Below are 42590 nucleotides of genomic sequence, written 5' to 3'. Positions count from 1 at the left end.
GTTTGGTGCGACACTCATTTTTCTACTTCCCAGACTACGTTTATACCATTGTCGAAGAGAAGGTTGACGGCTACACCTCCGAAGTTGAGTCCAACACCGACGGCTTGATTACCATAACCAATAAGCAGGAAATTCCTAAGACGTCCGTTAAGGTTACGAAGGCATGCCATTCTCGGCAAACAATGCATTTACCTGCGAAAATGCCCTCCCGCACCAGCACGATAAAAAATTTGTAAAACCCGAAAAAATTGGACAAAATTCTTCTTTTCAAACCAGCATAACTGTGATAAATTCTATTTTCATTTAGGAGAGCCATCTCAATAAGATGACCGATGATACACGGGGCCAGTGGCCCTTTATTTTTTGAGGAGGCGTAAGCGTGGCTCGTCTGATGGCACCAATGGCCGTGCGGATCCTTGAACTTTTTAATCAATATCGTGATAGTGATGGCATCTACCACCTCCCGAAAGGTATTACCTCCGACGCGCTGGTGCACCTCGTAGCCGAGGTGGGACAGCAGGATTTTGCGTTTTTCGAGAAGAGCGACGATGTGATTTGGGATGTCGCGCGCCACGAGGGTTATATCATCCCAGAGTACCCGCTCGAGTCGAGCAGCGAAGTTAAAAGTTTCCTGCGAGAATACCAGGCGCAAAATGTCGCACAGTGGTATCTGCAGCGGGGCTTTACGCTGGCAACTATTACGCATTCCTGGCTCTACGCGGCGCTGATGGTGCGCAACAAAAAGTTTTGGCGAAAGATTATTTCGTTTCCCATTAACCGCTATGAGGAAGTTAATTTTTTGGCGCATTACCTCGACGAGGCGCTCAGTTTTTGTTTAAGTGATGAACAGGACACCGATAACCCCACGCTCTTTGCTATTTAGACATTTTTTAACAAAACAAGGCGCGGACGTGGTACAATAATCCAGCATATTTCGGGGGACGTTAGCTCAGTTGGTAGAGCAGGAGACTTTTAATCTCAAGGTCTAGGGTTCGATTCCCTAACGTCCCACCATCATTTTTTTGCTTTAAAACTCTAGGCGATCGAGCGACGATAAATCCAAACGAATCGGCTCGTAGATAATATCACAGCCGCTTTCGGGATAATAATAAGCGCCAGGTGGCATATAGCGGCCGTTGGGCAATACATACAATCCATCCTGCTCATAGGTGCCCGCAGGAACAATAGGTGTACCCTCTTTGGTGCGCTCATAGGGAAAATCATAATCAACATCATATTTCATAAACTAGTCCTCTTTTATTTCAAGTATAAAGGCTTTTTGGCACGATATTAAAGTTTGCTTGTAGATAATTAGGTGACTGTACTGAGCAGCCCCGCGAACTGTGGACGACGTACCGAGAAGACCGTCAAGCAGCAGCGCTGCCTCAAGCCACAGACGCAGCACCACGCCCCGCCACGGCGACCCCTCCACACCAGATATGAAAAATTAAAAACAACAAGTTACAAATGAGCGCCGCTAGAGGCTTACGAGTACACTGTAAGTGGGTGAGTATGCTGCTGGCAATTTGTGTCAGTACCACGATGCCTACGTACACTCACACCTGTGATTGCAGCATCTTACTGCGAGACCGCAGCGCCTTGCTGTGCCCGTAGTGCTTGGACGCCACAAGGATCCAGAAAGGACACCACATGATTGAGCGTTATACGCGTCCCGAAATGGGTTATGTTTTTACCCTCGAGAATAAGTATAAGATCTGGCAAGAGATTGAGGTGTTGGCCTGCGAGGCCCAGGCAGAGCTTGGCAAGACGGGCATCACAAAGCAGGAAGCGCAGTGGATTCGCGACCATGCCGCGTTTAATGCAAACGAGGTCGACGCCCTCGAGGCAGTCACCAACCACGACGTCATCGCCTTTTTAACCAACATGGCTTCCTACATCGACGCCGCAGCTCCTGCCAATAAACCCAAGCCAAGTCGCTGGGTCCACTATGGCATGACGAGTTCCGATTTGGGTGATACCGCACTGTGTTATCAGCTGACGCAAGCCTGCGATCTTCTCATCGAAGACTGCAAAAAGCTGGGAAGTATTTGCAAACGCCGCGCGTTTGAAGAGAAGGATACGCTCTGCGTCGGGCGCACCCACGGCATCCACGCCGAACCCATGACCTTTGGTATGAAGTTTGGAAGCTGGGCTTGGGAGCTTAAGCGCGATCTGACGCGTCTGGAGGATGCTCGCAAAAACGTTGCTTTTGGTGCGATTTCGGGCGCGGTGGGAACCTATTCGAGCATTGATCCCTTTGTGGAAGAGTACGTTTGCAAGCGCCTTGGCCTTGTGCATGACCCGCTGTCCACACAGGTTATTTCGCGTGATCATCATGCCTATTTAGCTGGTGTTTTGGCAACCGTGGCCGCCAGTTGCGAGCGTATTGCGACTGAGATTCGCAATCTGCAAAAGACGGACACCCTCGAGGCGGAGGAGCCTTTCCGCAAAGGGCAAAAGGGTTCGTCGGCCATGCCGCACAAACGCAATCCCATTACGGTCGAGAAGGTCTGCGGTCTTGCGCGTGTCGTCAAGGCAAATGCGCAGGTCGCCTTTGATAACGTGGCTCTGTGGCACGAGCGCGACATTTCGCACAGTTCGGCCGAGCGCGTGGCGCAGGCGGACAGCTTTATTGCCCTCGACCACATGATGAACTGCCTGATTCGTATTGTGGATGGTTTGGTGCTCTATCCTGCGCAAATGCTGGCAAATTTGCATAAGACACGCGGATTGATCTTCTCGTCAAAAGTATTGTTGCGCCTTGTTAACACAGGCATTACCCGCGAAGAGGCCTACAAGATCGTGCAGGACAACGCTATGGCAACTTGGCGAGAAATTCAGCAGTGTGAGCAAGGAACAAGTTTTGAACAAAAGCTGTTGGACGATAAGCGTTGCAGCTTGAGTAAGGACGAGCTCGATCGCGTTTTTGATCCACGTTCGTTCTTGGGCCGCATCGATGTGGTGTTTGACCGCCTTCAGAACCTTGAGTTCTAACAACGCTTAGAATTCTAAGAGCGGTTACATGGACATCAGCAGGTATCAGCATGAGCGAGAAACAACAGACAGATAAGTGCAAGCACATGAGCAGGCGTAGCTTTGTTGCGACCACCGCTGCCACAGCCACCTCTGTTGCGGTGGCCAGTGTTGTCTTGTCGAACTTAAGCGGCTGCAAAAAGTCTGGTAGCGATGCGAGTTCGCCGACTGTTGTTTCGGAAGGCGCAATCAAAAATATTCTTGACAGCTATAAGCAGGTCGATTTTTCTTACAAAGAGGCTGGTAGTTGGAATCTTCCGCTCGGCTGTATTGTGCGTCCCGCACAAGGGGAGTATTGCGCGGTGCTCGCGCCTGGTGCGACGGCAGCACAACCTATCAAGGGCGCGATCTTCTCGACAAAAACGGGTGCCTTGCACGATGTCGTGCCCAAATGCGCCACGCAAATGGACGCTTCGTGGGTGATATATGATGCGCGCTGCTCGGACAGCGTGTATGCGTGGGTGGAGCTCAACTTTGTTTCACGCGCGTGGGTTGTGTATGCGCAGGCGCTTTCTGCGGGTGGTACGAGTGCGGCAAGCGGATCGGGAGCTGCAAAAGGCGAGAAGGCCGTGCTGTCGAAGGACGTGCTGTCGAAAGGCACAGCTGTGGCGAGCGCCGCAGCCACACCAACCCCAGCAGCCGCTCCCACCAAGCTCTGGGAAGCGAACGCCGACTACGATCCGCCGCAGCTTGCGTGCTGGCAAGACTATGTCTTTTGGCAGGTCAGCCCCTCAGCAAGTGGCAAAAAACGACGCGAAAACTCCAAGGCTTACCTCTGGAAACTGCAGTCAGACCAGGCAAAAGTTGTGATCGAAAGCCCCGGCCGCTTTGGGATTGAACCCGCCGTTTCGGGATCGCTGCTCACCGTGGCCCCGCGCGTACCTGCAAAGTCGGGCGTGCTCTATAGCATCGCGAGCTACGACTTCCAAAACAAACTCGCCTCCGCGGTTGATCAACTCACGCTTCCTACCAGCGTTAAGCCTTTTTATGCTACGCGCATTGGCGATAAGTTCGTCTTCTCGATTGAGGCAAGCTATGCTTCTGGCGGGCAGCTGGGTAAAATGGGAACCTATATCGGTGGCAAAAGCCAGGGCTTTATCGGCCTGCTGCGCGAACCAGCTGCTGCAGCTTGTGGCACCGAAGCGGGTATCTACATCATAAAAAGCAAGGCCTCATACTTTGTGGTCGATACCAAACAAAAAACTTACGCTGTTTTAACAGCCAATGACCGAAGCCTCGATTACGGAGAATATCCCGCGCGTGAGGGAACAGCTGACAACTTCGTGACCTTCTCGACCATCAAAGATAAAGGCACTGGATATCCTTCCGCCGTCGTTGTGCGTTCGTTTACCTTATAGCGTTGCGCAGGGGATGAATTTTTGCGCTATCTGCGGTAGAATGTGAAAAAAGAATGGACCTTTATCGACCTTATCGGCAATAAGGGGTGTAGTATATAGACGCCGCTTATGAAAGATGCAAGGGTTTACAAAAGACTATAAGAGGAGATTACTATGGCTTCGGATGTAAAAAAGATTTTGCTCGTAGAGGATGAGAAGCCTATTCGCGATGCCGTGACCGCCTACCTTGAGCGCGAGAATTACCTGGTGCGCGGTGTTGGCGATGGGCAATCTGCTATGGAAGAGTTCGAAAAACATAGCTTTGACCTCATTATTCTTGACTTGATGCTTCCCAAGCTTTCGGGTGAGCGTGTGTGCCACGCCATTCGTGACACTTCGGATGTCCCCATCATTATGCTTACTGCAAAAGGCGAGGTAGAAGACCGCATCGTGGGTCTTGAGCTCGGTGCCGATGACTACCTGATCAAGCCCTTCTCGCCCCGCGAGTTGGTGGCACGCGTTCGCGCTTTGCTGCGCCGCGCCCACGCCGAGGCAGAGCCCCAGGTAGAGGTGCTCGATTTTGGGAGCCTTGTCATTGACATTTCTGGTCACAAGGTAACAGTCGAGGGCAACGAGATTGACCTGACGGCTTCTGAGTTTAAGCTTTTGACCACGCTCGCACGCTATCCAGGACGCGTTTACACTCGTATGGAGCTTGTCGAGAAGGTCCTGGGTTACGACTTTGAGGGTTATGAGCGCACGATTGACTCGCACGTGAAGAACCTTCGCGCAAAGCTTGGCGACGATCCTCGTGTTCCGCGCTGGCTGTACACCGTGCACGGCGTGGGCTATCGCTTTGAGGGCTCAAACGCTCCGCTCGATGCCGACGACGAGAAGTAAAAACGGCGTCCGCCGCTGAAGGTGGTCCCGCTGTCGCAGACGGCGTCCGCCGCCGAAAAAGTACACGAACGGCTGGAAAAGTACGTAGATGGCTAACTTCGTTATAGGAAAAAGGGCTCGCCAGCAAAACACGGGCGAGTCCTTTTCTGACTCTACAAAAGCTGCTTGGAAGACCACGCGCCCTGGTCAAACGGCGCGTGATACCTTTGGCAAGCGCCTGACCTTGGGTTTTTCGGCAACCGCAATTATGAGCGTGCTTGTGCTGCTCATCGTACTTGCGGTGGTATGGGAAGCTCAATTTCAACGCTACACCCGCGCAAACCTGCAGCGTGTGGCACACTCGACTGCCGAAATTTTGGCGCGCGAATATGAGTCGGCAAATCGCATGTGGACTCACAATGTCTTGTCGTCCATTGCTGCCTCGGTGGGGACTCCTTCGGACGTGGGTGTGCAGGTGCTCAACGAAGAGGGTCAGTCCATCTACTTGAGCCTTAACATGTCGCAGTACAAGCGCAACACCGCCGATGCATCGCTTGAGCTCGCGGAAGCTGGATCGTCCGACTCCATCGTGAGTTCCGATGTAGTGACCTCGGACGGGTTGGTCGTGGGGCGCGTGCGCTTGTGGGTGCGCGGCTCGAACACCTTTTTAACCAAAAACGATGCGGACTTCCGCACTAATTCCTACATGGCCATTGGTTTAGCTGCGATTATTGCCGTTCTTATCGCCAGCATTATTGGCTACTTGATTTCGCGTGGCTTTGCGGACCCCATCAGACGCATCACGTCGACCGCGCGTTTGATTCGTAACGGCGAGCTTTCGGCGCGCAGCGGCCTGACGGGCCAGGACGAAATCGGTCAGCTGGGTGAGACCTTCGACGACATGGCCACCTCGCTCGAGAAGGACCTGCAACTCGAGCGACGCCTCACCAACGATGTGGCACATGAACTGCGCACTCCACTCATGGCGATGCTTGCCACAGTCGAAGCCATGCAGGATGGCGTGCTCCCGCGCGACGACGAGCGGCTCGGTACGCTTGCCTCGGAAACCCGACGCCTTTCTCGGCTTGTCTCGGCAATGCTTGCGCTGTCGCGTATGGAGAGCGGCTCGATGAAGTTTGAGCCCGAGAAGACCGACATCGTAGGACTTGTGCGCGGCATTGTCTCGAGTCAAGAGCAGCTGTTTTCGGACCATGACCTGCGGCTTCGCTTTGTGGTGGATGCCACCAAAGAAGAAATTTTTGCCGAGGTTGATCGCGACATGCTCAACCAGGCCGTCATCAACTTTATGTCCAATGCGATGCGCTATACGCCCGAAGGAGGCTGGGTGGTTGTGACCGTTGGGCAACAGCGCAATGACGTGTGGATTTCGGTTTCGGACACGGGCATTGGTATTGCAAAAGAGGATCTCTCGCGCGTGTTTAGCCGTTTTTGGCGCTCGTCGGCAAGTCGCGAACGCGTTTCGGGAGGCCTTGGCGTTGGCATGGCAGTGACTAAAGAAATCGCCGACAGGCACCACGGATATATTTCGGTTGAATCGGAACTCGGGAAGGGCACAACCTTTACCTTGCATCTTCCTCGTGAATATCACCCAACGGAAAATGAATCGTCCGCGCAGTCCGCTACAATGGATGCGTAGTGGTGCGCGCGTTAGGTGGCTTGCTGGCGGCTTATTAGGCGGCGATAAGACCACTACATGCAACAGTATGGTGTTACACAGGTAAGGAGATGACAAAATGTCGTCTATGAACATGCGCCCCGATTCTCAAGGTAAGGTTCGCGACATCTATGATTGCGGAGATACGCTTTTGATGGTTGCGAGCGATCGTATTAGCGCCTTCGATTTTATTCTTCCCGACGAGATTCCCTATAAAGGCGAGATTTTAACCCGAATTTCGGCGTTTTGGTTTAACAAGTTCGCCGATCTTATCCCCAACCACCTTATTTCGATGGACGTCACGGACGCTCCCGAACAGTATGCGCGCTACGCCGACTACCTGCGCGGCCGCTCAATGCTTGTGCGCAAGGCGAAGACCATTCCCATCGAGTGTATTGTGCGTGGCTATTTAACGGGTTCGGGCAAAAAGACCTACGACCAGGATCGAACCGTGTGTGGCATCGTACTTCCCGAAGGCCTGCAAGAAGCGTCGCAGCTTCCCGAGCCGATTTTTACCCCTTCAACCAAGGCTGCACTCGGCGAGCATGACGAGAATATCTCGTATGAGCGCTGCGCACAAATCGTGGGAGATGACATTGCGTCGCAGATTCGTGATGCCTCACTGCAGCTGTACAAAGCTGCAGCCGCTTATGCAAAAACTCGCGGCATTATTATCGCCGATACGAAGTTTGAGTTTGGTATTATAGACAACAGGCTTACGCTTATTGATGAGTGTCTCACGCCCGATTCCAGTCGTTTTTGGCCAGCGGACAGCTACGAGCCTGGCAAGGTGCAGCCGAGCTACGACAAGCAGTATGTTCGCGATTGGTTGCGCGCACACTGGGATATGGCGGGTGACGCGCCGCATCTTCCCGCCGATGTTATTGCGGGCACGTCGAAGCGCTACGAAGAAGCGTACGAGCTTATTGTTGGTGAGCCATTTGTACCGATGAAGGAGATCAATGTCTCTGCGTGATATATTGCAGGGAGCACGCGAGGAGTTTGAAGCTTCACGTGGTGTTTCTTCAAAAGACGAGAAGAAAGCCGAAGCAGCAGATGCTGCCGCGGGTGCGGGTGCAGCCTCGGGCTCTGGTTCGGGCGTCATGAAGCGTTCCGTTGCACGCGCAAAACCCAAGCGTGAAGCAGCTCAAGGCGTGCGCGTTGTTCCTGCCACCGCTTCGAGTACAGCGAGCAAAGAGGCTTCTTTATCTGCGACAATGACTAGAGAACAGCGTCGTCAAGCACGTCAGGAACAAAACAGGCTCCGTGACCGCATCATGTTGGCCTCGACAATTGTGCTGAGTAAAAATCCCGAGTATCGCGCCAAGCGCAAAATTTGGTGGGCGCTTATCATCGTGGGCTTGGTGAGTACAACCTTTACCTTTGGTGTGATGTTTATTGCGCCCAAGGGGAGCTCATCTGATCTGCGAACGGTGTGGGGCATGTCCTCTGCCGTGACGCTCTTCATCGCCTACGCGGGTATTATCACAGCATTTCTCTACGATCATGTCACCATACGTCCCTTGCGCGACTTGGCTGACTCGCGCGTGAAGGCAATGAGCATGAAGAAGATTGACCTGCTTGTTCGTGAGGATGCCGAGACCAAAAAGGGTGGTTTCTGGAAAGCGCATCGTCGCAAGGACGATCAACACGACAAAACGGCTAACGACAAGCTCGTCGATTAGCGCTTTGTTTAGTGATTTGATCGAGCCTTGATCTGGCACTTCGATCTGGTAGCATCTTATAAAAGCCCTCGTAGCTCAGAGGATAGAGCACAGGTTTCCTAAACCTGGTGTCGGCGGTTCGAATCCGTCCGGGGGCACCATTGCATACGTCAGTGGGCAGTTTTGGTATTATAGTTTTCGTCAAACACGGATGGGAACAGACCAAGGGCTGCCCACTTTTTGTTTTCTGCGCGCTTATTAGATGCGTACAGCTGGCCTACCGACCCGCCTCTAATTGGCGCTAATTCGAGCTAAGCGCCGCTAATTCTAGCTAATTTTGTACATTGCTACATATAATGGGTTCTTTAAGCAGTATTTTTACAGGTAAAAGCAGTGTCTTAGCAGGAAAATGCCCCATACGGGGTCTAAAATTTAAAAATTCGCGTGCATAAAAAATAATGTACCTCTCTAGTGGTTCCTTTTTGGACATTGGGATACGAGAAACAGCCGAAATAGGTCGAATATATCTAGCGTTTGCCGTGATGGAAATACAGGCTAACACGGTGAAACAGGCAGAACCTTTAAAAAACGCTAGTCCAAGTCATGTTCGCCAAGATAGTCATACAAAAATTCACGGTATTCTTTTTCATGGCGCTTGCTGGCAAAATGCTGCACAGCTAAAAATAACAGCCCGACTGCGACCATAGCTAACAAAATGGGTGTTCCCTCTATAAGTAAAAACAAAATATAGGCGCCTAGCATAATATAGCCCCCTTAATTAAGATATTAAATATCATATCAGCTTATGAAAAAACCCGAGCGTCTATATTACAAGGTGCTCGGGTAGTGACTATACAAACATCTTTTATTGTTGAGTTTATGATTGGTGGCTAGCTACCAATCATAGGGGAGCATGCGATACATTTGTTTTTCATGCTATAATCTTCTTAACTGTTGTGGGCATACAGCCCGTTTTACTTACGTTTTTACTTGCTTACATTTTGCGATGTTACCCGCCATGCGATTGTCAAGGTACATTAGGCGTTTAGTGCTTGCCCGTTGATTAGTGCTGTTGAAGCTATCAAGAATATTTTAAATAAAGCCAATCTAAGCGCTTACCGTGTTAGTCTTGAGTTGGGTCATACCGCTGGTTACATTCAATCCATTTATCAGAAGAGAGCATCAATTCAAACCGATACCTTACAGAAGGTCGCTGATGTTTGTGGTTACAAGCTAGCACTTATTAAAGACGACGACGTTATAATCATAGACGAATAAGATCTAAAGGCGTGACTCAAGAAAACCCCCGCAGTCAAAGCTGCGAGGGTTTTACAAAACATGTTCTCGTGTTACGTGCGTCTAAGCGATGTGTCGGTCTTCTCGTTAATCAGCAGGCGCGTGAGGGCGCGGGGGGGGTACACGAGCGACGAGCGGTGCACTAGGAATTTCCGCCACCGCGGCCGCCAGTAGCGTTAGCGCCACCTGCACCAGAAGGCTTCTTGTTGGGGTTAGCAGGTGTGGCAGGTGTTGTGGGGTTGTTGCCAGGCTGCGAGGAATCGGGTTTCGGAGTGTTATCGCGCGGAGTTGGGCCATTCGAAACCGTCAAGTAAATGGTTGCGCCCTTTTGCGTACTGCCCGTAGGCGAGTACGAAATAATGCTATTGAAGGGCACCGTGTCGCTGTGTTTGCTGTCCGAAACCTTGGGGACAAAACCAGCGTTTGTGAGAGCCTTTTGTGCTTCCTGTAGCGTCATGCCCGTCACTGAAGGAACGGCAACCTTATCGGGACCCAACGAAATCTGATAAGTGATCGTGTCACCCTCTTTTGCGGCCGTCCCAGCAGCGGGAGTCTGGCTTGCGACGTGGCCATTCTCGACAGTATCGGAATGCACCGACTCACCAGCTTGCGCCTTCAGTCCAACCTTCTCGAGCTCCTTTTGCGCCTCTTCGGGCGTCATATTTGCCAGATTGGGAACCACCACTTTGGAAGCGGGTTCGGCACCCTTCGAGATCACCAAATTAATTTTGGTGCCCTTCTCGGCATCCTTATTGGAGTCGGGGTTTTGGTCGATGACCTTACCCTTTTCAACATTGTTGTTGTATTCCTCTTTAATCTCGCCAACCTCAAAGAAGTTGCTGCTTTGAATTTGCTGGACCGCCTGCTCCTGTGTGAGATTTAGCAGGTTGGGAACCTTTTGCGTTGTCTTGGTTTGACCCGTAAAGAAATGTATGACCACGGCCACAATGGCGATAAGCACAACTACCACCAACGCTGAAATCACAAAGACTCGTTTGCGCTTCTTAGCTTGGCGTTCAGCTTGCTCTTGTGCCTGTTGTGCTGCGTATTCTTTACTCATAGGTCCGCCGTGCGGTGTCGCCCCGTGGGCTGCGCCAGCCACACCATTGCGTCCTGCGGCGGGAATCAACGGCGTTGCCATTGCCATAGTCTGCGTCTGACCACGCTGCGCTGCGGCAGCTGTAACGGCTGCGCTTGCGGGGATAAATGCTGTGGCGTCGGCAACAGCGCTCATGCGCCCCGACAGATAATCGCGCAGCACACGCGAAAGCTCTTCAGCCGTTTGGAAGCGCGCGGCAGGATCTTTTTGCATGCACTTTAAAATGATAGCTTCAAGCTGCGGATCAACCTGGGGGTTGCGCTGACTCGGAGGAATGGGCTGCTCGTTAACCTGTTTCAAAGCAACCGAAATAGCGTCGTCTCCCTCGAAGGGAACGCAGCCAGTCGTCGCTTCGTACATGACAATGCCGAGCGAGTAAATGTCCGAAGTGGGAGCAAGCTCTTTGCCCTGTGTTTGCTCGGGCGAAACATAATGAGCGGTGCCCAAGACGTTATTATCAGTCGTGAGATGGCTATTTTTTGCGCGCGCGATGCCAAAGTCCATGACCTTAATGTTGCCATCGGGCTGCACCATAATATTTTGCGGCTTAATGTCGCGGTGGATAATGTCGTGGCGGTGAGCTACCGATAAGGCCTGCGAAATTTGGGAGCCAATCTGTGCAACCTTACGGCAGTCGAGCGCGCCATGCTTGCGAATGCCACTCTTGAGGTCGGTGCCATGCAGGTACTCCATCACAATGTAGTACGTGTCACCGTCTTTACCCCAGTCATACACACTAACGATGTAGGGGCTTTGTAGGGCCGCTGCTGCTTGCGCCTCTTGTTTAAAACGTGCTGCAAATGAGTAGTCGGCTGCATACTGTGGAAGCATCGTCTTGATGGCGACGGTTCTTCCAAGCACGTTGTCAAGACCACGGTACACAATGGCCATGCCGCCGGTACCGATTTTATCTTGCACGGTGTAGCGACCACCTAGAACATCTGATGGCATGTTTTCTCCCATCCCGCTTCGTGCGTGCGTGTGCGTTTAAAGTACAAAAAGTAATCCGTGTGCGGGGACTGGTCTTCTCGCCAGCTCTTTGTGACGTGCATAAAAGCGTGCATAAAGACCATTTCCCTAGTGTAGCTGTTATGAGCCTTGTATGTGAGCCTCAAGTGCCCGCGACAAGACTTTTTTCGCCATACGGGTTGCATCACCTTGAATGTCCTCGCCAGCTTTTCCTTCGATACACAAAGAAATCGCAAGTGTGGGCGTGTCATAGGGAGCAAAGCCGATAAACAGCGAATTGATTTTGTTGTTGCCCATCTGCGCCGTGCCTGTTTTGCCTGCAATGGTGACACCTGGGATTTTTGCCGCCTGGCCCGTGCCTTCGGTAATGACCGAAAGCATGGCCTGTTTGAGAAGACCGGCGGTCTTGGGCGCGATTGCCTGTCCCAGGGTCTTGGGCGACGTGGCAGAAATTACGGTGCCCTCGGGAGATAAGATCTGTTCCACGAGGTAGGGGTTTTGTACGACGCCATTGTTTGCAATAGCTGCGGCAATGACGGCATTTTGCATGATGGTTGACTGCGGTCCTGCGGGGCTTTTGTGCTCGCCGACGGGCTGTCCGCAGGCGGCCCAAGCGGTCTCCCACAAGGTCATCTCGTCAGGTTTAGGCATGAGCGAGGTCTTTGACGGGAAGTCCTGTCCCAGTGCGGTGCCATAGCCAAAGTTGTTGGCATAGCTCACGAGGCGCTCGGCTCCCACCTGCTCGCCTAGCTGTGCAAATGCGGTATTTGCCGAGACGGCCAAAGCTTTTTGCAGGGAAATCTCGCCATAGTCGGCGTTGCGATTGTTGGTGATTTCGGCATTGCCAACCGTGACAGATGCGGGGGCTTTTATCTGCGTGTTGAGCTGCGCAGCACCCGAGTCCAACGCGGCTGCAAGCGACACCACCTTAAAGGTCGACCCTGGAGCATACAGCGTTTGCGTTGCGCGATTGAGCAGCGTTCCCGAACCATCGTCATGGGCGATAAGATCGCCGATCTTCTCGTGAGAAAAACTGGGAGAGCTGGCGCAAGCAAGCACCGCTCCCGTCTTGGGATTGAGAAGCACGATGGAGCCAACGCGTCCGCGCAAGGCCTCTTCGGCGATTTGCTGCAGCTTGGAGTTGATGGTGAGCACAACCGAGTTACCAGGGGTTTTAGCGCCCGCTAGTGCGTTTAAGGCACTGGGCCAGGTTGAGTAATCGGCTTTGCCCGTGAGGGTGTCGTTAAAGCTCGCCTCCACGCCGCTGGCGCCGTAGCGCGTCGAGATGTAGCCCACGCTATGCGCAGCCATTGCCCCCGAAGGATAGTTGCGGACATACTTGCCCTTCTCGTCCTTCACGCTTTCGGCGAGGGTCTTTCCGTCCGAGGTGAGGATGGAGCCGCGCTGCACGTAGGCGCTCTTAATAATAGTGTGGTTGTTGCCTGGCTTGTTTTGATAATTTTGGGCCTGAATGACCTGGACATTTGTGAGGTTTGCAATAAGCACGGCAAACATCAGGGTAAAGAAGCCGATAAGCGAGGTGAGCCGGTGACCCAGTGCGATGCGACCCAGTACACCCGATTCGGGCGTCTGCAAGCTAAATCTCGCGCGGAAATGGCTGCCAGTTGTACCCTTTATCTGCGCTTTTGCGCCCGTGGTCTTGGCGGCCAGCTTCGAGCCCATAGCACCCAAGGCGCCTGCACCCACGGCCGCGCCACCCGCAGCACCCGGCGTCTTCGCGCGAATGCCGCTGCCCTCGAGTTCTTGCGTGGTTCCTGTGCCTTCGTCGCCAGCGCGCAAAATGAGCGCCACAATAATAAAGCTCGAAAGCAGCGAGCTACCGCCCTGACTAATAAAGGGCAGCGTCACACCCGTCAGTGGCATGAGACGCGTCACGCCCGCCACAATAATAAATGCTTGGAACGACAACGAGGTGATAAGACCAACGGTCGTGAAGGCTGCGGTATCGGTTTTGGCCCGTGCTGCCGTGGCAAACGCGCGAACAGCTAGCAAGATATACAGGATCAGCACAGCCGAAGCGCCGAGAAGTCCGAGCTCCTCGCCCAGCGCCGAAAAGATGAAGTCAGATTCGACGACGGGAATGAGTCGCGGAAGCCCGCGTCCAATACCAGCACCAAGCATGCCGCCGTCAGCTAAGGAGTACAGTGATTGCACGATTTGCATGCCTCGTCCCGACGGATCCTTCCAGGGGTCAAGCCAAATATCTACGCGCACACGCACGTGTCCAAACAGGCGGTAACACACCACAGCACCGATGCTCAAAAGCAGTACCGATACAATGACGTACGACAAACGCCCCGTGGCTACATAGAGCATGACCACAAAAATGGTGAAGAATAGCAGCGCGCTCCCGAGGTCGCGCTCAAACACGACGACCAACAGGCTTAAGGCCCACATGACAAACACGGGCGTTAACATGCGCAAACGTGGAATGGCCAACGGACCAATTTTGCGCGTTGAGGCACTGAGGGCTTCTCGATTTTCGGCAAAATAGCTGGCGAGAAAAACGACGATTAAAATTTTGGCAAGCTCACCTGGCTGGAACGAGAAAGGTCCCAGCGAGAGCCATAGCTTTGAGCCGCCGCGTTCCACACCAATAATCATGGGGAGGAGCAACAGTGCAATGCCCGCAACACCAATGGTAAAGGTATACTTTTTAAGGCGTTCGAGGCTGGGGACCGCAATAAGCGTCGCGATCATCGCGAGTACCGAGATAAAAAGCCACAGCAGTTGGTTGGTTGCTAGCTGCGGAGCAAGTCTGGTCACAAAGCTAATGCCAATGCCCGAAAGCAAAAAGACGATGGGCAAAAGGGCTGGGTCGGCCTCTGGCGCAAACAGGCGTACCGCAATGTGGGCAATTACAAATGCCACAAGCAGCGCGAAAGGCACCGCAAGAGAGGCAAAGCTCAGTGCTATATTTTGGTTGAGCATAAACAGGGCATAGAGCAGCATCACGGGAAGTCCCGCAAGAACCAGTAAGAGTAGTTCAGTTGTTCGTCGTGAGGAAGTAAAAAAAGTAGTCATAGTGATCTTATTCTTTCGCGGAATAGGAAAGCTCTGCTACGTTAGTTTGTTGCGAAGTAGTGGTGAGCTTTTTAGCTTCCTCAGATTTTTGTTTGTCGATCTGTCCGCGGTAATTCTCGACGATTTTTTGTGCCTCTTTGGGGCTCGCAACGCCAATGCCCTCTTTAAGTGAGCGCTGTGTTGATTCGGGAAGGTCGGCAATTTGGATCGATGTGGTATCGAAAAGCGAATTGAGCTTAATGCCAAACAGCGACGCATTAATGCCCTGATAGACGGCAACGGTCGTGCCATTCTCGCCAATATACCAGGAGTTTCGTACCACAAACCAGAAGCTCACCACCATGACGGCCAGCGTTAAGATGCTCACCACGCTCCAACGCCACAGAGTGCGGACACGGCTGCTGCGATGATGTTTCGCCTCGTTTTCGTCCAGCACATCAATGACGATAACGGTGACATTATCATAGCCGCCTTCGGCAAGTGCGGCAGCAACCAAGTTGTCGGCTGCCTGCTGCGGTGTGGCGCTCGAAACAGCGATGTCCTCCAGGGCATGATCGCTCATCATGGACGAAAGGCCGTCGGAGCACAAAATAATGCGATCGTGCGGCTCGATATCCAAACTAAAGTGGTCGGCGTACATGTGTGGGTCGGAGCCAAGCGCTCGCGTAATGACCGAGCGGGAGGGGTGTACGCGCGCTTCATCGGCGGTGATTTCGCCTGCATCGACCAACTCTTCGACGAAGGAGTGGTCGCGGGTGACGCGCACAAGCGTGCCTTCATGCAAAATATACAGGCGAGAATCTCCAACGTGTGCGACGGCCAAGCGTTTGTTTTCGATAACGGCGGCCGTGGCGGTGCAGCCCATGCCAGGGCGTCCAACACCTTCTTGCGCACCCTTGATAATGGCGGTGTTGGCAAGTTCTACCGCAGCTCCAAGCAGGGTATCGTCAGCAACCACAGGGGCGTGTTCAGCGATGCTGCGCACGGCAATAGCGCTGGCCACTTCTCCTGCGGCATGCCCGCCCATGCCATCGCAGACACAAAACACGGGTGCATGAATTAAAAATGAGTCTTCGTTATGTTCGCGGATAAGACCAACGTCGGAGCGCGCGCCCCAGGCGAGCTGGGGAGTGGAGCCAGTATCGACATCGGCACCTGTACGTGCGGAAATGTCGAGTCCGACGACGCCTGGCGCGTTGGTGGGGTCCGTCGAGCCTGGCGACGACGCCAGCGCAGGTTGCGGCTGCGGTGCTGGCGCTGACTGTGCACTCAACACTGGCGTTTGCCCCGCTGTTTGCGTCGCCACCTCTTGCTGCGGCGTAGATTCTATGTCAGAAGCAGAATTGCTCATCGACGGCTTACTCTCATAATGGTGTCACCGATCTGTACTTCATCACCATCGCGCAGGGTGACAGGCTGTGTGATGGCGTGGCCGTTAACGTAACTACCATTGGTGGAATTAAGATCTTCGATCACAAGTGCTGGCCCCTGAATAGTAAAGCGCGCATGCGTTGAGGATACATAGGGCTCGGCAATGGTTATGTCGGAAGACTGAGAGCGGCCCACTACCACAGGTCCAAGCACATCAACGTGCAGACCACGCAGCTGCTTAGGGCCCTTTTCGACATCAATACACCAAATAGCGGCATCGCGGCGCTGCCCGCGCACCAGACCAATGCCCGCGTGCGCAACGCTTGCCAAAAACAGATACAAAAGAACGACAAGAAGTATGCGACCCGCAAAAAGAACGAGGTCAATCATGCGTCCTCCCTAAATTCAAGGGTTGTGACGCCGAAGGTGATAAAATCACCCGATCGCAAAATACACTCATTGATATCGACATCGTTGACCTGCGTTCCGTTGGTGGAATTCAGATCACGCATGTGCCAAGCACCAGCCTCGTAGCGAATTTGCGCGTGGCTTCTTGAGACATTGGGGTCGGGAAGTACGATCATTGCACTGGCGCTCTCGCGGCCAATCGTGGCGCCCGGGCTTTGAATAACATAGGTCTTGCCCGAAAGGCGATTGATGAGGAGGGCTTGGGGAACAGCAGCGGGCGCAGGTCCACGATGGGGTCGGTGTGCTGCTGGTGTGTCGCGGCGTACGGTGTGGTTTTGCGGCAGCTGCTGAGCTTGCTGTGGTTGCGGCACCTCGGGAAATGCTGGTGAGACAGACATGTTGGCTGCAACACCTGCTGCAGCGACGCCAACGCCAGCGTCGTTCAGCGGCGCATTATTAAGAGCAGCATTAGCATCGCTGAGGACATTTGCCGCGTTGTGTGCAACAGCAGCGGCACCCATGGCAACGCCAGGTGCACCAACGCCTGGTGCGCCAAGCACCACAGGATTGTTAGTTTCGCTTGCGGGAAGTACATCAAGCCCAATGGCAGAATCACCAGGTAAAGGCGCAGGTACGCCTGCATTTACAGGCATAGGTGCGCCTGCTGAGCCAACACCGCGAACTTCTCGTCCGCCAAGCGAGCCACGGCTGGTGCGGTTGGCGCGCCCATCGCGCGTTCCACGACCGCGGCGCATCGCAGAGCTGCCACCTTGTAAAAAGACCTGCTCTTCTGTGCGCAGACGCTCGAGTGCGGCCGCATCGATGTTCTCGGTAAAGACCGCAAACTTACCGCGGCGCAGCGAGGGATCCACCATAAAACGAATGAGGGGCTTGCCCACCAGAGCAACATTTTTTTGAATACAATGCGCCTCGATGAGCTGCGAAAGCTCGAAAGAAATCTCCTCGTACAGCATGCGCATCTGCTGGTCGTCATCGGAGGCAATCAAAATCGTAAAAAGCGCGGGCGCCGTGTCAATCCCGTCGATAACAAGGGTTTCGTTTTTGAGCTCGCGGAGCGCCTTTTTGGCGAGTTTTTTGAATGAGAAGGGGGGAACTTGGCCCTGTTGCGTTGCGCCAAAAATTCCGGCAACACGTGCTTCAAAGGTGTTGAGAACGTTCATTTAGTCTACCTCGTGTTCTGCTTCTCGTGCCTCGTGCGTGATGCTGGGCGTATCAAAAACAATAGTGACAAACGTAGATAATCCAAACAAGAGTACCGCAAGAAGGATATTCAATACAGAGGCGGGGCTCCAAATACCGGCATTTTCCATGTAGAGAGGAGCGACGAGGCCGACAATCACCAGCGCCAGCGTCACGCTGTTTCCAAAAATCGCAGCCCATCTGGTGTGTTTGTTGGTAAAGAAGCTGCCTGCAACGCTGGCGGCCAAAAAGCAGGCAAGGGGTGCAAACAGCTGGGGGTTCTCGGCAAATTTTTGTCCAGTGAGCACGACGCTTTGCAGAGAAAATCCCTGTATAAAAGCCACGCTTGCAAAATGATAGGTAAGCCATCCCATAAGCGTGGTGAAGGCCGCTTGTGCAGGCGTTAAAAGCGCGCATCCCACGAAGACGGCTGCTGCGGGTGCACGCAGGACTGCGCTTAGCGCTAGGCCGAGACTCGCCAGCGGTCGTTTGCGTCCTGTGAATTGCCACCAGCTGCCGATAAGAGCAAGGCCTATGATGCCCGCACTAAAGGTCGAGAAGTTCAACGTGTCGGTTGCAATGCAAGCGCAAACAAAGCTTAAGCCCAGCGAGATAGCCAGGCCAATGCCACCGAAGGCAGCGCTGAGGATGCCAAGCACCGTGCAGATGCCCAGGCGTATGAGGAGGGTTTGTAGGTCGGTCGCGTCTGCGGCTTGCGCGGCTTGCGTAACGTCTGGAATAAGTGCTGGTAGGAAGGAGTAGAGCAGAAGCGCCGAACTTATCGCCACACCGACGTGGGCAAGTAAGTTGGGCAGCCAAGGTACGCGTTCGGCAAAACGCAAGGGTACACCAAAGGCGGCAACAGGCTCCTCTTCATCATCGGTGGTTTGTGCAATAAGATCGCAGATAGAGGCCTTGCCCTGCTGAGGATCGCCAAGGTCATCGCGCACCTCGTCTACAAAGTCCGCGACGCTAGCGGTTCGTCTGGCAAGATCGGGCGAGAGCGCTCTTTGCAGTGCCTCTGCAAACAAGGGACCATAGTCCAAGCGAAGCTGCGCAATATAATCATCGGCACCACGCATGATGAGCTTAGCCGAGGCTTCGGCCGTCGGCGCTTCAAAGGGATTTGCACCCGTGAGGGCCTGCACCATGCAGACAGCAAGTGCAAACAGGTCGCAGCGCTCATCAACGAGCTGGCCCGCGAGCTGCTCGGGAGGCATGTAGCCAATGGTGCCACCACGGGCGTCGGCAAAACCTGCAAGTGACGCAAGCGTGGCCATACCAAAATCGGTCAGCTTGGGCGTGCCAGTGTGGTCGATCATAATGTTGGCAGGTTTAATATCGAGGTGCAGCACGCCATTTTCGTGCGCAAAGCTAATGGCTGCTGCGATGTCTTGCAGGATATAATTCCACTCTTCGCCCGTGAGAGTGCCGCCCTCAAGGCGCATGAGCAGCTCTTGCAAGCTTAGGCCATCGACATATTCCATTACGAGATAGGCATAGATGCCATCCCATTCAAAATCATAGACGGACACGATATTGGGATGGCTGAGCATGCTTGCGGTGCGCGCCTCATTGAGGGCTTCCTGCATAGTGGATCCCTGCAGGTAAAAGTCTTGTGGGGAGTCGTCGAGCGCGCCTGCGTCTGCACCTGCGACCGCGGCTTCGGGCGTTTGCAGCGGCAATTTTTTGATGGCTACGCGGCGCTGTAGGCGGGTATCCCAACAAATCTCAACGCTGCCAAAGCCACCTGTTGCGCGCGTTTCTAAAATGCGATAGCGATTAAATAAAAGCTGTGCACACTGCTGTGGGATGTATGGTGTCTCGTCAAACTGCTGTGGGGCGCCAGGCTGCTGGGCGCCGAATTGCGCGCCGCCAAACTGTTGCGTGCCACCGAATTGTCCTACACCAAAGTGCCCCGAGTGTCTCGAGGCAGAAAAAGGAAGCTGTCGCAGCATGGTGCGTGTTTTTTGAGATCGTTTTTGAGACCGGGCCACGACGATACCTCCCTTGGCAGTTCGTGTATTTAAAATATTTTACCCTTAGCGCTTGCCAGAAGGCAAAAGTTCGGGGTAAAATCTGCCTGTATGCGGGCGTGGCGGAATTGGCAGACGCGTACGGTTCAGGTCCGTATGAGCTCACGCTCATGAAGGTTCAAGTCCTTTCGCCCGCACCATTTTTTATGCGCCTTTGCGCAGCTACTCGCTTGTATCGTCAGAATTGTCGTCAAAAGGGTTCCAGCCGCTCTCGTCGCTCTCGTCGTCGGGGTCGCCGTGATCGTAATACAGCTCTCGGCTGCGACGCTCCAACATGGCTGCCGCGACGCCGCAAATTACAACGCCTATGACCAGCAAAACACCGACACCAACACGAGTGTGAAAAAGCCAGCCAAGCAATTCCCCAATGCGATTAAAAAGTTCTCCTATGAGAGCCATATGAAATACCTTTCCGCTGTATCTTTCTGTGCAAGATACAAGTATATTTCCGAGTAAGATACAAGTATACTTTAAATATTTACGAGGTTTTAAGTCACGTAAGGAAGGCACCGTAATGCTCGATATTAAGTTTGTACGAGAGAATCCCGATGTTGTCGATAAGGCCTGTGCATCGCGCCAAAACGCACACTGGGATCGCGAGCGCTTTTTTGAATTGGACGAGCAGCGCCGCCTGGCCATCACCAAGCAAGAGAAGCTCCAGGCCGAGCGCAATGCAATTTCCAAGCGCATTGGTCTTCTGATGCACGAAGGCAAAACGCAGGAAGCTGAGGAGGCAAAGCAGCAGGTATCTTCCCAAAAGGACCGTATCGCCGAGCTGGACGAGAAGCGCAGCGCTGTCGAGGACGAACTCTTTGCGCTGGTAAGTGCCATCCCTAACATCCCCGACGAGACCGTTCCCTACGGCAAAGATGATTCCGAGAATCCCGAGGTTCGCCGCTGGGGCACTCCGCGTGAGTTTGGGTTTGATCCGCAAGCGCACTGGGATTTGGCCCCTCAAACAGGCATGATTGATTTTGAGCGTGGCGTTAAGCTGGTAGGCACGCGTTTTTATCTGCTGGGCGGTATGGGTGCTCGCATGGAGCGCGCGCTCATCAACTTCTTTATTAATACGCATCTGGAGGCGGGCTTCAAAGAGTGGTGGACGCCCGTCATTACCAACCACGAGTCACTGTTTGGTACGGGTCAACTTCCCAAGTTCGATGAAGACCTTTATCACGTGCAGCCCAACCTGTACCTTATTCCAACGGCTGAGGTACAGCTGACCAACATCCACCGCGATGAAATTTTGGACGCCTCACAGCTCCCGCTGTGGTATACGGCCTTCACGCCCTGCTTCCGCGAAGAGGCAGGAAGTGCTGGCCGCGATACCCGCGGCATCATTCGCGTGCACCAGTTCGATAAGGTCGAGATGGTGAAGTTTGCTAAACCAGAAGACTCCATGAACCAGCTCGAGTCCATGGTCGCCGAGGCGGAGCTGCTCTTGCAAAAGCTTGGCTTGCCCTATCGCGTGGTGACGCTTTGCACGGGCGATATCGGTTTTTCGGCTCGCAAGTGCTATGACATCGAAGTGTGGCTCCCGAGCTACAACAATTACAAAGAGATCTCGTCCTGCTCCAACTGCTGGGACTTCCAGGCACGCCGCGCCAACATTCGCTACAAGGACCCCAACGAGTTTAAGGGAACGCGCCTCGTGCACACCCTTAACGGCTCGGGCCTTGCGGTGGGCCGCGCCATGGCTGCCATTATGGAAAACTACCAAAACGAGGATGGCTCCATTACGGTCCCCGAGGTGCTTGTTCCTTATATGGGAGGTGTCGAGAAGATCACGCCTCTTGCGTAGTCTGTGTGTAGCGTAGGCTGTGTATAGCAATACCTTAAACGCTGTTCTTGAGAAGCTCTTTTGTGGGTGAGCGCCCATCTGCTAGATGCGTCCTGCCCGCAAAAGAGTTTTTTCTTAAAAAAGAATAGAACATATGTTCTGTTTTTGCTATACTAGCTTAGAAGAAACGTAAGGGGGCTACGATGTGTGCAGAACATAAACTCATTGCTATTTCACAAAACAATAAAGGGTGGGTCTACGTCAAAGAGGAGCTTCGAAGTCAAGAAGTTATTGCGATTTTTGATACAGATCGCTATGTACACAGTATACGCATTGCTCCCACGCAGAGCGCTGGGTTGGAGCGCTTGCTGCAATGTTCATACGACAGTCTTGTGCAGGTGCTGTATGACAAGTTAAAGCAGGATGATTACTATCTTATTGACTTGATGGATGTGTTGGATAGGTGCGAGATTATCTACCAGTATTCCATTGAGGCGGGGAACTTTATTAAGTTTCGTCCCGCGTGAAGCGGTGGATGTTGGGCAGGGTTGGCAGAGCTTTGCTATAACAAAAAAACCAGAGCCAGGCTCTGGTTTTTGCATACAACGTGGTGCGGCGTACAGGATTCGAACCTGTGACGTCCTGATTCGTAGTCAGGCCCTCTATCCAGCTGAGGTAACGCCGCAAGTACTTTATTATAATGACACCTTGCCTAGGGGGTGTCAAGCTTGAATTTAGAAAGTTTTACCCGCGTGGCTAAGGCGCGGTAAAGAGCGGTTGTTACGTTAAGATGGGCACAAGTAGACGAATTAAGTGCAGCTCACCACATATGTATGCTGCGAACAAAAAGGAGAATAAACATGTCGGCCAGTAATACGGGCGTTTCAGAGGATGAGTATGACCTGCGTATTTTTGAAGAGTGCGAAGCGCAGAAGGCCGCTGGAACTCTTAAAACTCATCCCATAAGTGAGTTTTGGGATGAGCTTGATCTACAGCAAACCCAGCAGGAAGAAATGAAAAAACAAGCAAAAACGACCGAGCAAACAAAGCAGACTGGCTAAATAAAAAAGCGTCTACCAGCAAAAATGCGGGTAGACGCTTGTTATTATCTGGCGGAGAGTTGGGGATTCGAACCCCAGATAGGATTTTATCCTATACTCGCTTAGCAGGCGAGCACCTTCAGCCTCTCGGTCAACTCTCCAATGATATACGTCTAGGAATCATACCGTACTCTGAACAATTTTGTTAGTCCCACTTTTATTTTTGAGTAAAATTTCAAAATAACAGGGCAAAGCATGCGAGGCAAAGCATGCGGAAAAAAGCAGCCAAAACGTCTTGCAAACCATGGACAAACCATGAGATGGTATGCGCTGCAATAGGGTAAAATTTAGCATGTGTATGCACGCTGACATATGAGCTCGCGCATGCGTATCCAACACACGCGAAGCGTCAGCAGATGGTTTTCGGAGGATCGATGAATACACACACAAATACATCGGCAACCCCTGAGGCAAAAACCTCGGCGAATACCGCGGTAGACAGCTTGCCAAGCGCGTCGGCAAACGCATTGAGAGGATCGGTCTTCTCGCCAGCCCGATTGTCAGGAGCGGGGTTTGTGGGTCTTCTCGTTAGCATCGTGCTAGCTGTGATGATGCTGTTTGTTCCGCAGCAAGCACTGGCCAAAGATTACGAGATGACAGCCGTCGATATCGAGGCCAGCGTCAACACCGACGGTTCGCTGGACGTGGTCGAGAAGCGCACGTTTTCGTTTGAAGGGAAATTTAACGGCGTGTATTGGCGTATCTCCGAGGGCACCTACCAAGGCCGGGAGCTGAAGGTCACCGACATTCGTGCGGGGATGACGCAGCTCGACGGACAGCCTGCCGAGAAGCAGTTTGAGGAGTCGGATTCCGAAGATAACCAGACATTTCAGGTGCAGCAGGATGACGGCGTTAAACAAATCAAGCTTTTTAATAAGGTCCGCAACGGCAGCGCAACCTACAAAATTTCGTATCGTGTTCAGAACGCCGTGTCGGTGTGGTCGGACTGCGCTGAGCTGTACTGGAAGTTTGTGTCTGACGGTTGGGACAATGTTTCCAAGAATGTGACCTGCCGCATCGTCTTGCCCGTGCCTGCCAATGACAAGATGAGGCAGGGCGACAACGTGCGCGCTTGGGGCCACGGCAACCTGCTGGGCTCTGTGCATGAAGACAACAATCCGAATGCCATTTTGTATAAAACTCCCGAAGTGGGCACGAGTGAGTTTGCTGAGGCACGCGTGATTTTTCCCACCAGCTGGGTCAGTCAGGTCAAGCCTTCAGGCCCTGCTCACTTGGATACCGTGCTGCAGGAGGAAAAAGAATGGGCCGAACAGGCCAACGCGCGTCGCGAAGCAGCACGTGAGCGCATTGCGCGTCATCAGGCATTTTTGCGCAGCTTTATGCAGGCATATCATGTGCTCTTCTTTGGAGTGTTGCCAGCCTCGGTTGTCGCGACGGCCGTCGTAGCCTTTATGCTCTACAGGCGCTACAAGCGTCTGCATACGCCACAGTTTGATGATACGTATTTCCGTGACGCGCCCACCAAAGATCACCCCGTGCTCTATACGCTGCTCATGCGGAATGGTCATGCAAGCGAGCAGGACTTCGTCACCGCGCTTATGCACCTCAGCGCTCAAAAAGTGATTAAGGTTGCGCCAGCGCTCACCAAAGCGGGCAAGCCGCGCAAAGACGAAGAGCTCATCATCTTGGTTTTGAAGTCGGCCGACGAGCTCACCGATCCTCTCGACAAACAGACGTATCAAATTTTACAAAAGGTGTACGAGAAAGAAGAGAAGAAAAAGAACAAGAAGAAGCGCAAGGGCTTGCTCGGCAGCATCGTTGATGCCTTTACCGAGGATGACGAGTATGATGCCGACCTCGAGGCCGCCTACGAAGATGACGAGGCGGATGTGGATGCGGGCGGCATCGCTGGCGAGAAGACTGGCGTGGGAGCTGGCGGGTTTGGTGCAGGCGACATCGCGACTGGTGGCGTGTTGTTCCAGGTATCGAGCAAGGCATTTAATCGCGCGGCGCGCACCTCTCCCAAAACCTACACGAGCTGGTTTGAATCCTGGAAGGCAAAAGCCGAGGCACAGGCCCTCGAGAGAAACTTCTTTGTGGACGAGCACAACAATCATAAGGGCATTGCGCTGGCGCTTGAAGGCATCGTGCTGATCGTGTTTTTACTCACTTTTGGTGCGGGGTTGTACCTGCTCATTGAAGGAGTGCCAGGCGTTAACGGGCTCCTCTTTGCCTCGGGCATTGCCATCACCATTGTGGTCATGGTTGTGATGCACGTGCGTCTCGTGTGGGCCATGGACGAGCTCTCGAGTGAGGCTTGCGAAACTCGCGCCAAGCTGAGGGCTTTCGAGCGTTGGGTGAGGGACTTCACGCGCCTTAAGGAAGCGGTCCCTGGCGACATTGTGCTTTGGAACAGAATTTTGGTCCTTGCAGTAGCGCTTGGCGTTTCACAGCAGGTCATCGAGGAGCTTACACAGGCAATGCTGCAGTATGTTCCCAACGTCGACCAGGTTGACGTGTATCCGTGGTTCTATACCTCGCCCTACAGCTACCGACCACTGTATACAAGCTTTGATTCGGCGGTATCGCGGGCGCATGATGTGGCAGCGGCTTCGTCGCTCAATTCTTTGTCGGGCGGTTCGTTTGGCGGAGGCGGCAGTGGCTTTTCTGGCGGCGGAGGTGGCGGCTTCGGTGGCGGTGGAGGCGGTGGTGCCTTCTAGCCACAGAGCCAGCGCGCACAATATTGCATGAAATCACAAAAACGCAAGACTTTATGCAATATTCGTGCGAGCGCACCCTTCGCGCGGTCTTATCGGCAGGACGAAAAGCCGAGCGGTATTTATTTTGAAGTTCTCGTGAAATTTTATGCGCTATCTGCTGTAACAGCGGCTAAAAACTACCGTTCGTTGATAGATAACCTAAGGTGGTAGTGGTTGCATCCGTGAAGCGCTATTATGCATACGTTAGCGCGTTTGTTTCACGTGCTCATTCGCGCGAGTTTCTCGCCAGCGGAACGCGAGTTGCTTGCGAAGAATGAAGAATGATTGGTCCGTCTACGTAGTCTAGGTACAAAAAGGAGACACAATGGCAAAGTTAGGCGCAAGCCGTGTTGTCATCGCTCTTGGTGGCAACGCTTTAGGTAATACCCCAGAAGAGCAAATCGAGCGCGTTCGTAACGCAGCTCCCATTTTGCTGAAGGTCATCGAGCAGGGTAACGAGATCATCATTACCCACGGTAACGGCCCTCAGGTCGGCATGATTCAAAAGGCATTCACCTATGCCAACCAGACCGACTCGTCGATCCCTACCATGGATCTTCCCGAGTGTGGCGCTATGAGCCAGGGTTACATTGGTTACCACCTGCAGCAGGCAATTGGTGCTGCTATGCACAAGTCGTACAAGCGTTGGCACGTGGCTTCTGTTGTAACGCAGATCGAGGTTGACCCCGAGGATTCCGCGTTCCAGAACCCCACCAAGCCCATCGGCGCTTTCTTGACCAAAGAGCAGGCAGATGCCGAGAAGGCCGCACACCCCGAGATGCAGTTCGTCGAGGACTCCGGTCGCGGTTACCGTCGTGTTGTCGCTTCCCCCGAGCCTAAGAAGATCGTCGAGAATGAGTCCATTCTTAACCTTCTTGACAACGAGTTTATCGTTATCGCTTGCGGTGGTGGCGGCATCCCCGTGGTTCGTGACTACAGCGACAAGGGTGCTTACAAGGGCATCGCTGCTGTTATCGATAAGGACATGGGTGGCGAGCTTCTGGCCGAGGACTGCGCTGCGGACACTTTGGTGTTGCTCACCGCTGTTGACCACGTAGCCATCAACTTTGGCAAGCCCAACCAGGAGGATCTCGACGACATCACCTGCGAGCAGGCTCGCGAGTACCTCGCACAAGGTCAGTTTGGTAAGGGCTCCATGGAGCCCAAGGTTCGCGCTGCTGTTAAGTTTGCGGAGAGCCGTCCAGGCCGCACCTGCATCATTGGTTCTTTGGACAAGGCTGCCGAGGCTATGGCTGGTCTTTCGGGAACTCGCATCCACGCATAAGCTTGCGTTTGTCGAGAAGACCGCGCGGTCGATAAGGACATACAAGCATATAAAGGAACCTGCTTCGTGCGGGTTCCTTTTTTATGTGCGAATACCATCGACACATGCGCTGTTCTATGTGTGTTGCACCACGCTTTTGTGGGTTCTTTTAAGTTTGTGGGTTTGCATCACCAACAACGCGCGGCTTTGCTTAGAATGTATTTGATGGTTTGATTCGCACAAGGTTGATTCGACAATATCTACCTCGCACAACGCTTGCACAAAGGAGAATTCATGGCTGTCGCGCCCCACACTGCCTCATCTGCCAATACGACCTTTCGCAAAGAATTGCCCATTAAACGCGCGCTGGTTTCGGTGACCGACAAGACGGGCGTCGTGGATTTTGTCCGCGCGCTGCATGACGAGTTTGGCGTCGAAATTATTTCTACGGGCGGCACGGCGCAGGTCTTATCGCAAGCAGGTATTTCGGTGACGCCCATCGAAGCGTACACGGGATTTCCCGAGATGATGGACGGTCGCGTGAAGACCCTGCATCCTCGCGTACATGGTGGTCTTTTGTGCCGCCGCGATAATGAGCAGCACCTGTTAGACGCTCGCAAGCACGATATTGTCATGATTGATCTGGTGTGCGTCAATTTGTACGAGTTCGAGAAGACCATCGCGCAACCAGATGTGACCTTCGACGGCGCCATCGAGCACATTGATATCGGTGGCCCTTCCATGCTCCGTTCGGCAGCAAAGAACAACGATTTTGTAACCGTAGTGACAGATCCTGCAGATTACGAGGCCGTTCTTGCCGAGATGCACGCGCATGCAGGTGCTACGACACTTGCCACCAGGCGTCGCCTTGCGCGCAAGGTCTATGCCACGACCGCGGCATACGATCATACGATTGCCGAGTGGTTGGGTGAGCAGATCGCGGCCGAGCAACAGGCGCAGCCGCAGCCCAATCAGCCTGCCACACAATTGGTTGACCAGCACGACAATCCCGCCCACGACAGTCTCCCCGAAATCCTGCAGCTTTCGGTCTACAAGCAGCAGTCGCTGCGCTATGGCGAGAACCCCCATCAAACTGCCGCATTTTACCGAAACCCGCAAGCAACGCCGCACTCCTTGGCGCGTGCCCAGCAACTGCAGGGAAAGCCACTTTCGTACAATAACCTGCTCGACACCGATGCAGCATGGACAGCGGTGCGCGAGCTCGACGAACCTGCGGTGATCATCCTCAAGCACCAAAATCCCTGCGGCTCCGCCACGGCTTCCGATGTGACCGAGGCCTATGACCGCGCTTTTGCTTGCGACCCCACCTCAGCATTCGGCGGTATTATCGCCGTGAATCGCGAGGTGCCCTTATCGCTCGTCCAGCACTTTGCCAATGACAACAAGCAGTTTGTCGAGGTCATGATTGCACCCAGCTACACCGACGAGGCCCTCGCGCGCCTGTCCAAACGCAAGAACATGCGCGTCTTGGCGACAGGTGGCATCGATAAAACGACGGGCAAAGAGATTCGCACGGTCGATGGCGGCCTGTTGGTGCAAGATATCGACCATGTTGACGAGAAGGTCGCGAGCTTTAGTATCCCCACCAAGCGCCAGCCGACGAACAAAGAGATGGAAGATCTGCTCTTTGCTTGGAAGGTTTGCAAAACAGTCAAGTCCAACGCGATTCTGGTTGCAAAAGACAAGGCTGGTCTTGGCATGGGGCCCGGTCAGCCCAATCGCGTGGATGCGGCGCTACTTGCGTGCGAGCGCGCACATCATGCTTGCGAACGTATGAACATTGCAAAAGAAGGCCTGGTGGCGGCCTCGGATGCATTCTTCCCCTTTAAGGATGCCGTTGAACTTTTGGCACAGTATGGCGTTTCGGCCATTATTCAGCCAGGGGGTTCGGTGCGTGACGAGGAGTCGATTCAGGCCTGCGACGAGCACGGTATCGCGATGGTCTTTACGGGTGTGCGCCACTTTAGGCACTAACGTCGTGGATGTCCACGCTTCCGTCTTGCCTGGCTCGCCCCACTTCCCGCCTGCGATTCCCGCACCAAGCTGCACGCGCACCTAGCTCGCCCAAAAGTCGCGTTGCAGGGCTTCTCGCGAAGGCTGATTGCATTTTTTCATAATATTATGCAGATGCGTCTTAATGGTGCCCTCGGCCAAGATGAGCATCGTGGCAATTTCGCGATTGCTTTTGCCCTGCATGACGAGCTCAAGAATTTGTCGCTCGCGCCTCGAAAGCTTATGGTTGGTTGCGTAAGCGGGAAGGCGATCCTTAATGTGCTCGGCGAGCAGTTTCGTTTCGACCTTATCGTCACGCGGCTCGGGCGGCTCATTAAAATGCAACACCAAAATATCAAAAGCTGGGCGAATCACGCTGTATGCCAAATAGAGCATCATGGCGTTTTCGGAAAAATTGCGCGATGACAAGAATAGTGCTGCAAAAACACTATCTTTTCCAGGAATGGGCAAGCCCAAAATTACGAGCGAGTCCTCCAGAATAATGCAGGCAATGCAGAAGGATAAAATCTGAACGGAGCGCGAACGCTTGGTGATGCGCTGCTGCATAATGGCATCGTCTTTGCGCTTGTAGGCGTGGTGTGCATACATAAGGCATGCCGCCAGCGACACCTGACGCGCAGTATAAAATAGCCATTGTCGAGCTGCGCCGTACGGCATGAAGTTCAAAATGAGCGCGCAGCAGACGATAAATACCAGCGTGGGAACCACAATGACGTGGCGCGCGTGCACGTCAACGATGTCTAAGATGACGTACCAAAAACAGAAAAGAATAGCAGCGCCAATGAGGGTCCTAAAGATGGGGTTGTCGACAGCGTAGTAATTATGCGGCCCGATGTGCGAAATATTTTGCACGAGCCATTCGGCGCCAAAAATGCTCGAGAGTTCGATGAAATAGAAGATAAAAAACAGCGCTTGCGGAATGTATCTTTTGCGCCGCGAAACAGCGTAGGCGGCACTACAGATGCTTGCCGTCACAATACAAATGAACAGTAAGATAAGGGTATATATAAAGAAAAACAGATGCATCTACACCCCCTCGTGAGCGCGTTTCTTAGGGACTATCGTGGGGATTGCCCTGAATCTCAGTGTATAACAAACGAGTGCTTTACCTGTTTAGACACGGGGTTTATAGCGGTTTAAAAATGCTAACAGACAATAAACTTAAATAATCTCGACCTCCCCAACAATATGCGCAATGGTGAATATAACGAATGCGCGCATTACACCTGTATTCATTAAGCGAGGCGCCTCTGTCTGATCGCGCAGATCGCATCTTGCGAGAAGCTCGGCGAGAAGATCTGACGAGAAGATCGGCGCCATCAAACGAAGGGAGGTTGCTGATGAGTAAGAAAAAGTTCAGCTTCATGAGCGTTATTCTTTCTGTTATTTGCGTCGTGTTTGTCGCAGAGGCAGCAGCGCCTGCAGCGGCTATTGGCAATACACAATTTTTCTGGTGGGTGTTTCTTATCCTCACCTTTTTGCTGCCTTACGGCATGGTTGTTGCCGAACTTGGTACGACCTACGACTCGGACGGCGGCTTGTACGACTGGATCCGCGATGCCTTTGGTGACACCTGGGGTTCTCGCATTGCGTGGTACTACTGGATTAATTATCCCTTGTGGATTGCGTCCTGCGCGACACTGTTCCCCTCCATCTTAGAGATGGTCTTTGGTATTCAGTTCACGCTGCTGACCACCATGCTTGTTGAGCTGGCCTTTGTGTGGATTGTCGTGCTCATTTCCTTCTCGAAAGTTTCGGATTCGGTCTGGCTTTTAAATGGCGGCGCTTTGGTAAAGGTCGCTATCGCGGTATGCGTGGGTAGCCTGGGCATTTGGTATGCAACGCAAAATGGCTTCGCTTCCGACATGTCGCCCGCCACGTTTGTGCCGAGTTTTGACATGACGGCTATCACAAACCTTTCCATCATCCTGTTTAACTTCATGGGCTTTGAGGTTATTTGTACCTTTGCCTCCGATATGGCTAAGCCCGAAAAGGACATCCCCAAGGCCATTATTTTGGGCGGCCTTGCGATTGCTGGCATTTATCTGTTTGCCTCGTTTGGTATTGGTGCTGCGATTCCCTCCGATGCCATTGACCCCGACTTCGGCATGATCTACGCCGTCAAGAACATGGTGGGAACCTCTCCGCTGTTTGGTATTATCGCCGTGGCATTTTTGCTGACGCTGTTTGCCAACATGGCCTCGTGGTCTTTCGGTGTGAACTTCGTTGCCGATTATGCAGCTAAGCATGGCAATATGCCCAAGATTTTTGCGTACGAGAGTTCCAAGACGGGCATGCCCAACGGAGCCGCCATTATCGACGGCGTCGTGGCGTCACTCGCGCTGTGTCTGCAGCTCATCCCTAATGAAGCGATTTCGAACAACATCTTTTGGATGCTCTTCTCGCTCAACGTGGTCTTTTTGCTCATCTCGTACATTCCGATGTTCCCCGCATTTTTGAAGCTTCGCAAGGTCGACACCTCGCGTCCACGCGTTTTTAGGTTCCCCTTTGAGGGCGGCCTGCAGATTCTGATGCTGGTCATTCCTGCCATTGAGCTTGTGCTTTGTATTCTGGCGACCGTGGCGCTACCCATCGCCGAAGGAAATTGGAATTTTTTAATCGGCACGGTGTTGTTTATCGTACTCGGCGAATTCGTGCGACTGTGGTCGGCGAGGGGCAGGACGAAGATTTATAAGGGCCTGACGGTTGAGCTCGCGCAGAAGCGTCTGCGCGACGAAGCCGCCGAGGCCACCGCCCAAGCCGCAACCGACGCCTCAACCAAGTAAGCCGCAACCGCGCTGGTCACCGACTGCGGCCAACCGCACGCGACAGCCGCGCAAGAAAAGGAGTAAACACATGGCAATGCCAAAAGACTATATCGATTCCAATGATTTCACTAAAGAGCAGCTTCTTGCTATCGAGGATCTTGCCCTTGCCCTCAAGAAGGCCATCAAGGTTGACGGGTATTATCCGCACCTGCTGCGCAACAAATCGCTAGGCATGATCTTCCAGCAGGTTTCGACTCGTACGCGCATCGCGTTCGAGACGGCCATGACCGATCTTGGTGGTCACGCCCAGTTTTATGGTCCAGGCACCATCCAGCTCGGTGGCCACGAGTCGCTCGGCGATACTGCTCGCGTCATGGGCTCGCTGCTCGACGTGCTTATGGCACGAGTTGACCGTCACAAGGATGTGGTGGGTCTGGCTGAAGGCTCGGCTGTGGGCGTCATCAATGGCATGTCGGAGTTCAACCACCCCACGCAGGAGCTCGGCGATCTTCTCACCATGCTCGAGAATCTGCCCGAAGGCAAGCGCATTGAGGATTGCACGCTGGCCTTTGTGGGCGACGCGACGCAGGTATGCGTGTCGCTGATGTTCATCTGCTCGAAGATCGGCATGCACTTTGTCCAGTTTGGTCCGCGTGGCCATCAGATCATCGACGGTGGCCTGCAGGTAGCAGACGCAGTGGAGAAGATCGACCTGTTGGCGATCGGTCAAAAGAACTGCAAGCTTTCGGGTGGCACGATTACCATCTCGGATGACATTTCGTGTATCAAGAGCGCCGATTTTATCTACACCGACGTGTGGTACGGCCTGTATGACCAAGAGGCGTCTGGCGAGAATTACATGGATGTGTTCTATCCAAAGTACCAGGTCACCATGGATATGATGAATTATGCGGGTCCCAATGCCAAGTTTATGCACTGTCTACCCGCAACGCGCAACGAGGAAGTGACCGACGAGGTTATGGACGACCCCAAGCGCTCTCTGTGCTGGGACGAGGCCGAGAACCGCAAGCACTCTATTCGCGCTCTGCTGGCGACGTTTGCCACACGAACGCCGCTGCTCGACGAGGGTGTTGACTATTCCGCAAAAGCTGAGTTGCACGCCGCACTCAACAAAATTGAAGCACTGCAAGCATAAACGCGCTGGCACAGAAGTCCAGCGCATGCGTCTGCGAAGGCGCGCACGCGCACCAAAGTGCACCAAAGCGCCGCGCACAAGGCATGGCGCACGATGTTAGGAGGTTTTTATGCGTACGATTACTGAGTCTGAGTCCACTCCTTTGGCAGATGGTTTTTACATGCCAGCTGAGTTTGCTCCTCAAACCCGTGTGTGGATGGGTTGGCCTCACCGCACCGACACCTGGGCCCATGGCGCGAAGCCCGCGCAGGAGCAGTACGCCGAGATTGCCCGCGCGATTGCCGAGTTCACTCCAGTGACCATGTGTGTCAACCAGGCCGATTATGCAAACGCGAAGGCCGTCTTTGAGGATGATGAGAATGTCACCGTTGTGGAAATGACCACCGATGATGCTTGGTTCCGCGACACCGCTGCAACTTTTGTTATTGACGATAAGGGCAACAAACGCGCAGTTCATTGGCACTTTAATGCCTACGGCGGTCTTATCGACGGACTGTACTTCCCCTGGGACAAGGACGAGCAAATCGCGATGAAGATGGCCGAGCTCGCGGGCGTGCGTCGTTATCGCCCAGACGAAATGATTTTGGAGGGCGGCTCCATTACTGTCGACGGTGAGGGTACCGTGATTGTCACGGACCAGTGCCTGCTGTCGCCCGGCCGCACCGCGTCCGTCATTCGTGTGGAGGAGCCCGACGCGGGCATTTGGCCATACTACACGCTGAAGTACGAGCCTTGGAGCGAGGAGCTGCGCGAGTACATGAACGAGCAGCTCAAGAAGTATTTGGGTGTTAAGAAGGTCATCTGGGTAAAGGAGGGCATCGACCCCGAAGAGACCAACGGCCACATCGATGACGTTGCGACCTTTATTGCTCCTGGCGTTGTTGCTGTTATTTGGACCGATGACCCTGAGTATCCGTTCTACAAGCAGTGTCACGCTGCTTACGAAACTTTGTCGAAGGCAACGGACGCCAAAGGCCGCTCCTTCAAGCTTTATAAGCTGCCCATGCCCGCCAAGCCTCTGTATATGACGCAAGAGGCCTGTGACTCCATCGACATCGATGAGAACGCTGAGCCGCGTGTTGCCGACGAACCGCTCATCGCTTCGTACATGAATTATCTGGTTACCAACAAGGGTGTCATTACCCCGCAGTATGGCGATAAGAACGACGAGCTTGCTATCAAGACGCTGCAGGACATGTACGACGAGGTTTGGGGCAAGGACGTGTACAAGGTTGTTGGCGTTCAGTCCGAGCAGGTTGTATATGGCGGAGGCAACATTCACTGCATTACGCAGCAAGAGCCTGCGCCTGTTGCTGTTAAGAAGTAAGCTGCGCTGTCGTTTTGCGTTTTGCGCTGCTGTCCTAACGACATAGTGATAGACTCTTACAAAAGTTCAAAGTGATGAGAAGAGGCTTGTGGCAATGAGAGCTGCGAACACCATTCCAAGCTTTGGACTTTTTGTTTTGACTGCCGCTTACGACAAAAAACCACACATCTCCCGCACAACCCACATTTTCTACCAATAGAGCTTTGTTAGATATACACAACCTGACATAGGTACAATAGAGAAATAAAAATCACGTTGCCAAACCTAAGGGAAGTTTATGGGATCAAAAAATGCTAAAAAGCTTGTAGATGCTGCTATCGCAGAAGCAGCATCTACAGGCGCTATTACAGGTGTCAGCACCACCGACGCCGTCGAAGAAGAACAGCTACACAACTTTCACCTGGGCACGCCAGCACTTATCTGCCGTTGGCGCTTAAGCGCTGCAACACTTCCCTTAGAAAATCGTCACTTGCGTGCGCTGGGCAAAAGGCAGGTGCAGGGTAAACCAGTTTCCACCAAACTCATCGCATGGGCAAAGCAGCACCTAGAAGGTACCTTGCGGTCGGGTGCAGCCGACCATCCCGATGGCGTGCTCATGCTCGTAATCGATACACAAGGCCAGGCAGTTATGTCCGTAGGTCCTTATCAAGATTTGCTCTTTACCTCGGAAAAGCAGCTTGTACAGCGTGCAAACGAAGCGTGCCACGAAGCCCACAAAACGGGAATAGTTCCCGAAACCTTGTGGCTTGTACACGACGATGTGCTGCGCGTGGGTATTGATGAGCAGGTTTCTTTTTCGGCAGTAGGATCGCTTATAAGCGATTTGGCGCACACACTTGGCATTACGGTTATACATGACACCGAACTTCTCCAAAAGGTGAGCGTTCAGCAAATAGCCTATGACCAGCTGTTTTTGGCATCAGACGAATACGGCATTGCGCTTGGGCAAAAAAAGAATGACACAAAAACTCAGTCAAGAGTGGCACAAAAGATGTATGACAGCTATCAGGCACTGTTGGAGCTCCCGCACAAAAAGTCGCACAAGCAAGCTGCGCAGTAGATGCATGCGTCTGACTGTGCAGCAAGGCTAAAGACATACAAACAAGTCCGCAACCCTTCAAAAAGCTTAAAAAATCTGTAGAAGCTTAGGAAGGCGCCAAAACTTTGCAAAGCGACCCGCGCGAAATGCGCTAGACTAAAACAACTGTTTTTGGTTGTGAGGAGTATACGAGTGTCAAATACAAAAACAGGCCTGATAAAGGAACTGAAGGAACAAAACATCGCACGTATTGGTGTTATCGCCGCCGTATATGCAGCTGCATCCATTGTGACGCTTACCGCATTAAGTGGTCTTGCATGGGGACCCATTCAATTTAGGGTTTCCGAGGCGCTGTGTGTTTTAGCGTTGTTTACGCCCGAGGCAATCCCAGGGCTCACCCTTGGTTGCATCATCGCTAATGTATATAACATCATTGCGAGCGGCTCTGGGGTTCTCGGTCTGCTAGACGTCATCTTTGGTTCGCTTGCCACCTTGTTGGCGGCATGGTTTACCTGGAGACTTCGCAAGAACCGTCTTTGCGCGTTTTCAGGACCCGTGCTGGCTAATGCCATTATCGTCCCTGCGTATTTGCCCATCATTTTGTCAGGGCTCGGATTTTATACCATTCCCTTCACCTCTATTTCGCTCGAGGGTTCCTACATTTTTATGTACTTGTTTGGTTTTATTACTACAGGATTAGGCGAAGCTGTAGTACTTTATGTAGTAGGCTTACCATTGGCAGCGGCCCTTGCGAGAGTACCGTTTATGCAAAAGATCTCGCAGGAGTTTAATGCCTCGCAAGAATTTGATGCCTCGCAGGGAATCGCAGGAAAATAGGGTTAGGAACAGCTATGAAACGTCTCGACGAACGCGGCTATCAGATTATATGCATTGCTGGTAGCGTTTGCGGGATTATTGCGATTGGTTTGCTGTTGGTCGTGCTTATCCAAAACGACACCCTCGCGCTCGAAATTGTCATGCCGTCGGCATTGGTATTTGTCTTTGTGCTGGTGCTCGGCGGTGTTTTTTATCCGCAAGAGATTCGTGCCAATGCCATTCGGCGCGTGCTGCATGCTGCATCACATCTGTCCGAAACCTTACAGGGCGGCATCAACTATCAAAATGCGGCCACCATCTGCAAAATAATGCTGAAATATACCGATGCCGATGCCGTGGTGGTTACCAACACAAAGTTTGTGCTGGGCTACGAGGGTGCCGACATGGCGCTGTGCCCGCCAGGAACGCCCATCTACACCAACGCGACCAAAAGCGTGCTGCAGTCTGGCAAAACGGCGATCTTCAAGCAGATTGCGGTCCGTGCACAAAATGGCGAATACATCATTCCTGCGAGTATTCTCGGTCCACTTCGTGTTCGCGATAAGACCATCGGGGTCGTGAAGTTTTACTATCGCAATCCACACAAGGCGAATCGCCCGCAGTTTGAGTTGGTAAAAGGCTTGTCAAAGTTGCTGTCTATTCAGCTTTCGGCGGGGGAGCTGGAGCGCCAGGCTGAGCTTACGGCAAAGGCCGAGGTCAAGGCGTTGCAGGCGCAAATCAATCCGCACTTTTTATTTAATACAATCAACACGATTGCGGCGCTGACGCGCACCGATCCTATGCGCGCCCGCGAGCTGCTGCGCGAGTTCGCGTCGTTTTATCGTCAGACGCTCGAGAATTCGGAAGCGCTTATCGCGATCGCCAAAGAGCTGGAGCAAACAAAGCGCTATCTGGGCTTTGAGCACGCGCGCTTTGGCGCCGACCGCATTATCGAGCACGAGTATGTGGAGGCGGGCTGCGAGGAAATTTTGGTACCCGCGTTTATTATTCAGCCCATTGTCGAGAATGCCGTGCGTCATGCCATGCGCGACGATCGGCCCCTGCACATTGACATTCATGTGACAACCGAGGGCGATGACGTGCTTATTTCTGTTACGGACGATGGTCTTGGCATGGACGAAGACGACGCTGCACGCCTTGTGGCCCACGCGCAAGGCACGACGGTTTCGTCGGGCGATAAGGGCACGGGCATTGCACTGTATAACGTGCGCGAGCGTATCGAGCACATTTTTGGCGCCGAATCGGGGATCGAAATTATGTCTCGTCCTGACGAGGGCACGTCAGTCACCATTCGTTTGGCGAACGCCGCGAGCTAAGACGTGCGCCGCGCACGCCTCCGCCTGTCGCACTTGTTGCCACGCACTCCCGCAGCGCCATCGCCACACGCCACATCGCGTATCCTGCATCAGTCTGCCGCGAGCGCCCACCTGACCTCGGTATATTCGAAAACTGCAAACAACGTCCGCTTTTTGCTATTATTAGATGTGTTTATCGCATTGAAGAACGGAGTGTTGCACATGCTTTCAGCGATGATTGTTGATGATGAAGCACCGGCACGTTCTGAGTTGATCTTTTTGCTCAAAGAGACAGGACGCATCAACCAGATCGTCGAGGCTTCGAACGCACGCCAAGCTGTCGAGAAGCTCATGGAAGGTCGTCCAGATATTCTATTTATGGACATCTCGATGCCCAAAACCACTGGTATGCAGCTGGCAGAGGCCATGCACAAGCTCAAAAATCCTCCCGCCATTGTTTTTGTAACAGCACACAGCGAGTACGCCCTGGACGCCTTCGACGTCAACGCGGTTGATTATTTGATGAAGCCGGTCGAAAGCGAGCGTCTGATCCAAGCCCTCAACAAGGTGCAAAATCGCATGCTTCCTCTTGAGACGACGGACAGCCGCGGCGCCGTGGAGCGTATTCCTGTCGAGAAGGCCGGCCGCAAAGTACTCGTCCCCATCGATTCCATTCGTTTTATCGAAGCCAAGGATGATTATTCCTGCATCTACACCGATGTGGACCGCTATTTGTCGACGACGTCGTTGGCGCAGCTCGAAGATAAGCTCACCGAGCACGGATTTTTCCGCGTGCATCGGGGCTACATTGTTAATCTTGAGTATGTCGAGAATGTCGAGGGGGTTGCGAGCGGTATTTTGCAGCTTGGTCTCAGCGGTATTCCCGACAAAAAGATTTCCGTTTCGCGCAGACGGGTTGTGGCGTTGAAGCGTGCGCTTGGTATTTAGTAGAGACGCCAGCGTCCAGGTAGTGTCAACGTTTGGAGTGGCGCCAGTGCCTCAGTCGGCGCCAGTATAAAGAGTAGGGGCGAGAACAATGGATATGCAGCAAGCCGACGATCAGCTCGAACAAGAAATTTCGGTCGGCATCGTAAGCGACACGCATGGGTTTCTCTCCGAGGCACTTTTAGCCGAGCTCAAGAAAAACGACTACCTCGTGCACGCGGGAGATATCTGTTCTCCGAGCAACTTGGACGAGCTCAACCGCTTGGCACCCATCTACGCCTGCTTGGGCAACAATGACTACTGCTACACCTACGGCCCACAGGTGAAAAAAATCACTCGCTTTAGTATTGGCGGGCTGCGCTGGATGGTGTGCCATTATCGTGAAATGCTTGAGCCCGAGACTTGCGACGTTGCTATTTGCGGACACACGCATCGTCCGTATATCGAGAACGATCCCTCGGGCTGTCTCATTATGAACCCAGGAAGCCCAACCTATCCGCGTACAGCCATGGGTCCGAGTTGCGGCAGAATCGTGTTGCGCGGCAAAAAGATTATCTCGTCCGATATCATCTTGCTCGACGAATAACAAAATCGCACGGCAAGCACTCGTCACAGCAAGCTCTTGCAACAAGCCTCATCAACAACAAAAAACTACTCGGCGACCAGTTCAGATGAACTTCTCGTCGAGCAGTTTAACAATCAGCCATATGTGCGTTGCTACCGAGCGCGGCAGCCGCGCACAGCTTACAGCCCACGGCAGCCGCGCACAGCCTTCAGTTTACAACGCGCTCGCGTACAACTTACAGCTGCTGCTTAATCTCTTTAATGAGATCCGCCTTAGGCATATTGCCAACCATGGTGTGAATCGCTTGACCATCCTTAAAAAGGATAAGCGTGGGGATCGAAACGATGTGGAATTTGGTGGCAAGGTCGGCCTCGTCATCGACGTTGCATTTGTACACGTCAATAAGGTCGCTCAGCTCGTCGGAAACTTCCTCGATGACAGGACCAAGCGCACGGCAGGGACCGCACCAAGAAGCCCAAAAATCAACAAGTACTGGTTTGGTGTTGTTGACGACCGATGCCTCAAAAGCTGCGCTCGTCAAGCGTTGCGTTGCCATAATTCCTCCATTCGCCCAGCCCCAGCACCCCTGCACACTCTGTGCCCAGCGCGTAAAAAATGATGCGCCACCCATGATGCTGTACTGGTACAGTATTCTCACTTACATTTTTTGTACCCAGCTTCACATAATTGAATCGCACGGTACAATTTGTTTTATACGAATATGAGTGAATTGTAGACACGGTTCGGTTAAAGACAGCCAGCAGTAGCCAGCAGCAACTCGACTCGCAAGCTCAGCCCTTCGTCCAGCCGTGTAGACGCGAAAGAACAGCTATGACCTTACGAGATCGCTATAAACGCGCATATATCGAGAAGACAAAGGAAGAGTTTATGGATCTTTCTGAACAGGGTGTTTATATGTCGGGCAACTCGGCCGCCCAGGTGCTTTTTGTAAAAGGCAGTCTTAACGAGGCTGACCAAGTAAGTCTTTTTTCTGGACAGGACGGAAAAGCGTTGCGTGCAGCCCTCGACCGTTTGGGCTATGCGCCGCAGGCATGGGCAGGACTTGCTACCTGCGCACGCACTGGGCAAGTCCTGTCACCAGACCTGCTGCGTCAAGCCATCGCGAGCTTTGACCCCGAAACGATTATCGTGTGCGATCCGCAAGCGCGTGACGTGGTGTGCGAGTCGTATGCAGACGAGTTAGCAAGCCTCGAAAAACTTGAGGCCGCCATGCTCGACGCTGGCGTAGTTGCCTACTTGTTGGGCATTCGCATCATGAATCTGGGCAACTTCGAGGCTGTGCTTGTGCAGGAAGATAAGAAACGCGAGGTCTGGCAGTATCTTAAGCAGCTTGCTCCTTTGGGCGAGCCGTTTTAATCCATCGCCGCAATCCATCAGCACAAATCCGTCGGCACAAAAAGCTGCCGTCACACGCCGTTGTCACGAACCATAGCAGGAGAGGAACCATCATGTCCGAGAAACCCACCATGCACACGCCCAAAGATCCAACCACCACACAAGCGTGGGCTCGCTTGCAGGAGCACAAGCAGGAAGTCTTCAACAATAAGCACCTGCTCAAGGCGTGGTTTTCTCAGGACCCCAACAGAACAGCCCGCTTTAGTTTTAAAGTAAATGACCTGCTGTTTGACCTCTCAAAGAACCTTATGACACCCACGACGGTCGAGCTTTTGTGTGATCTGGCGCGCGAGATGGGCATTGAGTCTCGTCGCGACGCAATGTTTGCGGGAGAGCACCTCAACACTACCGAGAATCGCGCCGTGTTGCATACCGCGCTTCGCCGCCCCGCAGATCAGGCAGGAAAACTACTGGTAGACGGTCAGGATGTCGTCGCCGACGTGCGTGAGGTTTTGCAGCGCATGTATCGTTTTGCCGAGGACGTTCGCGCGGGTCGTTGGTGCGGCGTGACGGGCAAGCGCATCAAAACGGTCGTCTCGATCGGCATTGGCGGCTCCGACCTGGGTCCCTTCATGATGTACGAGGCGCTCAAATCCTATGCCGACGTAGGCATTCAGTGTCGCTTTGTCTCTAACATCGATCCAACGGATCTTGCTGAGAAAACCGCCGATCTTGATCCGCAAACAACGCTGTTTATTGTGGTATCCAAAACCTTTACCACGCTAGAAACTTTAACGAATGCCCGTTGTGCAAAAACGTGGCTGCTCGATGAGCTACGTAAGGCTGGCGTGATTGCGCAAGACGACGCCCCAGCAAACGCAGTATCTGCAGCCAGCGCCGCAACCGCAACCGCCCCTGCTACGTTCCCAACCGCCGCCGATGCCATCGAACACCACTTCGTCGCGGTCTCCACCAACCTAGAGCTCGTGCGCGAGTTTGGCATCAACCCCGACAACGCCTTTGGCTTCTGGGATTGGGTTGGAGGACGCTATTCCGTCGATTCAGCCGTGGGTCTTGCACTCATCATAGCTTTCGGGCCTGAGCGTTTTGAAGAGCTGCTCCGCGGATTTTATGCTATGGACCAGCATTTTCTCAATACACCATTGCAACAAAATGTCCCCGTCCTCATGGGGCTCCTCAATATTTGGTACGTAAACTTCTTTGGCATGGGCTCGCATGCTGTATTGCCTTACGATCAGCACCTTCATCGCTTTCCAGCCTATTTGCAACAACTGACAATGGAGTCAAACGGAAAATCTGTTCGTTGGGACGGCACGTCCGTTACCACGCAGACGGGTGAGCTGTTTTGGGGCGAGCCAGGAACCAACGGCCAGCATGCATTTTACCAGCTTATTCACCAAGGAACACGAAAAATTCCCTGCGACTTTATTGCTTTTGCCAACCCCGTTCACCCTACGCAAGACACATTGCAGGACGTACACGAGCTCCTCCTCGGAAACTTCCTTGCACAAACTAAGGCGCTCGCGTTTGGTAAAACCCCCGACGAAGTACGCGCCGAAGGCACGGCTGAATGGATGGTCGCTGCCCGCGTCTTCGAAGGAGACCGTCCCACGACTTCCATTTTTGGCGAGAAGCTTACGCCTTTTGCGCTCGGCGAGCTCGTGAGCCTCTATGAGCATATTACTTTTGTTGAAGGAAGCATCTGGGATATTAATTCTTACGATCAGTGGGGTGTTGAGCTGGGCAAACAGCTTGCACACGAAATCACGCCTGCATTTCATGACGATACGGCCTTAAAGCAACAAGATCAATCAACGCAATCGCTTATTATGTTCTATCGAGAAAAGCGCCGCCACTAATAGTTGGTCCACTGGGCGCGGCTTGATATCATTGTCGTGCCGCGCTCGCGCATTGCTGCGCCGCCACTAGCGCCAACACTAGCAATTAACGTCGCATAATCTTGCGCCCCACATAGTTGATGAAGTCTTCATCACTCATAGGTTTGCCCTGCATATCGGTGATATTGCCACGACAAAAAATAGCATCCTCAGTGAGTTCTCGATCCATAAGTTTGTCGGGGTAGGGGCTGCGGCTCCGCAAGGAAAAAGGGTTCCCCAGATCAAAACGCGTGATCAAAACGATCAGGTGTTTGGTCACCATAATGCGCTCAAATTTTTTATAGGATTGCGAAAGCACGACATGGCTAGCATCGCCAGCAAGATAGCTCATCTCAACCGAATTCGGTGCGACATAGCTACGTAGCGTGCATGACCAAGGGCGTGGCAAAGAGCAGTCAGCACCATGGCGCATAAAAAAGCGCTGGTACGTCTTTGTCCACAGGCGGCGGGGCCAAAAGATGGTGGCGCCCGTC

37 protein-coding genes and 5 tRNA genes (1 of these 42 running past the window's edge) are annotated in these 42590 nt (G+C 53.1%); 28 read left to right on the top strand and 14 right to left on the bottom strand.

The features are described from left to right. The 3 genes from HMPREF3192_RS06740 to HMPREF3192_RS01815 all read left to right on the top strand — a co-directional run. The coding region (locus HMPREF3192_RS06740) for a Cna B-type domain-containing protein (RefSeq protein ID WP_197414536.1) at nt 1-236 on the top strand (236 nt) is incomplete at its 5' end. A 143-nt stretch (nt 237-379) separates the two neighbouring features. Further along, the gene (locus HMPREF3192_RS01820) at nt 380-883 is read left to right on the top strand and encodes a hypothetical protein (RefSeq protein ID WP_066304815.1); all 504 of its coding nucleotides are present in this window, start codon (nt 380-382) and stop codon (nt 881-883) included. Nucleotides 884-938: 55 nt separating this feature from the next. Next, nucleotides 939-1014: transfer RNA gene (locus tag HMPREF3192_RS01815), tRNA-Lys, on the top strand. Between the two features lie 13 nt (nt 1015-1027). Here the strand turns inward: HMPREF3192_RS01815 and HMPREF3192_RS01810 are convergent. Further along, nucleotides 1028-1243 carry a hypothetical protein gene (locus HMPREF3192_RS01810; protein ID WP_066304813.1) on the bottom strand — a complete coding sequence of 72 codons (216 nt, stop codon included), beginning with the start codon at nt 1241-1243 and terminating at the stop codon, nt 1028-1030. A 407-nt stretch (nt 1244-1650) separates the two neighbouring features. Here HMPREF3192_RS01810 and purB point away from each other — a divergent pair, with 407 nt between their 5' ends. From purB to HMPREF3192_RS01775, 7 genes are all read left to right on the top strand, one after another. Continuing rightward, nucleotides 1651-2994: an adenylosuccinate lyase gene (gene purB / locus HMPREF3192_RS01805; protein ID WP_066304811.1), complete on the top strand. Its 1344-nt coding sequence runs from the start codon at nt 1651-1653 to the stop codon at nt 2992-2994. A gap of 50 nt (nt 2995-3044) precedes the next feature. Continuing rightward, entirely contained in the window at nt 3045-4391 is a 1347-nt protein-coding gene (locus HMPREF3192_RS01800; RefSeq protein WP_082715550.1) for a Tat pathway signal protein, read from the top strand. 153 nt (nt 4392-4544) lie between these two features. Then, nucleotides 4545-5270, top strand: a complete 726-nt coding sequence (locus HMPREF3192_RS01795) for a response regulator transcription factor (RefSeq protein ID WP_066304809.1) — start codon at nt 4545-4547, stop codon at nt 5268-5270. A gap of 88 nt (nt 5271-5358) precedes the next feature. Next, the gene (locus tag HMPREF3192_RS01790) at nt 5359-6906 is read left to right on the top strand and encodes a sensor histidine kinase (RefSeq protein ID WP_082715549.1); all 1548 of its coding nucleotides are present in this window, start codon (nt 5359-5361) and stop codon (nt 6904-6906) included. A gap of 97 nt (nt 6907-7003) precedes the next feature. Then, nucleotides 7004-7900, top strand: a complete 897-nt coding sequence (locus HMPREF3192_RS01785; protein WP_197414535.1) for a phosphoribosylaminoimidazolesuccinocarboxamide synthase — start codon at nt 7004-7006, stop codon at nt 7898-7900. Next, nucleotides 7887-8609: a hypothetical protein gene (locus HMPREF3192_RS01780; RefSeq protein WP_066304808.1), complete on the top strand. Its 723-nt coding sequence runs from the start codon at nt 7887-7889 to the stop codon at nt 8607-8609. The genes HMPREF3192_RS01785 and HMPREF3192_RS01780 overlap by 14 nt, the downstream gene beginning before the upstream one ends. A 64-nt stretch (nt 8610-8673) precedes the next feature. Continuing rightward, nucleotides 8674-8749 (top strand) — tRNA-Arg (locus tag HMPREF3192_RS01775). 430 nt (nt 8750-9179) lie between these two features. Here HMPREF3192_RS01775 and HMPREF3192_RS06735 read toward each other — a convergent pair. Next, nucleotides 9180-9350: a hypothetical protein gene (locus HMPREF3192_RS06735; RefSeq protein WP_156422826.1), complete on the bottom strand. Its 171-nt coding sequence runs from the start codon at nt 9348-9350 to the stop codon at nt 9180-9182. Between the two features lie 297 nt (nt 9351-9647). On the opposite strand from HMPREF3192_RS06735, the gene HMPREF3192_RS07105 reads away from it, so the two are divergent. Continuing rightward, nucleotides 9648-9866 (top strand): helix-turn-helix domain-containing protein, encoded by a 219-nt coding sequence (locus HMPREF3192_RS07105; RefSeq protein ID WP_066304806.1) that lies wholly within the window; start codon nt 9648-9650, stop codon nt 9864-9866. Nucleotides 9867-10026: 160 nt separating this feature from the next. On the opposite strand, the gene pknB is transcribed toward HMPREF3192_RS07105, so the two are convergent. The 6 genes from pknB to HMPREF3192_RS01740 form a co-directional block, all read right to left on the bottom strand. Continuing rightward, nucleotides 10027-11934 (bottom strand): Stk1 family PASTA domain-containing Ser/Thr kinase, encoded by a 1908-nt coding sequence (gene pknB, locus HMPREF3192_RS01765; RefSeq protein ID WP_066304805.1) that lies wholly within the window; start codon nt 11932-11934, stop codon nt 10027-10029. 138 nt (nt 11935-12072) lie between these two features. Next, complete coding sequence (locus tag HMPREF3192_RS01760; protein ID WP_066304804.1) at nt 12073-14997, bottom strand: FtsW/RodA/SpoVE family cell cycle protein; 2925 nt, start codon at nt 14995-14997, stop codon at nt 12073-12075. Between the two features lie 7 nt (nt 14998-15004). Next, complete coding sequence (locus tag HMPREF3192_RS01755) at nt 15005-16348, bottom strand: Stp1/IreP family PP2C-type Ser/Thr phosphatase (protein WP_082715548.1); 1344 nt, start codon at nt 16346-16348, stop codon at nt 15005-15007. Then, a complete protein-coding gene (locus HMPREF3192_RS01750; RefSeq protein WP_066304802.1) occupies nt 16345-16758 on the bottom strand; it encodes an FHA domain-containing protein in 414 nt (137 codons plus the stop codon). Before HMPREF3192_RS01750 ends, HMPREF3192_RS01755 begins: the two co-directional genes overlap by 4 nt. Continuing rightward, a complete protein-coding gene (locus HMPREF3192_RS01745) occupies nt 16755-17957 on the bottom strand; it encodes an FhaA domain-containing protein (protein WP_066304800.1) in 1203 nt (400 codons plus the stop codon). Before HMPREF3192_RS01745 ends, HMPREF3192_RS01750 begins: the two co-directional genes overlap by 4 nt. Further along, nucleotides 17958-19973, bottom strand: a complete 2016-nt coding sequence (locus tag HMPREF3192_RS01740) for a serine/threonine-protein kinase (protein ID WP_156422825.1) — start codon at nt 19971-19973, stop codon at nt 17958-17960. Nucleotides 19974-20065: 92 nt separating this feature from the next. On the opposite strand from HMPREF3192_RS01740, the gene HMPREF3192_RS01735 reads away from it, so the two are divergent. Next, nucleotides 20066-20152 (top strand) — tRNA-Leu (locus HMPREF3192_RS01735). 22 nt (nt 20153-20174) lie between these two features. On the opposite strand, the gene HMPREF3192_RS01730 is transcribed toward HMPREF3192_RS01735, so the two are convergent. Continuing rightward, on the bottom strand, nt 20175-20411 hold the full coding sequence (locus HMPREF3192_RS01730; RefSeq protein ID WP_066304797.1) for a DUF6724 family protein: 237 nt from the start codon (nt 20409-20411) through the stop codon (nt 20175-20177). A gap of 115 nt (nt 20412-20526) precedes the next feature. On the opposite strand from HMPREF3192_RS01730, the gene serS reads away from it, so the two are divergent. Together serS and HMPREF3192_RS01720 are read left to right on the top strand one after the other, a co-directional pair. After that, entirely contained in the window at nt 20527-21813 is a 1287-nt protein-coding gene (gene serS / locus HMPREF3192_RS01725; RefSeq protein WP_066304795.1) for a serine--tRNA ligase, read from the top strand. Nucleotides 21814-21995: 182 nt separating this feature from the next. Next, nucleotides 21996-22319, top strand: coding sequence for a hypothetical protein (locus HMPREF3192_RS01720; RefSeq protein WP_066304794.1), 324 nt, complete (start codon nt 21996-21998; stop codon nt 22317-22319). Nucleotides 22320-22400: 81 nt separating this feature from the next. On the opposite strand, the gene HMPREF3192_RS01715 is transcribed toward HMPREF3192_RS01720, so the two are convergent. Then, a tRNA-Arg gene (locus tag HMPREF3192_RS01715) sits at nt 22401-22477 on the bottom strand. A 175-nt stretch (nt 22478-22652) separates the two neighbouring features. Here HMPREF3192_RS01715 and HMPREF3192_RS01710 point away from each other — a divergent pair. Further along, nucleotides 22653-22853 carry a DUF6290 family protein gene (locus tag HMPREF3192_RS01710; protein WP_066304792.1) on the top strand — a complete coding sequence of 67 codons (201 nt, stop codon included), beginning with the start codon at nt 22653-22655 and terminating at the stop codon, nt 22851-22853. 49 nt (nt 22854-22902) lie between these two features. Here the strand turns inward: HMPREF3192_RS01710 and HMPREF3192_RS01705 are convergent. Beyond that, nucleotides 22903-22993 (bottom strand) — tRNA-Ser (locus HMPREF3192_RS01705). Between the two features lie 273 nt (nt 22994-23266). Between HMPREF3192_RS01705 and HMPREF3192_RS01695 the strand changes: the two genes are divergently transcribed. The 3 genes from HMPREF3192_RS01695 (at nt 23267) to purH (ending at nt 28871) form a co-directional block, all read left to right on the top strand. Beyond that, nucleotides 23267-25573 (top strand): DUF2207 domain-containing protein, encoded by a 2307-nt coding sequence (locus HMPREF3192_RS01695; protein ID WP_197414534.1) that lies wholly within the window; start codon nt 23267-23269, stop codon nt 25571-25573. Between the two features lie 364 nt (nt 25574-25937). Then, complete coding sequence (gene arcC, locus HMPREF3192_RS01690) at nt 25938-26897, top strand: carbamate kinase (RefSeq protein ID WP_066304788.1); 960 nt, start codon at nt 25938-25940, stop codon at nt 26895-26897. A 273-nt stretch (nt 26898-27170) separates the two neighbouring features. Beyond that, nucleotides 27171-28871, top strand: coding sequence for a bifunctional phosphoribosylaminoimidazolecarboxamide formyltransferase/IMP cyclohydrolase (gene purH, locus HMPREF3192_RS01685; RefSeq protein ID WP_066304786.1), 1701 nt, complete (start codon nt 27171-27173; stop codon nt 28869-28871). A gap of 81 nt (nt 28872-28952) precedes the next feature. On the opposite strand, the gene HMPREF3192_RS01680 is transcribed toward purH, so the two are convergent. Beyond that, complete coding sequence (locus tag HMPREF3192_RS01680) at nt 28953-29936, bottom strand: helix-turn-helix transcriptional regulator (protein ID WP_066304785.1); 984 nt, start codon at nt 29934-29936, stop codon at nt 28953-28955. Nucleotides 29937-30250: 314 nt separating this feature from the next. Between HMPREF3192_RS01680 and HMPREF3192_RS01675 the strand changes: the two genes are divergently transcribed. From HMPREF3192_RS01675 to HMPREF3192_RS01640, 8 genes are all read left to right on the top strand, one after another. Further along, complete coding sequence (locus tag HMPREF3192_RS01675; protein ID WP_066304784.1) at nt 30251-31696, top strand: APC family permease; 1446 nt, start codon at nt 30251-30253, stop codon at nt 31694-31696. 70 nt (nt 31697-31766) lie between these two features. Beyond that, a complete protein-coding gene (gene ptcA, locus HMPREF3192_RS01670) occupies nt 31767-32834 on the top strand; it encodes a putrescine carbamoyltransferase (RefSeq protein ID WP_066304783.1) in 1068 nt (355 codons plus the stop codon). Between the two features lie 109 nt (nt 32835-32943). Further along, nucleotides 32944-34161 (top strand): agmatine deiminase family protein, encoded by a 1218-nt coding sequence (locus HMPREF3192_RS01665; protein ID WP_066304781.1) that lies wholly within the window; start codon nt 32944-32946, stop codon nt 34159-34161. 277 nt (nt 34162-34438) lie between these two features. Then, the gene (locus tag HMPREF3192_RS01660; RefSeq protein ID WP_231723328.1) at nt 34439-35221 is read left to right on the top strand and encodes a hypothetical protein; all 783 of its coding nucleotides are present in this window, start codon (nt 34439-34441) and stop codon (nt 35219-35221) included. 171 nt (nt 35222-35392) lie between these two features. Beyond that, the gene (locus HMPREF3192_RS01655; RefSeq protein ID WP_231723327.1) at nt 35393-36037 is read left to right on the top strand and encodes a QueT transporter family protein; all 645 of its coding nucleotides are present in this window, start codon (nt 35393-35395) and stop codon (nt 36035-36037) included. A gap of 14 nt (nt 36038-36051) precedes the next feature. Beyond that, nucleotides 36052-37353 carry a sensor histidine kinase gene (locus HMPREF3192_RS01650; protein ID WP_082715546.1) on the top strand — a complete coding sequence of 434 codons (1302 nt, stop codon included), beginning with the start codon at nt 36052-36054 and terminating at the stop codon, nt 37351-37353. Between the two features lie 201 nt (nt 37354-37554). Further along, nucleotides 37555-38280, top strand: a complete 726-nt coding sequence (locus HMPREF3192_RS01645) for a LytR/AlgR family response regulator transcription factor (protein WP_066304831.1) — start codon at nt 37555-37557, stop codon at nt 38278-38280. A gap of 88 nt (nt 38281-38368) precedes the next feature. Further along, entirely contained in the window at nt 38369-38863 is a 495-nt protein-coding gene (locus HMPREF3192_RS01640; RefSeq protein WP_231723326.1) for a metallophosphoesterase family protein, read from the top strand. A 214-nt stretch (nt 38864-39077) separates the two neighbouring features. Here HMPREF3192_RS01640 and trxA read toward each other — a convergent pair whose 3' ends face one another. Then, nucleotides 39078-39398: a thioredoxin gene (gene trxA, locus HMPREF3192_RS01635; protein WP_066304777.1), complete on the bottom strand. Its 321-nt coding sequence runs from the start codon at nt 39396-39398 to the stop codon at nt 39078-39080. Nucleotides 39399-39673: 275 nt separating this feature from the next. Here trxA and HMPREF3192_RS01630 point away from each other — a divergent pair, with 275 nt between their 5' ends. Both HMPREF3192_RS01630 and pgi read left to right on the top strand, forming a co-directional pair. Beyond that, the gene (locus tag HMPREF3192_RS01630; RefSeq protein ID WP_066304775.1) at nt 39674-40219 is read left to right on the top strand and encodes a hypothetical protein; all 546 of its coding nucleotides are present in this window, start codon (nt 39674-39676) and stop codon (nt 40217-40219) included. A 92-nt stretch (nt 40220-40311) separates the two neighbouring features. Further along, complete coding sequence (pgi, locus tag HMPREF3192_RS01625) at nt 40312-42078, top strand: glucose-6-phosphate isomerase (protein WP_066304774.1); 1767 nt, start codon at nt 40312-40314, stop codon at nt 42076-42078. Nucleotides 42079-42163: 85 nt separating this feature from the next. On the opposite strand, the gene HMPREF3192_RS01620 is transcribed toward pgi, so the two are convergent. Next, nucleotides 42164-42590 carry the 3' portion of a hypothetical protein gene (locus HMPREF3192_RS01620; RefSeq protein WP_156422824.1) on the bottom strand. The gene runs 245 nt beyond the window's last position, so only the last 427 of its 672 coding nucleotides appear in the window; the start codon falls outside the window, past its right edge — the gene reads right to left on this strand; its stop codon occupies nt 42164-42166.

Source organism: Atopobium deltae, assembly GCF_001552785.1.
Lineage (GTDB): Bacteria > Actinomycetota > Coriobacteriia > Coriobacteriales > Atopobiaceae > Atopobium > Atopobium deltae.
This window is presented reverse-complemented; position numbering and strand designations above follow the sequence as displayed.

Bases quoted from the DNA above. Each gene is read 5' to 3' on its own strand.
- HMPREF3192_RS01810 (WP_066304813.1), bottom strand. From the start codon at position 1,243: ATGAAATATGATGTTGATTATGATTTTCCCTATGAGCGCACCAAAGAG.
- purB (WP_066304811.1), top strand. From the start codon at position 1,651: ATGATTGAGCGTTATACGCGTCCCGAAATGGGTTATGTTTTTACCCTC.
- HMPREF3192_RS01800 (WP_082715550.1), top strand. From the start codon at position 3,045: ATGAGCGAGAAACAACAGACAGATAAGTGCAAGCACATGAGCAGGCGT.
- HMPREF3192_RS01795 (WP_066304809.1), top strand. From the start codon at position 4,545: ATGGCTTCGGATGTAAAAAAGATTTTGCTCGTAGAGGATGAGAAGCCT.
- HMPREF3192_RS01790 (WP_082715549.1), top strand. From the start codon at position 5,359: ATGGCTAACTTCGTTATAGGAAAAAGGGCTCGCCAGCAAAACACGGGC.
- HMPREF3192_RS01785 (WP_197414535.1), top strand. From the start codon at position 7,004: ATGTCGTCTATGAACATGCGCCCCGATTCTCAAGGTAAGGTTCGCGAC.
- HMPREF3192_RS01780 (WP_066304808.1), top strand. From the start codon at position 7,887: ATGTCTCTGCGTGATATATTGCAGGGAGCACGCGAGGAGTTTGAAGCT.
- HMPREF3192_RS06735 (WP_156422826.1), bottom strand. From the start codon at position 9,350: ATGCTAGGCGCCTATATTTTGTTTTTACTTATAGAGGGAACACCCATT.
- pknB (WP_066304805.1), bottom strand. From the start codon at position 11,934: ATGCCATCAGATGTTCTAGGTGGTCGCTACACCGTGCAAGATAAAATC.
- HMPREF3192_RS01760 (WP_066304804.1), bottom strand. From the start codon at position 14,997: ATGACTACTTTTTTTACTTCCTCACGACGAACAACTGAACTACTCTTA.
- HMPREF3192_RS01755 (WP_082715548.1), bottom strand. From the start codon at position 16,348: ATGAGCAATTCTGCTTCTGACATAGAATCTACGCCGCAGCAAGAGGTG.
- HMPREF3192_RS01750 (WP_066304802.1), bottom strand. From the start codon at position 16,758: ATGATTGACCTCGTTCTTTTTGCGGGTCGCATACTTCTTGTCGTTCTT.
- HMPREF3192_RS01745 (WP_066304800.1), bottom strand. From the start codon at position 17,957: ATGAACGTTCTCAACACCTTTGAAGCACGTGTTGCCGGAATTTTTGGC.
- HMPREF3192_RS01730 (WP_066304797.1), bottom strand. From the start codon at position 20,411: ATGGCTCTCATAGGAGAACTTTTTAATCGCATTGGGGAATTGCTTGGC.
- serS (WP_066304795.1), top strand. From the start codon at position 20,527: ATGCTCGATATTAAGTTTGTACGAGAGAATCCCGATGTTGTCGATAAG.
- HMPREF3192_RS01720 (WP_066304794.1), top strand. From the start codon at position 21,996: ATGTGTGCAGAACATAAACTCATTGCTATTTCACAAAACAATAAAGGG.
- HMPREF3192_RS01710 (WP_066304792.1), top strand. From the start codon at position 22,653: ATGTCGGCCAGTAATACGGGCGTTTCAGAGGATGAGTATGACCTGCGT.
- HMPREF3192_RS01695 (WP_197414534.1), top strand. From the start codon at position 23,267: ATGAATACACACACAAATACATCGGCAACCCCTGAGGCAAAAACCTCG.
- arcC (WP_066304788.1), top strand. From the start codon at position 25,938: ATGGCAAAGTTAGGCGCAAGCCGTGTTGTCATCGCTCTTGGTGGCAAC.
- purH (WP_066304786.1), top strand. From the start codon at position 27,171: ATGGCTGTCGCGCCCCACACTGCCTCATCTGCCAATACGACCTTTCGC.
- HMPREF3192_RS01680 (WP_066304785.1), bottom strand. From the start codon at position 29,936: ATGCATCTGTTTTTCTTTATATATACCCTTATCTTACTGTTCATTTGT.
- HMPREF3192_RS01675 (WP_066304784.1), top strand. From the start codon at position 30,251: ATGAGTAAGAAAAAGTTCAGCTTCATGAGCGTTATTCTTTCTGTTATT.
- ptcA (WP_066304783.1), top strand. From the start codon at position 31,767: ATGGCAATGCCAAAAGACTATATCGATTCCAATGATTTCACTAAAGAG.
- HMPREF3192_RS01665 (WP_066304781.1), top strand. From the start codon at position 32,944: ATGCGTACGATTACTGAGTCTGAGTCCACTCCTTTGGCAGATGGTTTT.
- HMPREF3192_RS01660 (WP_231723328.1), top strand. From the start codon at position 34,439: ATGGGATCAAAAAATGCTAAAAAGCTTGTAGATGCTGCTATCGCAGAA.
- HMPREF3192_RS01650 (WP_082715546.1), top strand. From the start codon at position 36,052: ATGAAACGTCTCGACGAACGCGGCTATCAGATTATATGCATTGCTGGT.
- HMPREF3192_RS01645 (WP_066304831.1), top strand. From the start codon at position 37,555: ATGCTTTCAGCGATGATTGTTGATGATGAAGCACCGGCACGTTCTGAG.
- HMPREF3192_RS01640 (WP_231723326.1), top strand. From the start codon at position 38,369: ATGGATATGCAGCAAGCCGACGATCAGCTCGAACAAGAAATTTCGGTC.
- trxA (WP_066304777.1), bottom strand. From the start codon at position 39,398: ATGGCAACGCAACGCTTGACGAGCGCAGCTTTTGAGGCATCGGTCGTC.
- HMPREF3192_RS01630 (WP_066304775.1), top strand. From the start codon at position 39,674: ATGACCTTACGAGATCGCTATAAACGCGCATATATCGAGAAGACAAAG.
- pgi (WP_066304774.1), top strand. From the start codon at position 40,312: ATGTCCGAGAAACCCACCATGCACACGCCCAAAGATCCAACCACCACA.